At 67.8% G+C, this 57,548-nt stretch carries 45 protein-coding genes and 1 pseudogene (2 of these 46 running past the window's edge); 33 read left to right on the top strand and 13 right to left on the bottom strand.

Annotated elements, in window-relative coordinates; all coding sequences use genetic code 11:
* From gcvH to OEL49_RS11850, 6 genes are all read left to right on the top strand, one after another.
* Window positions 1-317: the 3' portion of a glycine cleavage system protein GcvH gene (gene gcvH, locus OEL49_RS11825; RefSeq protein WP_014237764.1), read on the top strand. 70 nt of this gene lie to the left of the window's left edge; 317 of the gene's 387 nt are visible here — the last part of the coding sequence; the start codon falls outside the window, past its left edge; its stop codon occupies window positions 315-317.
* A gap of 63 nt (window positions 318-380) precedes the next feature.
* On the top strand, window positions 381-3,281 hold the full coding sequence (gcvP, locus tag OEL49_RS11830; protein ID WP_014237765.1) for an aminomethyl-transferring glycine dehydrogenase: 2,901 nt from the start codon (window positions 381-383) through the stop codon (window positions 3,279-3,281).
* Window positions 3,274-3,801, top strand: a complete 528-nt coding sequence (locus OEL49_RS11835; RefSeq protein WP_287874775.1) for a glycine cleavage system protein R — start codon at window positions 3,274-3,276, stop codon at window positions 3,799-3,801. The genes gcvP and OEL49_RS11835 overlap by 8 nt, the downstream gene beginning before the upstream one ends.
* A gap of 129 nt (window positions 3,802-3,930) precedes the next feature.
* Window positions 3,931-4,200, top strand: a complete 270-nt coding sequence (locus OEL49_RS11840; RefSeq protein WP_014237767.1) for a biotin/lipoyl-containing protein — start codon at window positions 3,931-3,933, stop codon at window positions 4,198-4,200.
* Between the two features lie 24 nt (window positions 4,201-4,224).
* Entirely contained in the window at window positions 4,225-4,962 is a 738-nt protein-coding gene (locus tag OEL49_RS11845; protein ID WP_014237768.1) for a DUF2189 domain-containing protein, read from the top strand.
* Between the two features lie 11 nt (window positions 4,963-4,973).
* Window positions 4,974-5,540: a PAS domain-containing protein gene (locus OEL49_RS11850; RefSeq protein WP_014237769.1), complete on the top strand. Its 567-nt coding sequence runs from the start codon at window positions 4,974-4,976 to the stop codon at window positions 5,538-5,540.
* Between the two features lie 25 nt (window positions 5,541-5,565).
* Here OEL49_RS11850 and OEL49_RS11855 read toward each other — a convergent pair whose 3' ends face one another.
* Entirely contained in the window at window positions 5,566-6,831 is a 1,266-nt protein-coding gene (locus OEL49_RS11855) for an Hsp70 family protein (RefSeq protein ID WP_014237770.1), read from the bottom strand.
* A gap of 443 nt (window positions 6,832-7,274) precedes the next feature.
* Here OEL49_RS11855 and OEL49_RS11860 point away from each other — a divergent pair, with 443 nt between their 5' ends.
* Entirely contained in the window at window positions 7,275-7,883 is a 609-nt protein-coding gene (locus tag OEL49_RS11860; protein WP_014237771.1) for a bactofilin family protein, read from the top strand.
* A 135-nt stretch (window positions 7,884-8,018) separates the two neighbouring features.
* A complete protein-coding gene (locus OEL49_RS11865) occupies window positions 8,019-8,564 on the top strand; it encodes a hypothetical protein (protein ID WP_014237772.1) in 546 nt (181 codons plus the stop codon).
* A gap of 97 nt (window positions 8,565-8,661) precedes the next feature.
* Here OEL49_RS11865 and OEL49_RS11870 read toward each other — a convergent pair whose 3' ends face one another.
* Window positions 8,662-10,290 carry a methyl-accepting chemotaxis protein gene (locus tag OEL49_RS11870; protein ID WP_014237773.1) on the bottom strand — a complete coding sequence of 543 codons (1,629 nt, stop codon included), beginning with the start codon at window positions 10,288-10,290 and terminating at the stop codon, window positions 8,662-8,664.
* A 209-nt stretch (window positions 10,291-10,499) separates the two neighbouring features.
* On the opposite strand from OEL49_RS11870, the gene ettA reads away from it, so the two are divergent.
* Both ettA and OEL49_RS11880 read left to right on the top strand, forming a co-directional pair.
* On the top strand, window positions 10,500-12,164 hold the full coding sequence (ettA, locus tag OEL49_RS11875) for an energy-dependent translational throttle protein EttA (protein WP_014237774.1): 1,665 nt from the start codon (window positions 10,500-10,502) through the stop codon (window positions 12,162-12,164).
* A gap of 102 nt (window positions 12,165-12,266) precedes the next feature.
* On the top strand, window positions 12,267-13,124 hold the full coding sequence (locus OEL49_RS11880; protein WP_014237775.1) for a DUF817 domain-containing protein: 858 nt from the start codon (window positions 12,267-12,269) through the stop codon (window positions 13,122-13,124).
* A 92-nt stretch (window positions 13,125-13,216) separates the two neighbouring features.
* Here OEL49_RS11880 and OEL49_RS11885 read toward each other — a convergent pair whose 3' ends face one another.
* From OEL49_RS11885 to cphA (OEL49_RS11900), 4 genes are all read right to left on the bottom strand, one after another.
* A complete protein-coding gene (locus OEL49_RS11885; protein ID WP_014237776.1) occupies window positions 13,217-13,501 on the bottom strand; it encodes a hypothetical protein in 285 nt (94 codons plus the stop codon).
* A 122-nt stretch (window positions 13,502-13,623) separates the two neighbouring features.
* A complete protein-coding gene (locus tag OEL49_RS11890; protein WP_014237777.1) occupies window positions 13,624-14,742 on the bottom strand; it encodes an acyltransferase family protein in 1,119 nt (372 codons plus the stop codon).
* Window positions 14,743-14,878: 136 nt separating this feature from the next.
* The gene (cphA, locus tag OEL49_RS11895; RefSeq protein ID WP_014237778.1) at window positions 14,879-17,464 is read right to left on the bottom strand and encodes a cyanophycin synthetase; all 2,586 of its coding nucleotides are present in this window, start codon (window positions 17,462-17,464) and stop codon (window positions 14,879-14,881) included.
* A gap of 76 nt (window positions 17,465-17,540) precedes the next feature.
* The gene (gene cphA, locus OEL49_RS11900) at window positions 17,541-19,709 is read right to left on the bottom strand and encodes a cyanophycin synthetase (RefSeq protein ID WP_287874785.1); all 2,169 of its coding nucleotides are present in this window, start codon (window positions 19,707-19,709) and stop codon (window positions 17,541-17,543) included.
* 300 nt (window positions 19,710-20,009) lie between these two features.
* On the opposite strand from cphA (OEL49_RS11900), the gene OEL49_RS11905 reads away from it, so the two are divergent.
* The 3 genes from OEL49_RS11905 to OEL49_RS11915 all read left to right on the top strand — a co-directional run bounded on the left by OEL49_RS11905 (window position 20,010) and on the right by OEL49_RS11915 (window position 24,852).
* Window positions 20,010-22,217 (top strand): ABC transporter ATP-binding protein, encoded by a 2,208-nt coding sequence (locus tag OEL49_RS11905; RefSeq protein WP_014237780.1) that lies wholly within the window; start codon window positions 20,010-20,012, stop codon window positions 22,215-22,217.
* A 5-nt stretch (window positions 22,218-22,222) separates the two neighbouring features.
* The gene (locus tag OEL49_RS11910) at window positions 22,223-22,693 is read left to right on the top strand and encodes a DUF1854 domain-containing protein (protein ID WP_014237781.1); all 471 of its coding nucleotides are present in this window, start codon (window positions 22,223-22,225) and stop codon (window positions 22,691-22,693) included.
* A 272-nt stretch (window positions 22,694-22,965) separates the two neighbouring features.
* Window positions 22,966-24,852: a peptidase U32 family protein gene (locus OEL49_RS11915; protein ID WP_287874787.1), complete on the top strand. Its 1,887-nt coding sequence runs from the start codon at window positions 22,966-22,968 to the stop codon at window positions 24,850-24,852.
* A gap of 164 nt (window positions 24,853-25,016) precedes the next feature.
* Here the strand turns inward: OEL49_RS11915 and OEL49_RS11920 are convergent, their stop codons facing one another.
* Window positions 25,017-25,217 (bottom strand): SlyX family protein, encoded by a 201-nt coding sequence (locus tag OEL49_RS11920; protein WP_287874789.1) that lies wholly within the window; start codon window positions 25,215-25,217, stop codon window positions 25,017-25,019.
* 89 nt (window positions 25,218-25,306) lie between these two features.
* Between OEL49_RS11920 and OEL49_RS11925 the strand changes: the two genes are divergently transcribed.
* The 7 genes from OEL49_RS11925 to OEL49_RS11955 all read left to right on the top strand — a co-directional run bounded on the left by OEL49_RS11925 (window position 25,307) and on the right by OEL49_RS11955 (window position 31,422).
* Window positions 25,307-25,921, top strand: coding sequence for a YitT family protein (locus tag OEL49_RS11925; protein ID WP_287874791.1), 615 nt, complete (start codon window positions 25,307-25,309; stop codon window positions 25,919-25,921).
* A 3-nt stretch (window positions 25,922-25,924) separates the two neighbouring features.
* On the top strand, window positions 25,925-26,731 hold the full coding sequence (locus tag OEL49_RS11930) for a fused MFS/spermidine synthase (protein ID WP_287874793.1): 807 nt from the start codon (window positions 25,925-25,927) through the stop codon (window positions 26,729-26,731).
* Window positions 26,732-26,942: 211 nt separating this feature from the next.
* Window positions 26,943-27,959: a class I SAM-dependent rRNA methyltransferase gene (locus tag OEL49_RS11935; RefSeq protein ID WP_287874795.1), complete on the top strand. Its 1,017-nt coding sequence runs from the start codon at window positions 26,943-26,945 to the stop codon at window positions 27,957-27,959.
* A gap of 283 nt (window positions 27,960-28,242) precedes the next feature.
* Window positions 28,243-29,841, top strand: a complete 1,599-nt coding sequence (locus OEL49_RS11940; protein ID WP_287874797.1) for a pseudouridine synthase — start codon at window positions 28,243-28,245, stop codon at window positions 29,839-29,841.
* 350 nt (window positions 29,842-30,191) lie between these two features.
* Window positions 30,192-30,452: a translation initiation factor IF-1 gene (infA, locus tag OEL49_RS11945; protein ID WP_014237788.1), complete on the top strand. Its 261-nt coding sequence runs from the start codon at window positions 30,192-30,194 to the stop codon at window positions 30,450-30,452.
* Window positions 30,453-30,531: 79 nt separating this feature from the next.
* The gene (locus tag OEL49_RS11950) at window positions 30,532-30,714 is read left to right on the top strand and encodes a hypothetical protein (protein ID WP_043798298.1); all 183 of its coding nucleotides are present in this window, start codon (window positions 30,532-30,534) and stop codon (window positions 30,712-30,714) included.
* Window positions 30,715-30,876: 162 nt separating this feature from the next.
* A complete protein-coding gene (locus OEL49_RS11955; protein WP_287874800.1) occupies window positions 30,877-31,422 on the top strand; it encodes a DUF3617 domain-containing protein in 546 nt (181 codons plus the stop codon).
* Window positions 31,423-31,486: 64 nt separating this feature from the next.
* Here the strand turns inward: OEL49_RS11955 and ylqF are convergent, their stop codons facing one another.
* Window positions 31,487-32,401 (bottom strand): ribosome biogenesis GTPase YlqF, encoded by a 915-nt coding sequence (gene ylqF, locus OEL49_RS11960; RefSeq protein WP_130458592.1) that lies wholly within the window; start codon window positions 32,399-32,401, stop codon window positions 31,487-31,489.
* A 142-nt stretch (window positions 32,402-32,543) separates the two neighbouring features.
* On the opposite strand from ylqF, the gene OEL49_RS11965 reads away from it, so the two are divergent.
* Window positions 32,544-32,795 carry a hypothetical protein gene (locus tag OEL49_RS11965; protein WP_014237792.1) on the top strand — a complete coding sequence of 84 codons (252 nt, stop codon included), beginning with the start codon at window positions 32,544-32,546 and terminating at the stop codon, window positions 32,793-32,795.
* Window positions 32,796-32,799: 4 nt separating this feature from the next.
* On the opposite strand, the gene OEL49_RS11970 is transcribed toward OEL49_RS11965, so the two are convergent.
* On the bottom strand, window positions 32,800-33,549 hold the full coding sequence (locus tag OEL49_RS11970) for an MgtC/SapB family protein (RefSeq protein ID WP_014237793.1): 750 nt from the start codon (window positions 33,547-33,549) through the stop codon (window positions 32,800-32,802).
* 79 nt (window positions 33,550-33,628) lie between these two features.
* Here OEL49_RS11970 and OEL49_RS11975 point away from each other — a divergent pair, with 79 nt between their 5' ends.
* The 5 genes from OEL49_RS11975 to pbpC all read left to right on the top strand — a co-directional run bounded on the left by OEL49_RS11975 (window position 33,629) and on the right by pbpC (window position 44,573).
* Complete coding sequence (locus OEL49_RS11975) at window positions 33,629-34,636, top strand: serine/threonine protein kinase (protein ID WP_287874803.1); 1,008 nt, start codon at window positions 33,629-33,631, stop codon at window positions 34,634-34,636.
* Between the two features lie 66 nt (window positions 34,637-34,702).
* Window positions 34,703-35,089, top strand: a complete 387-nt coding sequence (locus tag OEL49_RS11980) for a glutaredoxin family protein (protein ID WP_287874805.1) — start codon at window positions 34,703-34,705, stop codon at window positions 35,087-35,089.
* Between the two features lie 116 nt (window positions 35,090-35,205).
* A complete protein-coding gene (locus tag OEL49_RS11985; protein WP_287874807.1) occupies window positions 35,206-36,315 on the top strand; it encodes a DUF748 domain-containing protein in 1,110 nt (369 codons plus the stop codon).
* 289 nt (window positions 36,316-36,604) lie between these two features.
* Window positions 36,605-42,286 carry an alpha-2-macroglobulin family protein gene (locus OEL49_RS11990; protein ID WP_287874809.1) on the top strand — a complete coding sequence of 1,894 codons (5,682 nt, stop codon included), beginning with the start codon at window positions 36,605-36,607 and terminating at the stop codon, window positions 42,284-42,286.
* Between the two features lie 7 nt (window positions 42,287-42,293).
* Window positions 42,294-44,573, top strand: coding sequence for a penicillin-binding protein 1C (gene pbpC, locus OEL49_RS11995; RefSeq protein WP_287874811.1), 2,280 nt, complete (start codon window positions 42,294-42,296; stop codon window positions 44,571-44,573).
* Between the two features lie 94 nt (window positions 44,574-44,667).
* Here the strand turns inward: pbpC and OEL49_RS12000 are convergent, their stop codons facing one another.
* Entirely contained in the window at window positions 44,668-45,213 is a 546-nt protein-coding gene (locus OEL49_RS12000; RefSeq protein WP_287874813.1) for a YaeQ family protein, read from the bottom strand.
* Window positions 45,214-45,423: 210 nt separating this feature from the next.
* Window positions 45,424-45,885, bottom strand: coding sequence for a DUF4442 domain-containing protein (locus tag OEL49_RS12005; RefSeq protein WP_014237800.1), 462 nt, complete (start codon window positions 45,883-45,885; stop codon window positions 45,424-45,426).
* Window positions 45,886-46,225: 340 nt separating this feature from the next.
* Between OEL49_RS12005 and OEL49_RS12010 the strand changes: the two genes are divergently transcribed.
* Together OEL49_RS12010 and OEL49_RS12015 are read left to right on the top strand one after the other, a co-directional pair.
* On the top strand, window positions 46,226-46,543 hold the full coding sequence (locus OEL49_RS12010) for an antibiotic biosynthesis monooxygenase family protein (protein WP_014237801.1): 318 nt from the start codon (window positions 46,226-46,228) through the stop codon (window positions 46,541-46,543).
* Window positions 46,543-47,355: pseudogene (locus tag OEL49_RS12015) on the top strand (23S rRNA (adenine(2030)-N(6))-methyltransferase RlmJ); the annotation flags it as partial. The gene OEL49_RS12010 and the pseudogene OEL49_RS12015, both read left to right, overlap by 1 nt.
* 139 nt (window positions 47,356-47,494) lie before the next feature.
* On the opposite strand, the gene OEL49_RS12020 reads toward OEL49_RS12015, so the two are convergent.
* Together OEL49_RS12020 and OEL49_RS12025 are read right to left on the bottom strand one after the other, a co-directional pair.
* The gene (locus OEL49_RS12020) at window positions 47,495-48,142 is read right to left on the bottom strand and encodes an ACP phosphodiesterase (RefSeq protein ID WP_205230409.1); all 648 of its coding nucleotides are present in this window, start codon (window positions 48,140-48,142) and stop codon (window positions 47,495-47,497) included.
* A gap of 37 nt (window positions 48,143-48,179) precedes the next feature.
* Window positions 48,180-48,584, bottom strand: a complete 405-nt coding sequence (locus tag OEL49_RS12025; protein WP_205230410.1) for a nucleotide pyrophosphohydrolase — start codon at window positions 48,582-48,584, stop codon at window positions 48,180-48,182.
* A gap of 55 nt (window positions 48,585-48,639) precedes the next feature.
* Here OEL49_RS12025 and OEL49_RS12030 point away from each other — a divergent pair, with 55 nt between their 5' ends.
* The 5 genes from OEL49_RS12030 to OEL49_RS12050 all read left to right on the top strand — a co-directional run.
* Window positions 48,640-50,208, top strand: a complete 1,569-nt coding sequence (locus tag OEL49_RS12030) for an aminoacyl-histidine dipeptidase (RefSeq protein WP_287874818.1) — start codon at window positions 48,640-48,642, stop codon at window positions 50,206-50,208.
* Between the two features lie 146 nt (window positions 50,209-50,354).
* Window positions 50,355-50,876 carry a gamma carbonic anhydrase family protein gene (locus tag OEL49_RS12035; RefSeq protein ID WP_014237805.1) on the top strand — a complete coding sequence of 174 codons (522 nt, stop codon included), beginning with the start codon at window positions 50,355-50,357 and terminating at the stop codon, window positions 50,874-50,876.
* A gap of 183 nt (window positions 50,877-51,059) precedes the next feature.
* Window positions 51,060-54,149 carry a CHASE domain-containing protein gene (locus OEL49_RS12040; protein WP_287874821.1) on the top strand — a complete coding sequence of 1,030 codons (3,090 nt, stop codon included), beginning with the start codon at window positions 51,060-51,062 and terminating at the stop codon, window positions 54,147-54,149.
* A gap of 13 nt (window positions 54,150-54,162) precedes the next feature.
* Window positions 54,163-54,597 (top strand): response regulator, encoded by a 435-nt coding sequence (locus OEL49_RS12045; protein ID WP_014237807.1) that lies wholly within the window; start codon window positions 54,163-54,165, stop codon window positions 54,595-54,597.
* A gap of 14 nt (window positions 54,598-54,611) precedes the next feature.
* A protein-coding gene (locus tag OEL49_RS12050; protein WP_287874824.1) for a PAS domain-containing protein crosses the window boundary here: on the top strand, window positions 54,612-57,548 show its 5' portion. 930 nt of this gene lie beyond the right edge of the window; only the first 2,937 of its 3,867 coding nucleotides appear in the window; it begins with the start codon at window positions 54,612-54,614; its stop codon lies off the right edge, out of view.

The raw sequence follows: 57,548 nt of genomic DNA on the forward strand, positions 1-57,548 counted from the left end.
GCGTCACCGTGGGCATCACCGACCACGCCCAGGAAGCCCTGGGCGACCTGGTCTTCATCGAGCTGCCGGAAGTGGGCAAGACCCTGGCCGCCGGCCAGGAAGCCGCCGTGGTGGAATCCGTGAAGGCCGCCGCCGACGTGTACGCCCCCATCGCCGGCAGCGTCACCGCCGTCAACGAGGCCGTGGTGGATGCCCCCGAGACCCTCAACCAGGACGCCTACGCCGCCTGGCTGTTCAAGCTGCAGCCGGCCAACGCCGGCGACCTGGGCGCCCTGCTCGATGCCGCCGCCTACGGTGCCGTGGCCGACAGCGAATAAGCCAACAGACAAGGGAAGGGCAAAGCCCCTTCCCTTTTTTCTTTCCGCCTCCCGAGATTGCCCATGTCCGATACCCTGCCCCAGTCCCTTTCCGCCCTGGAACAGAAGGACGAGTTCATCGCCCGCCACATCGGCCCCTGCGCCAGCGAAATGAGCCAGATGCTGGCCGCCATCGGTGCCGCCAGCCTGGATCAGCTGGTGGATCAGACCGTGCCCGCCGCCATCCGCTTCCCCGCCGACCTGCCCCTGCCCGCCCCCCGGCGCGAGCATGAGGCCCTGGCCGACCTGAAGGCCCTGGCCGGTCGCAATGTGGTGAAAAAGTCCCTCATCGGACAGGGCTATCACGAGACCCTGACGCCCAAGGTGATCCTGCGCAACGTGCTGGAAAACCCGGGCTGGTACACCGCCTACACCCCCTACCAGGCCGAGATCGCCCAGGGCCGCCTGGAAGCCCTGCTCAACTACCAGCAGGTGATCATCGATCTCACCGGTCTGGAACTGGCCAACGCCTCCCTGCTGGACGAGGCCACCGCCGCCGCCGAGGCCATGACCATGGCCCGCCGCGTCTCCAAGTCCGGCTCCAACCGCTTCTTCGTGGATGCAGCCTGCTTCCCCCAGACCATCGACGTGGTCAAGACCCGGGCCGCCTACTTCGGCTTCGAGCTGATCTTCGGGCCGGTGGAAGAAGCCGCCACGGTGGAGGTCTTCGGCGCCCTGCTGCAGTACCCCAACGACAAGGGGGAGGTGCAGGACCTCACCGCCACCATCGCCGCCCTCAAGGCCAAGGGTGCCGTCACCGCCGTGGCCTGCGACCTCATGGCCCTGGTGCTGCTGAAATCCCCCGGTGCCATGGGGGCCGACATGGCCCTGGGTTCTTCCCAGCGCTTTGGCATTCCCATGGGCTTCGGCGGCCCCCATGCCGCCTTCTTCGCCTGCAAGGACGAACACAAGCGCTCCGTGGCCGGCCGCATCATCGGCGTCTCCGTCGATGCCCGGGGCAACAAGGCCCTGCGCATGGCCCTGCAGACCCGGGAACAGCACATCCGCCGGGAGAAGGCCAATTCCAACATCTGTACTTCCCAGGTGCTGCTGGCCAACATGGCCGGCATGTATGCCGTCTATCACGGCCCCGAGGGTCTCAAGACCATCGCCCGCCGCATCCACCGCCTGGCCGCCATCCTGGCCACGGGCCTGGCCAAGGCCGGCATCAAGCAGCTCAACGCCTGCTACTTCGACACCCTGCAGCTGGACCTGGGGGCCAAGGCCCTCACCGTGTACCAGGCCGCCCAGAATGCCGGCTACAACCTGCGTCTGATCGAGGGCGGCCGCCTCGGCATCGCCCTCAATGAAAAGACCACCCGGGAAGACGTGGCCACCCTGCTGCAACTCATCGCTGGCGTGAAAGTCGACATCGAGGCCCTGGACGCCCAGGTGGCCGCCGCCGACCCAGCCCTGCCGGCCGAGCTGCTGCGCACCGACGCCATCCTCAGCCATCCCGTGTTCAACACCCACCACACCGAACACGAGATGCTGCGCTACCTGAAGAAGCTGCAGAACAAGGACCTGGCCCTGGATCACTCCATGATCTCCCTGGGTTCCTGCACCATGAAGCTGAACGCCACCAGCGAGATGATTCCCGTCACCTGGCCCGAGTTCGGCGACATCCACCCCTTCGCGCCCCTGGACCAGGCCCAGGGCTACCTGGAGATGATCGAGCAGTTGGCCGAGTGGCTGAAGACCGTCACCGGTTTCGACGCCGTCTGCATGCAGCCCAACTCCGGCGCCCAGGGCGAATACGCCGGCCTGGTGGCCATCCGCCGCTACCAGGAGGCCAACGGCCAGGGCCAGCGCGACATCTGCCTGATTCCCAAGTCCGCCCACGGCACCAACCCGGCCACCGCCCAGATGGCCGGCCTGCAGGTGGTGGTGGTGGATTGCGACGACAACGGCAACGTGGACGTGGCCGATCTCAAGGCCAAGGCCGAGCAGCACGCCGCCAAGCTCTCCTGCCTGATGCTCACCTACCCTTCCACCCACGGGGTGTTCGAGGAAGCGGTGAAGGATATCTGCGACATCGTGCACGCCAACGGCGGCCAGGTGTACATGGACGGCGCCAACCTCAACGCCCAGGTGGGCCTCACTGCTCCCGGCTTCATCGGCGCCGACGTGTCCCACATGAACCTGCACAAGACCTTCGCCATCCCCCACGGCGGCGGCGGCCCGGGCATGGGCCCCATCGGCCTCAAGGCCCATCTGGCCCCCTACATGGCCGACCACGCGGTGCAGGCCACCGGCCCTGCCGAGCGCAAGCACAAGGGCCAGGGCGCCGTTTCCGCCGCTCCCTTCGGCTCCGCCTCCATCCTGCCCATTTCCTGGATGTACATCGCCATGCTGGGCGGCAAGGGCGTCAAGACCGCCACCCAGGTGGCCATCCTCAACGCCAACTACGTCGCCGCCCGCCTGCAGGAACACTACCCCGTGCTGTACCGGGGCAAGAACGGCCGCGTCGCCCACGAGTGCATCCTGGACATCCGCCCCATCAAGGCGGCCACCGGCATCGCCGAGATCGACATCGCCAAGCGCCTCATGGATTACGGCTTCCACGCCCCCACGGTGAGCTTCCCGGTGGCCGGCACCATCATGGTGGAGCCCACCGAATCCGAATCCAAGGCCGAGCTGGACCGCTTCATCGACGCCCTGATCGCCATCCGCAACGAAATCCGCAAGGTGGAAGCGGGCCAGTGGCCGGCGGACAACAACCCGCTGAAGCACGCCCCCCACACCCAGAAGGATCTGGCCGACGAGGTCTGGAGCCGCCCCTACAGCCGTCAGGAAGCCTGCTATCCCCTGGCCTGGGTGGCTGAGAACAAGTTCTGGCCCAGCGTGAACCGCATCGACGACGTGTACGGCGACCGCAATCTCTTCTGCGCCTGCGCCCCTGTGGAGGACTACCAACATGGCTGATCAGATCCTGGTACTCACCGTCATCGGTGACGACCGCCCCGGCCTGGTGGAGCAGCTATCCACCGCCATCTCCACCCATCAGGGCAACTGGCTGGAATCCTCCATGTCCCGTCTGGCGGGCAAGTTTGCCGGCATCCTCAAGGTCAGCGTACCGGCCGAGCAGGCCCCAGCCCTGCAGCAGGCACTGGCCGGCCTCTCCCTGCTCAAGGTGACGGTAGAAAGCTCCCCCGAAAGCCAGGAAGCCCCCAAGGGCCGCCGCCTGCGCCTTTCCCTGGTGGGCCACGACCGCATTGGCATCGTGCGCGAGGTCTCCCAAGTGCTGGCCCGCCACGGCGTCAATGTGGAGGAGCTGGCCACCCACACCTCCAGTGCCCCCATGTCCGCCGAAATCCTCTTCCACGCCCAGGTCAGCCTGCTGGCCGGGCCGGGACTGGATGTGCGCGGCCTCACCGGCGAGCTGGAACGGCTCTCCAACGATCTCTTGGTCGATATTTCCCTGGACGAAAAGCTCAGCGCCTGAGCTTCCCGCCCCCCGTCCCGTTCCCGGGGCGGGGCCACTCCCCGCTTTTTTCCCCACATTTCATTTCGGTCAAAGGCCGATGCCCCGGGCCGGGGCACAATTCCACCTCCATCCCCTTACCCTTCCCCCATGTCCGGTCCCATCGAAGTGCGCATGCCCAAATACCCCGAATGCTGGGAGAGTTGCGGCAACTGCGCCCAGGGCGACGTCTTCGTGCTGGAACTCCTGGTCCAAGCCGGTGACACATTGGCACGGGACGACAACATCCTGACCCTGGAAACCGGCAAGGTGGCCCTGGACATTCCCAGCCCTTACGCCGGCACGGTGCGGGAAGTCTTCGTCTGCGCAGGCGACGTCCTGGCCGAAGGCGCCCTGCTGCTGACCCTGGACCCGTCCTAACCGCCTGATCCTATGGGAGCCCCCATGGCCATCCAGCCCCGACGTCTGCGACTTGCCCATCTGGGGGCCGCCCTGGCCAGCGGCGGGCGCACCTTCGCCCGCAACCCGGGCCCCAGCGCGCTCCTGGCCCTGCCCCTGGCCGTCGTCGGCGTACTGATCTGGCTGATCCTGGGCCAGGCCGCCGTCGCCCCCCTGGCCCTAGCCGCCAGCGGCGGCTTCATGCTGGTCGGCCCCCTGCTGCTGGTGGGCTATTTCGAACTGGCGGACCGCAGCGCCCGTGGTGAAGCGGCCCCTGCAGCCCTGGCCTTCACCGCCTACCGGCGCGCCCCCACCGGCCTGTGGGCCATCGGTGCCGTGTGCACCTTTTTCTACCTGATCTGGATCACCGACGCGGCCACACTCTACGGCTTCATGGTGGGCGGCGAACCCCGGGGCCTGGCCACCCTGCTCAGCCCCGGCACCGACGTGCAGGCCTTCCTGCGCTGGAGCTCCCTCATGGGGGCGGTGCTGGCCTTCATGATCTACGCCGTCACCGCCTTCGCCGTGCCCCTGCTGCACTACGGCCGGGCCAACCTGATCCAGGCCGTGGTTCTCAGCGTCCGCGCCGTCTTCGGTAACTTCCTCCTGGCGCTGCTGTGGGGCGTCCTGCTGGCTGCCGGCGTCATCGGCAGCATCCTGCTGCTGTTTCCCTTTCCGCTGGTTTTCCCCCTGCTGGCCTACGCCAGCCACGCCCTCTACCAACAGGTCTTTCCCCTGGAATAAAGGGAGTTCCCATGTCTGCGCCCCTGCTGCCGCACAGCCTCTACCGCATCGAACTGTGCAGCGGCGAACAGCGCCGCTGGCGCTACCGGGGAGAGGATGCCCAGGGCAACCGGTGGTGGCGGGATGAGGAAAGCGGCCAGGAATTCAACGAAGCTTCCCTCATGTATGCCTGGCAGGTGCTGGGCCCTGCCCCGGACGACCTGCCGGCGTCGATCCACCGGCTGCTGGCCGAGCAAATGGATGCGGCCCTGATCCTGGCCGACAAGGAAGGAGTAATCCGCCTGTGGAATGGGGCGGCCACCGCCCTCTTCGGCTTTCCCGCCGCCGCCGCCATCGGCGCCAGTCTGGACCTGATCATTCCGGAGCATCTGCGCGCCGCCCACTGGCGCGGCTTCCACCAGGCCATGGCCCGGGGCGCCGTGCAGCATCCGGGCAAGCCCCGCCTGACCCGGGCCCTGCAGGTGGACGGGCAGAAGCGCTACGTCAGCATGAGTTTTTCCGTGATCCAGGACGATACGGGCCAGACCATCGGCTCCCTGGCCCTGGCCTGGGCTGCCGACAAGCCGGCAGGGGCCTGAGCCGGTTCAGCCGCCAGCCTCGGCCTCAGCCGTAGCGCCGCGCCGCTTCCACCGCCAGGCCAGCGCCGATGCTGCCGAAGAGATCCCCTTCCACCGCCCGGGCCTGGGGCAGGACGGCGGCGATGCGCTGGCGCAGACGGGGAATGCCGCTGGAACCGCCGGTGAAGAACACCGTATCGATCCGCCCGGCGTCGACACCCGCCTGCCGCAGCAAGTCGCTGACGGTGCCTTCGACCCGTTCCACCAGGCTTGTCGTGGCCTGATCGAACTCGCTGCGACTCAGCTCATGGCTGAGGCCGGCTTCCAGGCGCTCCAGGGACAGGGTGCAGGTGTCCGCATCCGAGAGGGCGATCTTGGCCTGCTCCACCTCGTTGGCCAGCCAGTGACCGGCCCGTTCTCCGATCAGCCCCAGCAGGCGCTGCATCTTTTCCGGCGCTGCCGCATCCATGGCCAGGCGCTGCTGTTCGGCCAGCACCTGGCGGGTGTAGGCGAAGTTGATGGTGTGCCAAGTGGCCAGGTTGAAGAAGATGCTGGCCGGCATTTCCCGGCCGCTGCGCAGCAGGCTGCGGTAGCCCAGCAGGGGCATGACCCCGGCCAGGCTCAACAGGCGGTCGAAATCGGTGCCGCCGATATGCACGCCGCCGTTGGCCAGCAGGTCGTCCCGGCGCTCCGCCTGGCGTGCCCGCTCGGGGGAAAGGCGGATCAGGGAAAAGTCCGAGGTGCCGCCGCCGATGTCGGCCACCAGCACCAGTTCCTCCCGCGCCAGAGTGGTCTCGTAGTGGTAGGCGGCGGCGATGGGCTCGTACTGGAAGCTGACCTCCTTGAAGCCCACGGCCCGGGCGATGTCGCCCAGGGTGTTCTCGGCCAGGCGGTCGGCGTCGCTGTCGTCGTCCACAAAGAACACCGGCCGGCCCAGCACCGCCTGCTCGAATTCGCCGCCGGCCTGGCGGTCGGCCCGTCGCTTCAGTTCGCCGATGAACTGGGCCAGCAGGTCACGGAAATGCAGGGCCCGGCCTTGCACTTCGGTCTTGCCGTCCAGCAGGCTGCTGCCCAGGAGGCTTTTCAGGGAGCGCATCAGGCGGCCCTCGTAGCCGGCCAGATACTCGCCCAGGCCGGCCCGGCCGAAGCTGGTGCTGTTGTCTTCCGCATTGAAGAAGACCACGGACGGCAGGGTCACCTTGCCCTCCTCCAGGGCCAGCAGCGTGGGCTGGCCGGGGCGCAGGCAGCCCACGGTGGAGTTGGAGGTGCCGAAGTCGAGGCCGCAGGCGCGGCGGGGAGCGGTGGCAGGCATGGAATGACGGCGGTTGGTGGCGAAGACGAAGGTTGCCGGCCAACGCGGCGAGGTCGGCAGGGGGCGGCGGATGCTACGCCAGGCTCCGGCGGATGTCTACCCGGGCGGTCGGCCAAGCCATTGAGGCAACGGGGAAAAGGGGCGCCCGGCCCCATGGCCGGCACCCCCGACCCGGGCCGGCCCCGACGTCGCCCTCCCCCAACAGGCAGCCATCGCCTAAAAAACAGGCACTTAGGGGCATTGGCTCCCCAGGCCGTCGGGAGCCCACGACAAATCCGGGTCGCCGGAAGCAGGCCGGGAGCATTGCCGTAATCGTCGCACCCGCCCCAAAGTCGCCAACTGGCGCGGGATTTCAGCCAGCCCTGGCTGGCAGCGGCATCCTTTCCCGATCCCAGGCACGGGCCTTGCGAAGTAAAGGCTCCAACCTGCGAAAAGGAGCTTCCATGCTGAACAAGCAATCCCTGTTTTCCTCCAAGCGCGAGGAAACCGTCCTGCCCCGCAATCCCTGGCCCGGCAGCGCGCCCCAGACCAACAGCAGCAACGTCAGCAGCGCGCCCAAAGCCAGCACGGCCAGCACGGCCAGTGCACCGCCGCCGGCGCCGGTGGCTGCCGACAAGGAACAGCCCTCCGGCAGCCGTCTCATCGTCGGCCCCGACGTCAAGCTGAAGGGGGCGGAAATCCAGGATTGCGACACCCTGGTGGTGGAAGGACGGGTGGAGGCCACCCTGGACAGCCGCCTGATCCAGATCGCCGAACAGGGCGCCTTTTCCGGCAAGGTCAGCATCGACGTGGCGGAAATCCGGGGCACCTTCGAAGGCGAGCTGGTGGCCCGCAAGCAGCTGTTCATCCACGCCAGCGGCCGAGTCAGCGGCACCATCCGCTACGGCAGCATCCTCATCGACGAAGGCGGCCAGGTTTCCGGCGACGTGCGCTCCCTGGGGGATGAACACCAGGCAGGCTCGGCCAAGGCCAGCCCGGCCGAACCCGGCATTCCGACCCTGCACGGCAACGTCACCCTGAAGGAGGGCAAGAAGGAAAACGCACTGCTCTAGGCCACCGGCAGGCCCGGCGGCGGGCGGGCTTTGCGGCCCATCCGCCGCCGGGCCTTGAACGGCTGCGGGCGGAGGGTTAAGCTCGACCCGCCCGCTTCCTGCGGGCCACGACAACACCAGCCAGGAGACTGATCCATGTCCCAGCCAAAACACAAACATGCCCCCCTGTGGACCGCCATCGGCCTAGGCCTGATGCTCGGCACCGCCCCGGCCTTCGCCGACAAACCTTCCTGGGCCGGCGGCGGCAACGACAAACATGGCCAGGACGAACGTCCGGGCAAGGGCCGTAACGACCGGGATGACCGGGGCCGGGGCGATGATGGCCGCCGGGATGGCCGGGATGGGCGCCGTGACGGCGCCTCGGTGGAAATCCGCTTCGGCGGCGGTGACCGGGACCTGATCCGGGATTACTACGGCAACAGCATCCGCAGCAAGGGCTGCCCGCCCGGGCTGGCGAAAAAACACAACGGCTGCCTGCCGCCGGGACAGGCCAAGCAGTGGCAGCGGGGCGCCCGCCTGCCCAGCGGCGTGGTCATCTACGACCTGCCGCGGGACCTTTCCATCCGCCTCGGCACGCCGCCAGCCGGCTACCGTTACGTGCGGGTTGCCTCCGATATCCTGCTCATTGCCGTGGGCACCAGCATGGTGGTGGACGCCATCGAGGACCTGGGCGGACTTTGAGCCCCCCTGCCCTGGCGCCCAGGCAGGACGCCATCAACGACAACGGCACCCCGCGGGGTGCCGTTTTTGCTGGCTGCGGGGCATGGCCCCGCCAGGATCAAACCCGGAAGCCGCTGACCGCCCGCTGCATTTCGCCGGCCACCCGGTCCAGGGTATCGGAAGCCCGGGAAGTCTCGTTGGCCGCCGCATTGGTTTCCTCCGCGTGGGTGGCGATTTCCTCCACCTTGCGCGCCACTTCCGTGGAGGCGGTGGACTGCTCCCGCAGGGCGATATCCACGTCGCCGATGATCTCAGCCACCCGGCGCGCCATCTCCTGCAGCTTGGCGATGGTCTCGCCGGCCTGCTGGGCGTGGCTGACGCTGCTCTCCACCGCCCCGACGCCGCCGCTGATGCCGGCCACCACCTGCCGGGTGGATTCCTGGATGGAATCCACCATCTGGGTGATCTCCCCGGTGGAATGGGCCGTCCGCTCGGACAGCTTGCGCACTTCGTCGGCCACCACGGCAAAGCCGCGGCCGTGCTCGCCGGCCCGGGCCGCCTCGATGGCGGCGTTGAGGGCCAGCAGGTTGGTCTGGTCGGCGATGTCCTTGATGACGCTGACGATGCTGGAAATCTTCGCCGATTCCACTTCCAGCTCACCGATCTGCTCGGCCGCCGCCTTCACCACATGGGACACCTGGTCGATTTCCCCCACCAGCCGTTCCACCGTCTCCCGCCCTTCCCGGGCCTGCTCGTCGGATTCACCGGCCAGCCGGGCGGCATCGCCGGTACTGTCGGAAACGTGGTTGATGGAAACGGTCAGTTCCTCAATGTTGGCAGCGATGGCTGAAGAGGCGGAACTCTGCACGGTGACGCTCTGCTCCATCTGCTTCACCGTCTGGTTCAGCTGCTGGGCTGCGCTGGAGATTTCCTCCGCCCCCATCTTGGTCTGGCCGATGGTGCTGCGCAGGGCCGTCTGCATGTCGCCCATGGCGCCCACCAGGCGCCCCACTTCATCCGCCGTCGGTGCCGGCAGGGCGCCGGTGAGGTCGCCGGCGGCGATGCGCCGGGCGCCGGCCAGAGCCTCTTCCAGACGCCGGGAAATCCGCCGGGCCAGCAGGAAGGAGGCCACCAGGGCCACCAGCAGCCCCAGCACCAGGGCCGTCAGGCCGCTGCTGATGGCGCTGGAAACATCGCTCATGGCCTGGGCGGCGGAACGGTCGGCCCCTTCCCGGTTGAACTTAGCCAGGGCATCGGTGGAGTCGCGCAGCTGGTTGGCCTTTTCCACCCAGCCCTTGCGCCGCAGCTGCTGGGCCTCCTCTTCCTTGCCAGCCTTTTCCAGCACAATCGCCTCCTCGACCACGGCCTTGTAGGCATTGACCGCCTTACCCACCTCGTCGAGGATTTTCTGCTCTTCCGAGCCGGTTACCAGAGGCGCGTATTCCTTGAGCACGGTACGCACGTCTTCATCCAGCTTGGCCAGGCTTTTTTCGATTTTGGCCTTGTCCTCGGCGCTGCCGGGCAGCATGTACTCCAGGCTGCGCACCCGGTAACGCAGGCGCTCCTGGCTGATCTTGCCCACCATCTGCAGGGAAGGCAGCCAGTTGCCGATGATGTCCCGGGTTTCCCCGCCGACTTTCTGCAATTGATAGAGACAGAACAGCAGGGCCAGGATCAGGACCCCGCCGGTAATGGCGAAATTGAAGTACAGCTTGGCCCGCAGGCTCAGGTTGTCAAACCAGGTCATCTTCGCTACCCCCAGGGACTGTTATTGGTACGCCTTATGGCGCTTGCTCGTACGTTCCACCACTATAGTCCAAAACTATACCGCCATCATTGCCTAAAAGCCTCCGTCGACAAAGCCCGGTGGCGCCCGCGGCAAGGCTCGGTACAATAGCGCCTTTGCCGCCGGCCCCGCCCGCGGCCCAGCCGAATTCCACCCATCAAGAGTGCTCCATGGCCCAATACGTAATGTCGATGCTCCGCGTGAGCAAGATCGTCCCGCCCAAGCGGCAGATCATCAAGGATATTTCCCTCTCCTTCTTCCCCGGCGCCAAGATCGGCCTGCTGGGCCTGAACGGCTCCGGCAAGTCCACCGTGCTGAAGATCATGGCCGGCGCCGACAAGGAATACGATGGCGAAGTGCAGTGGCAACCGAACCTGAACATCGGCTACCTGCCCCAGGAACCCCAGCTGGACCCGGAAAAGACCGTGCGCCAGGAGGTGGAATCGGCCCTGGGCGAGATCATGGGCGCCAAGCAGCGCCTGGAGGAGGTGTACGCCGCCTACGCCGAACCCGATGCGGACTTCGACAAGCTGGCCGAGGAACAGGCGCGCTGCGAGGCCATCCTGGCCGCCGCCGGCAGCGACACCGAAGCCCAGATGGAGATCGCCGCCGACGCCCTGCGCCTGCCGGCCTGGGATGCGCTGATCAAGAACCTGTCCGGCGGTGAGAAGCGCCGCGTCGCCCTGTGCAAGCTGCTGCTCTCCAAGCCCGACATGCTGCTGCTGGACGAACCCACCAACCACCTGGATGCCGAGTCCGTGGAATGGCTGGAACAGTTCCTCTGCCGCTTCCCCGGCACCGTGGTGGCCGTCACCCACGACCGCTACTTCCTCGACAACGCCGCTGAATGGATTCTGGAACTGGACCGGGGCCAGGGCATTCCCTGGAAGGGCAACTACTCCTCCTGGCTGGAACAGAAGGAGGAGCGGCTGGAGCAGGAAGGCCGCCAGGAAGCCGCCCGCATGAAGGCCATGAAACAGGAACTGGAATGGGTGCGGCAAAACCCCAAGGGTCGCCAGGCCAAGTCCAAGGCCCGTATCGCCCGCTTCGAGGAACTCTCCAGCTACGAATACCAGAAGCGCAACGAAACCCAGGAAATCTTCATCCCCGTGGGTGAGCGCCTGGGCAATGAGGTCATCGAGTTCAATGGCGTCTCCAAGGCCTTCGGCGACCGGCTGCTGATCGACAACCTGTCCTTCAAGATTCCCGCCGGTGCCATCGTCGGCATCATCGGCCCCAACGGTGCCGGTAAATCCACCCTGTTCCGCATGATCACCGGCAAGGAAGCCCCGGACAGCGGCGAAGTGAAGATCGGCAGCACGGTGAAGATGGCCTTCGTGGACCAGAGCCGGGAAAACCTTTCCGCCAACAAGACCGTCTTCGAGGAAATCGCCAACGGCGCCGACATCCTCACCGTGGGCAAGTTCGAAATGCCCAGCCGGGCCTACATCGGCCGCTTCAACTTCAAGGGCGGCGACCAGCAGAAGCAGGTCGGCACCCTCTCCGGCGGCGAGCGTGGCCGCCTGCACCTGGCCAAGACCCTGCTGGAGGGCGGCAACGTCCTGCTGCTGGACGAACCTTCCAACGACCTGGACGTGGAAACCCTGCGGGCCCTGGAAGACGCCCTGCTGGAATTCCCCGGCTCGGCCCTCATCATCTCCCACGACCGCTGGTTCCTGGACCGGATCTGTACCCACATCCTGGCGGCCGAAGGCGATTCCCAATGGACCTTCTTCGACGGCAACTACCAGGAATACGAAGCCGACAAGAAGAAGCGCCTGGGCGAAGAAGGCGCCAAGCCCAAGCGCATCCGCTACAAGCCCATCAGCCGTTGAGGGCTCAGGCAGCCCCCCCGCGACGTTGCCGTCCGGAATGGCCGCCTGTCAGCACGACCCCAAGCCCGCCTTTGGCGGGCTTTTTCCATCTAGATAACTTTCATGCCCCTTTACGCCACCTTGCGCCGCCTCGACCTGCACCTGGAAAACCGGCAGGAACGCCCCGCCCTGAGCGGCTGGCGGCGTTTTGTGGCGGAATTCTGGTGGTTCGGCATCAAGGAAGCCCGGGCCTGCATCTTCGCCGGACTGTTCTTTCTCGCCCTCTTCGTCGTGCCGCGGGGGGGCTGGCTGGGCATCGCCCGCTACGACCTGCTCCTGCTGATCGCCCTGGCCTTGCAGGCATGGCTGCTGTGGCGGCGCATTGAAACCTGGGATGAAGCCCGGACCATCCTGCTCTTCCACCTGGCAGGATTCGCCCTAGAGGTCTTCAAGGTATCCGCTCCCATCGCCTCCTGGAGCTACCCGGACCCCGCCTTGACCAAGGTGTTGGGCGTACCACTGTTCTCCGGCTTCATGTACGCAGCTGTCGGCAGCTATGTCATGCAGGCGTGGCGCATCCTCCATCTGCGAATCGAACGCCACCCGCCTTACTGGATGAGCGGCGGCCTGGCCCTGCTGCTCTATCTCAACCTGTTTACCCACCACTTCATCGGCGACTACCGCTGGTATCTGGCCGCCCTCGCCCTGGGGCTTTACGCCCGCAGCAGCATCGTTTTCCCCCCCCTGGACCGGGAACGTTCCATGCCCTTCCTGCTCGGCTTCATCCTGGTGGGCTTTTTCATCTGGCTGGCAGAGAACATGGGCACCTTTCTCGGCGTCTGGCGCTATCCCAACCAGTTGGGTGCCTGGGCCACCGTGCATCTGGGCAAATGGTCATCCTGGACCATGCTGGCCCTGATGAGTTTTTCCCTGATCAGCGGCCTCAAGCAGGTCAAAGCCCGAATTCAGATTTCGCCCTAGCCATCCCTGTCGGGATGGCCGGCAAAAAAATACCCGCCTCAAGGACGGGTATTTTTGGGAATCTTTGGTGGCCCTTTACCTGGGCGGCCCGCTTAGTGGCGGGGACGCAGGCTGGCTTCGAACGCGGCTTCGTACTGCTCGGGAAACTGGTAGGCGCTGAAGGCGTTGCGCACCACATCCAGATTCTGGCTGGCGCCCTGATCTTCAAAGCGGATACCGATGGAACGGCCATTGTTGGCCAGGGTCATGAAAGCGTAACGCCAGCTTTGGGCTTCGGCCAGGCGCTCGCGCAGTTCATCTTCGCGGGTGATGGTGATTCCGGCCCGTTTCAGGGAATCCAGGAATTCTTCGAAGGATTCGTTGCTCAGACTGCCCATTTGATACTCTCCTTTGAATGACCGGGACAATTTCTTGCCCCATGAGGCCAATAACGCAGGAGAGATTTAATCGGTTGACTTAAAGTTTCACTTTAATTGCCAGGTCGCCGCCAGGCCCGGAATCAGGCCTTGGCAGTGCGCCGCCACAGGGTTTGCAGCATTCCGGAGAGGTTCCACTGGCGGCTTTCCACATAGAAATGGAAGGCCGTGCCCGCCACGATGCTGCCCAGCCAGGCCAGGACCATGCCCGTCAGCTGCAGGGCAGGCTCCGCCGGGACGAAGCGGTCAAAAGCACCATTGACCAGCAGGCAGACCGGGAAATGCACCAGGAAAACGGAATAGGAAACCCGGGAGAGGAAGGTGATGGCCGTCTGGCCCGGCAAACCCAGGGGCCAGCGTTCCATCCAGCCGCTGCGCCGGGCCAGGCCCAGGGCCAGGGCAGCGCACAGGGCCACGGCGATGCGCAGGCGGAAATCCAGGAACAGGGCCACCAGGGCCACCGAGGCGATGATGGCCAGCCAGACGGGGGACTGCCCCCGCTCGGAAGCCCAGTAGGCCATCACACCCATGCCGTAGGCGCCGAAGAAATAGACGGCCCAGACATCCCAGCTGGCGTCCCGGTTGAAATGGAACAGGGAAGCCAGCACCAGGGAAAACACCAGGATCATGCCCAGGCTGTGCACGCCGCGGCTGCGACCGCCGGCCATGGCGGGAATGCGTTCCCGGCCCCAGCGCCCCAGCCAGAGCAGGCCGACCAGCAGGGCGAAGAGCTGGAAGTCGATGGCGATATACCAGACCCCGGCGGAGAGGGCATCAAAATCCAGGATGTTGTGCAGCAGGAAGGCGTGGGCCAGCACCTGCAGGGCCATGGGCTTGTCCGGGATGGAGTCGTGATCCATCCACAGGCGGGCCACATGGGCACAGACGACGGCGATGGCCATGGCGGCAAGGAATGGCGGCACCAGGCGCAGGTAACGCCGCGCCAGCATATTGACCGGCTGTCGCGTCAGCAGTTGGCCCTGGGGCGCCAGGGCGCGAATGGCGAGAAAGCCGCCCACCACCAGGAACACCTGGACGGCGATGCGGGCATATTCGCTGAGCCAGCCGATGAGGCCGGGAACCAGCTCCTGGGCGGCGTCGGACATGGGGCCGTAGAAGGCCAGGTGGTGCAGAACGATCAGTTGGGAAGCAAACGCCTTGAGGACGTCGATGAATACCAGGCGGGATGGTCCGGAGGACATGGCAGCTTGAGCAGGGGGTCGCCATCGCCGCGGGCGATGGTGGCACGGATTCCAGGTTGTAAATTGCGGTTGAGAGAACGGCCCGGGGACAACGTCCGGGGCCCGCCGTCAGGCAAACCCCGGAATTGTAGCAAAATCAAGCCTCTTTGACGCGCTTGGCAATATGCTCCAGGGCTTCATCCACCTGATCCACCAGGATCAGGCACAGGTCGCCCGGGCTCAGCCGGGCCAGGGCCGTGTCGATGGCCAGGAACTCGCCCCGCACCTCCTCCACGTTCCGGGTGCGGCTGGCGCCCTGCAGGCCTTCCCGCAACAGGCCCAGCACTTCACCGTCGGCGCGGCCGCGTTGGCAGGCATCCTGGTACAGGATGACCTCGTCGAAGGCACCGCCGAGGATGCGGGTCTGCTGGCGGATATCCTCGTCGCGGCGGTCGCCGGCACCGCTGATGACCACGGAACGGCGCTTGGCCGTCATGGTGGCGATGGCGTTGGTCAGGGCCTGGATGGCATCCGGATTGTGGCCGTAGTCGGCGATCAGGGTGGCGCCCTTGTAGTCGAACAGGTTGAAACGGCCGGGAGCGGTGGAGGCGTCGCTGACGAAGGTGGCCAGGCCCTGGCGGATCACCTCCCAGGAGATGCCGATGGCCCAGGCAGCACCGGTGGCCGCCATGACGTTTTCCACCTGGAAGCCGATGCTGCCGTTGCGGGTCAGGGGCACGCCGGAGAGGGGGATGCGATGGACCACGGTGGAACCTTCGGCGGCCACGATGTCGCCGCCTTCCACATAGAGGCCGCGACGGCCCTGGGCAAACTGGGTGGCCATCACCGGATGGTGCGGGTCGGCGGCGAAGAAGGTGACGCTGCCCGGGCAGGACTCGGCCATGCGGGCGACGATGGGGTCGGTGGCATTGAGCACGGCGGTGCCGTTGTTGGCCACGTTCTCGACGATGACCCGCTTCACCACTGCCAGGTCTTCCACGGTGTTGATGTAGGCCAGGCCCAGGTGGTCGCCCATGCCGATGTTGGTGACCACGGCCACGTTGCAGCGGTCGAACCCCAGGCCCTCGCGCAACACGCCGCCCCGGGCGGTTTCCAGCACGGCCGCATCCACGTCCGGGTGCAGCAGGACGTTGCGGGCACTCTTCGGACCGGAGCAGTCGCCGGTGTCGATGCGCTTGCCCTGGATATAGACGCCGTCGGTGCCGGTCATGCCGGTGCGCTGGCCATTGCAGGTGAACAGGTGGGAAATCAGGCGCACCGTGGTGGTCTTGCCGTTGGTGCCGGCCACGGCCACCACCGGGATGCGGCCGTCGTCGCCGTCCGGATACATGGTGGAGATGACCGCCTCGCCCACCGCCCGGCCCTTGCCGAAGGAAGGCTGCAGGTGCATGCGCAGGCCGGGGGCCGCATTGACCTCGACGATGCCGCCGCCCTGCTCTTCCAGGGGACGCTGCACGGTCTCGCACACCACGTCCACGCCGCAGATGTCCAGGCCCACCATCTGGGCCGCGGCCACGGCCTTGGCCGCCAGTTCGGGATGGACGTCGTCGGTGACGTCGGTGGCCGAGCCGCCGGTGGAAAGGTTGGCGTTGTTGCGCAGGGGCACCCGGGCACCCCGGGGCGGCACCGAGTCGGCGTTGTAGTTCTGCCGGGCCAGGGTGGCCAGGGCGATTTCATCGAAACGGATCTTGGTCAGGGAGGTGGCATGGCCCTCACCCCGGCGCGGGTCCGCATTCACCTGGTCCACCAACTGGCGGATGGTATGCACGCCGTCGCCGATGACCTGGGGCGGATCGCGGCGGGCGGCCGCCACCAGCTGCTTGCCCACCACCAGGACGCGGAAGTCCTGGCCGGGCAGATAGCGCTCCACCATCACATCATCGCGGAACTCGGAAGCCACATCGAAGGCTTGGCGGACTTCCGCCTCGCTCTTCAGGTTGACCGCCACGCCCTTGCCCTGATTACCGTCCCGGGGTTTGACAACCACCGGCAGACCGATCTCCTGGGCGGCCGCCCAGGCATCGTCGGCATCGGCCACGGTCCGGCCCCAGGGCACCGGCACGCCAGCGGCGCGCAGCAGTTCCTTGGTCAGTTCCTTGTCCTGGGCGATGGATTCGGCAATGGCGCTGGTGCAATCCATTTCGGCCGCCTGGATGCGGCGCTGCTTGCTGCCCCAGCCAAACTGCACCAGGCTGCCCTCGGTCAGACGGCGGAAGGGGATGTTGCGGGCAATGGCCGCATCGACGATGGAACCGGTGGAAGGACCGAGGCGCACGTCCTCGTCCAGTTCCCGCAGGCGGGCCAGCACATTGTCCAGGTCGAAGGGCGTGTTCTCCAGGGCCGCCTGGCACAGGGACACGGCCAGGTCGAAGGCCAGGCGCCCGACGGGCTCCTCGGTGTATTCCACCACCACCTGGTAAACCCCGGGGTCCAGGGTTTCGGAAGTGCGGCTGAAGGTCACCGGGCAGCCGGCGGAAGCCTGCAGGCCCAGGGCCGCAAATTGCAGGGCATGGGCCACGGACGGCAGGGCAGCGGCACCGGCCGGCATGACCAGGCCGATTTCCGGGAAGCGCTCCAGCAGCCGGTCGAGGAAACTTTCCAGCAGGGCGGAAGAGGCGGGGGAAAAGCGCTCGGCCTCGCTACAGGTAACGATGGCTTCGATGGAGGTGTGGCGGCTCCACAGGTTGGGGCCGCGCAGGGCTCGGATGCGGGAGACTTCCATAAAAAATCCTGTTGTGACCGTTTAGTCGGGCCTGCCCGGGAAAGCCCGGGGCAGGCGTCTCGTCAGTCGGCAATCATCAAATGGCGGGTGCGGCGTCCAGCACGAAGGTTTCCAGGCCGGCGCGGATCACCTCGGGGGCAATGTCCAGGGCCCGGGCCGTGGCCACGGCGGCCAGCACGTTCTCGGCCTGGAAGGCTTCGCCGCCGGCAGCCATGGGCACCTGGGCCAGGTCCAGCAGCTTGGTTTCCTCCCAGCCCTTGGCCAGGACCACGGCACCTTCCCGCAGCAGCACGGCACGACCGCCCTTGGAGCGGTGCTCGGCCAGTACCGGCAGGCTCGGATCGGCGGCGAAATAGATCACCTCGCCGTCGCACAGCTCGGCCATCTCCACCAGCTGGGGTTCCCGGGCATTGAGCACGGCGACGCCGGTGGGCAGCACCACGTCCACCTGGGTACGCAGGGTGGTGAAGCGCTTCTCCGTGGAGTCCATGTAGTACTTGCTGAGGTCCTCGATGGGCTCAAAATTGGTCAGCACCCCCACCTGGCAACGGTCGTAGGCCAGGCCTTCGGTGACGATGGAAGTGGCGCTGTTCTCGATCACGGCAGCCTGCACCGAACGGTTCATGAGGACGCGGCGGGCCGTATCCCACTGGGCCCGGTCCCCGGCTTCCACCAGGCGGCGATCCAGGTACAGACCGGTGCTGCAGGCCAGGCCGGTGTAGTGGCCGGACAATTCGAGCAGGCGGGTGACGACGCGGGCCACGGTGGTCTTGCCCTTGCCGCCGCTGATGCCCACCACGGGGATGCGACCGCTGTCGCCGTTGGGGAACAGGTGTTCGACGATGGCCTTGCCCACAGGCTGGGGCTCGCCGGCAGCGGGCTTGATGTGCATCAGCAGGCCGGGACCGGCATTGACCTCGACGATGGCGCCGCCCTGGTCGGCCAGGGGCTTGGACACGTCCTCCACCACCAGGTCCACCCCGGCGATGTCCAGACCGACGATGCGGGCCGCCAGGGCCACGGTCTCGGCCGTATCCGGATGCACTTCGGCGGTACAGTCGATGGAGACGTTACCGTTGCGCTGGATCACCACCACCTTGCCTTCCGGCGGCACGCCATCGGGCTCGAAGCCCTGGCGCCGGACCTCCAGGCGGGCGGCGGAATCCAGGCGGACCCGGTTGAGCGGATGATCTTCGCTGTTGCCGCGGCGGGGATCGGAATTCAGTTGCAGCTCGATCAGTTCCAGCACGGTGGATTTGCCGTCCCCCACCACCTGGGCGGTCTCGCCCCGGGAGGCGGCCACCATGCGGCCGCCCACCACCAGCAGGCGATGTTCGTTGCCGGGAATGAAACGTTCGACGATGACTTCGCTGCCTTCGTCCTGGGCCACGCTGAAGGCGGTCTCGATCTCTTCCCGGGTGGTCAGGTTGGTGAACACGCCGCGGCCGTGGTTGCCGTCGCTGGGCTTGACCACCACCGGCAGGCCGATGTCCTCGGCCGCTTCCCAGGCATCTTCCGACGACTTGACGGTGACGCCCTCGGGGACCGGCACGCCACAGGAGGCCAGCAGGCTCTTGGTCAGGTCCTTGTCCCGGGAGATACTTTCGGCAATGGCGCTGGTGCGGTCCGTCTCGGCCGTCCAGATGCGGCGCTGGCGGGAACCGTAACCCAGCTGCACCAGGTTGCCAGTGGACAGGCGGATGAAGGGCAGGTGCCGGCTCTCGGCGGCCTCCACGATGCAGCCGGTGGAGGGGCCGAGGCAGTAGTCGTCCACCAGCTCCCGCAGGTGGCTCACCGCCGCCGCCACGTCGAAGGGCTTGTCCTCGATCCCGGCCATGACCAGGTCCCGGGCCGCTTCCAGGGCGTAGCGGGTGACCATCTCGTGCCAGGCCGTCACCACCACCTTGTAGACACCGCGGATCGGCACTTCCCGGGCGCGGCCGAAGCCGCCGGGCATGCCGGCCAGGGCCTGCAGCTCCAGGGAGACGTGCTCCATGATGTGGCCGGGCCAGGTCCCCTCTTCCACCCGGCGCAGGAAGCCGCCGCGCTCGTCATAGCTGCAGCGGTGTTCCACCAGGCCGGGCAGCCAGGATGAGAGGCGCTCGTAGAAACCGGGGATGGTGTTGGACGGACAGTCCTCCAGATCGCCGATGTCGATCAGGGCTTCGAGGACGGGGGTGTAGGTCCAGACGTTGGGACCCTTGAGATGGGTAATGCTCAGAAATTTGATTGTCTTGTGGCTCATACCTTGTGCCGGAACCGGGGAACCTGCAGGCTCAGGTCAACTCCTTGGGGAAAACTGCGTTTAGCTTAGCTTCCGCGCTATTTCCGATGTAGCCCAAGAAGGGATCAACCTGGCCCGTTTTTCCGGGGGACTCTCCTTTGTAAGGTAAAATCAACGCGCAACTTTTCTTTTGGTTCACCGGCGGGTGCAAAAATTATTTCACAAAACGTAGAACCCTTACGGGAAATTTCCAAGCTGTCCTCCCAATCCGCATCCCTCACCACCACTCTGGAAGAGCTTCCCGGTGCCTGGCTGACGGAGTTGTCCGCCCTCCTGGGGCCGGACGAAACCATCCTGGCCCACCTGGAACTGGACCTGGACAAGACCCTGCGCTTTGCCCGGGGCCTGGTCCTGGTCACCGACCGCCAGCTCATCGCCCGCAGCGGCGAAGAGCCTGCCTGGCAGGCCTTTCCCTACCGGGCCGGCCTCCACCTGCAGCGTCGGGATCATGCCGGCGTGGCCAGCCTGGAGCTGGTGGACGAGCAGCGACAGCTGGCCCGCTGGCGCCATACCCTGGGCAAGGACACCAACGCCCGCCAGGTGCTGGATCACTTCGAGCAGCAGCGGGATGCCGCCGTCAGCGGCCAGCCCGTGGAAGCCCCGCCCGCCGCCATCTGCGCCCGCTGCGGCGCCCCCCTGGTGCCGGGCCAGGACGACTGCCCGAGCTGCGCCAAGGAGCTGTACACCCCGCCCTCCACCTGGACCCTGTTCCGCCTGTGGCGCTTTGCCCGGCCCTACCGGGGCCAGTTGCTGGCCGGCTTCATCCTGACCCTGATCTCCACCGCCGCCACCCTGGTGGCGCCCTACATGACCATGCCCCTCATGGACGAGGTGCTGATCCCCTACCAGAACGGCCAGCCCCTGGACACCGGCAAGGTCTACTTCTATCTGGGCGGCCTGCTGGGTTCGGCCCTGCTGGCCTGGGGCCTGGGCTGGGCCAAGACCTACATCCTGGCCCTGGTGTCGGAGCGCCTTGGCGCCGACCTGCGCAGCCAGACCTACGAGCACCTGCTCAAGCTGTCCCTGGAATACTTCGGCGGCAAGCGCACCGGCGATCTGATGGCCCGCATCGGCAGCGAGTCGGACCGCATCTGCGTCTTCCTCTCCCTGTACCTGCTGGACTTCTTCACCGACGTGCTGATGATCACCATGACGGCGGTGATCCTGGTCTCCATCAATCCCTGGCTGGCGGCGGTGACCCTCATTCCCCTGCCCTTCATCGTCTGGCTCATCCACGTGGTGCGGGACAAGCTGCGCCACGGCTTCGAGCAGATCGACCGGGTCTGGTCCGGCGTCACCAGCGTGCTGGCCGACACCATCCCGGGCATCCGGGTGGTCAAGGCCTTCGCCCAGGAAAAGCGGGAAACCAGCCGTTTCAAGGACGCCAACCAGCGCAACCTGGAGGCCAACGACCGGGTGAACCGGCTGTGGTCCCTCTTCTCCCCCACCATCACCCTGCTCACGGAAGTGGGCCTGCTCATCGTCTGGGGCCTGGGTATCTGGCTGGTGACAAAGAACCAGGTGACCGTGGGCACCCTGGCCGCCTTCCTGGCCTACATCGGGCGCTTCTACACCCGCCTCGATTCCATGAGCCGCATCGTCTCCCACACCCAGAAGGCCGCTTCCGGCGCCAAGCGTATCTTCGACATCCTGGACCACGTTTCCAGCGTGCCGGAACCGGTCAAGCCCCAGCACCTGACCAAGGTGGAAGGCGGCATCACCGTGGAGCGGGTGGGCTTCCGCTACGGCAACCGCACCGTGCTGCGGGGTGTGGACCTGAAGATCAACCCGGGCGAGATGATCGGCCTGGTGGGCCACTCCGGCTCCGGCAAGAGCACCCTGGTGAACCTCATCTGCCGCTTCTACGACGTGGGCGAAGGTGCCATCTGCATCGACGGCGTGGACGTGCGCAACATTCCCGTGTCCGAATACCGCAAGCACATCGGCCTGGTGCTGCAGGAGCCCTTCCTCTTCTTCGGCACCATTGCCGAGAACATCGCCTACGGCAAGCCGGACGCCAGCCGGGAGGAAATCGTCGCCGCCGCCCGGGCCGCCCATGCCCACGAGTTCATCCTGCGCCTGCCCCACGGCTACGACTCCCTGGTGGGCGAACGGGGCCAGGCCCTCTCCGGCGGCGAGCGCCAACGCATCTCCATCGCCCGGGCCCTGCTCATCGACCCCAAGATCCTGATCCTGGACGAAGCCACTTCCGCCGTGGATACGGAAACCGAACTGGAAATCCAGGGCGCCCTGGACAACCTGATCAAGGGCCGCACCACCATCGCCATCGCCCACCGCCTGTCCACCCTGCGCAAAGCCGACCGGCTGGTGGTCATGGATCGCGGCGTGGTGGTGGAAGAAGGCCAGCACGACGAACTGATCGCCAAGGAAGGCGCCTACTACCGCCTGTACACCGCCCAGACCAAGCAGCTCGACGAGCAGCTGGCCGAGCGTGAGAGCGAGGAATGAACGCCATGACGCCCTGCAATTTCACCCTGATTCGCAATCCCTTCGGCCAGCTGGTGTTCACCGGCGCCGAGGGCGACGTCCACGAAGGCGTGGTGCCGGTGCGCGCCTTCGGCATCACCGCCCCGGACGAGGGCCTGGCCCTGGTCAACGCCCACGGCAAGGAACTGCTATGGATCGAGCGCCTGGCCGACCTGCCGGAAGGCCCGCGGCAACTGGTGGTCGAAGAACTGGCCAACCGGGAGTTCATGCCGGTCATCTCCCGCATCGTGCACGTTTCCAGCTTCGCCACCCCCAGCACCTGGGACGTGGAAACGGACCGGGGCAACGCCCGCCTGGTGCTCAAGGGCGAGGACGACATCCGCCGCCTCAACCAGCAGGCCCTGCTCATTTCCGACAGCCACGGCGTGCAGTACCTGATCCGCAACCGCCAGGCCCTGGACAAGCCCAGCCGCAAGTTTCTCGAACGCTTCCTGTAAGAACCTTTGCCACAGAGGGCACAGAGAACACAGAGAGCGAAAACCTGCTGGCCGGAGAGGCAGTATTGGCGCCATTCTTCACCACTACACCGCGAAGAATGGCGTCCCTCCTGCCTCTTCTGGCAGTGTCATTTCCAGCGGCCAGCTGAAATAATCTGAACTCCTGTCGCCTGCGGCGCACCAAGTAACGCCTGCCCGTACCCCTGGCGTCACGGCTTTCCCGCTTTTACTCTGTGTTCTCTGTGCCCTCTGTGGCAAAAAAAGATTCCCCCATGCCCCATCCCCTCGCCCACCCGCTTGAACTCCTCGCCCCCGCCAAGAATGCCGACTTCGGCATGGAAGCCATCGTCCACGGCGCCGACGCCGTCTATATCGGCGGCCCGGCCTTCGGCGCCCGGGCCAATGCGGGCAACAGCGTGGCCGACATCGCCCGCCTCAGCGAATTCGCCCACCGCTACAACGCCCGGGTACTGGTGGCCCTCAACACCATCCTCAAGGACGAGGAACTGGAGACGGCCCGCCGCATCGCCTGGGAATGCCACGACGCCGGCGCCGACGCTCTCATCATCCAGGACATGGGCCTGCTGCAGCTCGACCTGCCGCCGATCCAGCTCCACGCCAGCACCCAGACCGACATCCGTTCCGTGGACAAGGCCCGCTTCCTGCAGGACGTGGGCTTCTCCCAGATCGTCCTGGCCCGGGAGCTGGACCTGGAACAGGTCCGCCAGATTGCCGCCCAGACCGACATCGCCCTGGAGTTTTTCGTGCACGGTGCCCTCTGCGTCAGCTACAGCGGCCTGTGCAACATCAGCCACGCCCACACCGGCCGCAGCGCCAACCGGGGCGAATGTTCCCAGGCCTGCCGCCTGCCCTACGACCTGGAAAACGAGCAGGGCCAGATCATCGCCAGCGACAAGCACCTGCTCTCCATGAAGGACAACGACCAGAGCGCCAACCTGCTGGCCCTGGCCCAGGCCGGCATCAGCTCCTTCAAGATCGAAGGCCGGCTGAAGGACCTCTCCTACGTCAAGAACATCACCGCCCACTACCGCACCCTGCTGGACGGCATCCTGGCGCAGCATCCCCAATTCACCCGTTCCTCCGCCGGCCGCAGCACCTTCTTCTTCACCCCCCAGCCGGAAAAGACCTTCAACCGGGGCGCCACCGACTACTTTGTGCACGGCCGGGGCCACAGCGAAGTGGGCGCCTTCGACACCCCCGCCTTCTCCGGCCCGGCCATCGGCAAGGTGAGCCGCCTGGGCAAGGGCTGGTTCGAGGTCGAGACGGCGGAAACCCTGCACAACGGCGACGGCCTCTCCTATTTCGACGGTCACGGCGAACTGGTGGGCCTGCGCCTCAATACGGCGGAAAAGGTGGGCACGGCCTGGCGCTGCACCCCCAACGAAGTACCGGAAGACCTGGCCGTGGGCATCGCCATCCACCGCAACCGGGACCAGGAATTCGAACGCATCCTGGAAAAGAAGTCGGCGGAACGCCGGGTAGGCATCAGCATGGTCTTCGCCGAAAGCGGCGACGGCTTCGCCCTGACCCTGACGGACGAAACCGGCGTTGCCGTCAGCGTACCCCTGGCCCACGCCAAGGAAGCCGCCCAGAACGGCGAACGGGCCCTGGCCGGCCTCCGGGAGAACCTGACCAAGCTGGGCAATACCCTGTACGTGGCCGACGGGGTGGAGCTGCAGCTGTCCCAGCCCTGGTTCCTGCCCGCCGGCGCCATCAACGCCCTGCGCCGGGAAGCGGTGGCCGCCCTGGATGCGGCCCGGGCCGCCGCCTACCAGCGCCCGCCCCGGGCCAAGCCGGTGGAGCCGCCGGCCCTCTACCCGGAAGTGGAACTGACCTACCTGGGCAATGTGTACAACCGCAAGGCCCGGGAGTTCTACCTCAAGCACGGGGTGGAACTGATCGCCGCGGCCTACGAGGCGGACGAGGAAAAGGGCGCCGTTTCCCTGATGATCACCAAGCACTGCCTGCGCCACAGCTTCAACCTGTGCCCCAAGGAAGTGAAGGGCTTAAAGCCCGATCCCCTGACCCTGGTGAACAACGGCGAGCGCCTGACCCTGAAGTTCGACTGCGTGAAGTGCGAAATGCACGTGGTGGGCAAGATGCGCAAGAACCGCAGCATCCAGCTCATGCCCCACTGAGTGGGGGAAAAACCTTTAGCCACAGAGGGCACAGAGAACACAGAGGTAAACCAACGACTTGGCATTACTCTTCTCTGTGTTCTCTGTGTTCTCTGTGTTCTCTGTGTTCTCTGTGTTCTCTGTGTTCTCTGTGTTCTCTGTGCCCTCTGTGGCAAAACGGTAGCTCAATAATGGGGCGGAATCTCGTCCTGCGGGGTGCGCTTTTCTTCCGGCAGGCTGGCCAGCATCTGCTGCCGCAGGGCCCGCAGGTCGTGCTGCAGTTGTTCGATCAGCTGCTGCTGGCGGAAGACGGTGCGGTTCAGTTCGTCGATGGCATCGTCGGCAAAGCTGAGCTTGATTTCCAGTTCGTTCAGACGCTCTTCCATGGCGGTTCCCGGTCGTTGAGTGAGGGCGGATTCTACGCCTGCCGCCCCATGGCTTACACTACGCCCCTCACGCCTGCTCCCACCCTGCCTTGACTACCCAGCCCCCCGCCCCGCCCCGCCACAGCCTCTTCGAAGACCTCCAGGCCCTCCTGGTGGCGCCCCTGGTGGTCGCTTTCGCCGTGCTGCTGTTCCGCCATGCCGGTCTCCTCACCGGTGGCACCACCGGCCTCGCCTTCCTCGCCCATTACGGCCTCGACCTGCCGTTCGGCCCCGCCTTCTTCCTCATCAACCTGCCCTTCTACTTCTTCTCGGTGCGGGCCCTGGGCTGGAACTTCACCCTCAAGACCTTCATCGCCGTGGCCCTGCTCTCCCTCTATACGGAGCTGCTGCCGGCCCACGTCACCTTCGCCAGCCTGGAGCCGGTCTTTGCCGCCCTCATGGGGGGCTTTCTGACCGGCATCGGCCTGCTCATGCTGGTGCGCCACCGGGCCAGCCTCGGCGGCCTCGGCGTCATGGCCGTGTATCTGCAGGAGCGGCGCGGCTGGCGCGCCGGCCACGTGCAGATGGCCGCCGACGTGGCCATCCTTTCGGCCGCCCTGCTGGTGCGGGACCCCTACCACGTGCTGCTCTCCATCCTCGGCGCCGTCGCCCTCAACTTCGTCATCGCCGTCAATCACCGCCCCGGCCGCTACGCCGGCACCTGAACCATGGCCCGGGACGACGACTACGAACTGCGGCAGAGCGTGCCGCCCGAGCGCCTCAGCGGCCGCCCCTACCTCAAGGACGAGGCGGACGAACTGGCCCTCCACTTCGACTTCCGCACGGTGCAGAGCACCATGTCCAAGGCCGACCCCACGGCCCTCACCCTGGGCTACACCCGCTCCATGATGGGCTTCCTCCTGCTCCATCCGGAGCCGGCCCGCATCGCCATGATCGGCTTAGGGGGCGGTTCCCTGGCCAAGTACTGCCTGCAGCGCCTGCCCGGGGTGGATTTCACCGCGGTGGAGATCGACCCGGCGGTGATCGCCCTGCGCGACGAGTTCCGCCTGCCGCCGGACGGCGACAACTTCCGCGTCGTCTGCGCCGACGGGGCCGACTACATCCGGGCCATGGAGGACAGCGTGGACGTGCTGCTCATCGACGGCTTCTGCCTCGACGGCCTGCCGCGCCAGCTCTGCACCACCGCCTTCTACGACTACTGCTACGCCCGCCTCAAGCCCGGCGGCGTCATGGTGGTCAACCTGTGGGCCGGCGACGACCTGCTGCAGCTCTACCTGGGCCGCCTGCGCCAGTGCTTCGACGGCCGGGTGCTGCTGATCGACGCCCAGGAGGAAGGCAACCAGATCGCCTTCGCCTGCAAGCAGGAGGACTTTCCTCCGTCCCTGGAGCAGCTGCGCAGCCGCAGCAACGAGCTGGCCCCCGCCCACCCCATCGACCTGCCGGACACCGCCGCCCGCCTGCGCCGGGCCCTGGAAGGCCGGCGCAAGCAGCGGGGCCGCGGCCGCTCCGCCTGAACCTCGGCAAGAGGCTGCAGCAGTGGCCAAGCTGCTGTTTCCACGGCACTGTTTGCAGCGATAGGCCAGCACCGCGGCAGGCCTTCCGCTACAATGCCGGCCTGCCCGTCGTCGGGGCCGGCCGCCGGGCACCAGCCCGCCACCGCTCCGCCGCGCCCCTGCCGAACGCCGCCCGGGCGCCGGCCTCCCCCTCAGCAGCACCGGAGTCCCCATGTCAGACCTGCTCAGCGACCGCCTGGCCGCCGCCCATTCCGCCCGCAGCGAACTGCTGCCCCAGCTGCACGCCGAAGGCACCAATGCCTACCGCCTCTTCCACGGCAGCGTCGAAGGCCGCTCCGGCCTCACCGTGGACCGCTACGGCGACCTGCTGCTGGTGCAGAGCTTCCACACGCCCCTGGAAGCCGGCGAACTGGCCGAGCTGGAAGCCTTCTACGCCGGCGTCCTGCCCGGCCTGGACTGCATCTACAACGACCGCAGCCGCGCCAATTCCCGCATCGCCAACGACCTGCCGCCGGAAAAGGTGGAACCGGCCCACCGCCCGCGGCAGTTCAGCGAACTGGGCGTCAATTACCTGATCCAGGCCCGCCACGCCGGCCAGGACCCCTGGCTGTTCCTGGACCTGCGGGCCGGCCGCCGCCGCATCATGCAGGAAGCCGTCGGCAAGTCCGTGCTCAATCTCTTCGCCTACACCTGCGGCGTCGGCATCGCCGCCGCCAAGGCCGGGGCCGCCTTCGTCGTCAATGTGGATTTCGCCGAAAGCAGCCTGGCCGTGGGCAAGAGCAACGCCGCCCTCAACGAACTCAATCACCGGCCCCGCTTCATCAAGAGCGACGTCTTCCCCGCCATCCGCCAGCTGGCCGGCATCGGCCAGCCCAAGATGGTGCGGGGCAAGCGCATGCCCCCCTTCATCGAACTGGAGCCCCGCCAGTTCGACCTGGTGTTCCTCGACCCGCCCCGCTACGCCAAGAGCCCCTTTGGCGTGGTGGACCTGGTGAACGACTACCCGGCCCTGTTCAAGCCGGCCCTGCTGGCCACCGCCGAAGGTGGCACCCTGGTCTGCTGCAACAACGTGGCCGAAGTGCAGCGCGACGCCTGGCTCGACCAGCTGCAGCGCAGCGCCCGCAAGGCCGGCCGGGAAGTGCGGGCGGCCGAATGGATTCTCCCCGAGGCCGACTTCCCCAGCCCGGACGGCCAGCCGCCCCTGAAGACGGTGCTGCTGCGGGTCTGACCTCCGTCCGCCGGCCAAGCCGGAAAAATGCGGCGCTCCTCCGGGAGTGCCGCTTTTTTTATGGATGAGGCCGACACGGCGACGACCGCACTCGTCCAACGGCGCCAGGGCGCCATGCGGCAAAAGCCGCGCCACGGTGCCCGCCCCACTGGGCGACGCACCACCGGCATCGCCGCTGCCGCGACTCACCCCGCGCCGCACGGCGGCAGGCGGCGACGTTTTCCCGCTTGGGATGCCCCACTTGGCGTACACTGCGAGGCCTGAAGATTTCCACGGCCCCACCATGACCCGCTCCACCCTCAAACTGCCGAGTAAAAAAGCCGGCGACGCCAACAGCGAACCCTCCCGCGATCCGGCGCGCAAGCCCATCCGCGGCGGCAACCGCGCCACCCGCAACCAGCCCCGGGCGGAAGCCCCGGCCCGTGACGAGGCGCCCCGCCGCTCCGCACCGCGCAGTGAAGAGTCACCCCGCCGCCGCAGCGAAGGCGAACAGCCGCGCCGGGAAGGCAGCGACCATGCCCGTCCGCCGCGGCGCAGCGACGCCCCCGGCAAGCCGGCCTACGGCCGCGATGGTCGTGATAGCCGCAGTGACCGGAATGGTGAAGCACCGCGCCGCCCCCGCCGGGAAGACGGCGAGCGCCCCTACGGCGACCGGGACCGCCCGGCCCGGGGCAAGCCCGCCGGCCGCGATGAGCGGCCGCCGCGCCAGGCCGATGGCCGCCCGCCCCGGCGCAGCGATGGACCCGGCAAGCCCGCCTACGCCCGCGACGGCCTGGATGGGGATGCCCCCCGTGGGCCCCGTGCCCCCCGCCGCGAGGACGGCGAGCGCAGCTATGGCGAACGCAAGCCCGGCGCCCCTTTCGGCAAGCCCCGCAGTGAGGACGGTCGCCCGCCCCGGCGTGGCGACGCCCCCGCCCGTCCGGCCTACGCCCGAGACGGTGAACGGGCGGAGCGCCCCCGCCGCGAAGGCGGCGAACGGACCTACGGCGACCGGGAACGGCCCTTCCGCGGCAAGCCGGCGGGCGACTTCGCCAAGCCGGCCCGCCGTTTCGACGACGCCCCCCGCCGTCCCGCGCCGCGGCGCGACGATGCGGCCACGGGCGAGCGCTCCGCCGATGCCCGGCCGCCCCGGGGCGACCGCGGCAATCCCAGCGAACTGCCGCGCCTGTCCAAGGTGATGTCGGAGCAGGGCCTGTGTTCCCGCCGCGAAGCGGACGAATGGATCGAGGCCGGCTGGGTCAAGGTGGACGGCAAGGTGGTAAGCGAACTGGGTTCCCGCATCGTGCCCACGGCCCGCATCGAGGTCGATCCGGAAGCCCGCAAGCACCAGGCGGAAAGCGTCACCATCATCCTGCACAAGCCCATCGGCTACGTCTCCGGCCAGGCCGAGGATGGCTACGAGCCCGCCGTGGTCCTGGTCCAGCCGGAAAACCGCTGGGAAGAGGACAAGGGCGGCACCCGCTTCAAGAGCGCCCACCTGCGCCGCCTGGCCCCTGCCGGCCGGCTCGACATCGACTCCACCGGCATGCTGGTGCTGACCCAGGACGGCCGCGTGGCCAAGCGCCTGATCGGCGAAGACTCCACCGTGGAAAAGGAATACCTGGTGCGGGTCGAGGGTGACCTGATCGAAAACGGCCTGGCCCTGCTCAACCACGGCCTCAGCCTGGATGGCGTCAAGCTCAAGCCGGCCCACGTCTCCTGGCAGAACGAGGAGCAGCTGCGCTTCGTCCTGCGCGAGGGCCGCAAGCGCCAGATCCGCCGCATGTGCGAGCTGGTGGGCCTGAAGGTGGTGGGTCTGAAGCGCATCCGCATCGGCAGCGTGGTCCTCGGCAAGCTGCCGCCGGGCCAGTGGCGCTACCTGCGCAGCGACGAGAAGTTCTAGCCCCCTCCCCCCTTTCCCCGGGGATGTAAAGATATTCCGACGTCCCCGGGGGAAATGCAGTACACTGCTGCACCTTGGCCGAATAGCATCACCTCGGCCAACGTGATGCCCCCTCTGCCCTCAAGCCCTCCGCCCTTGCGGTACCCTCGGCGCCCTGCGCCCCGAGTCATCCCCAGATGCATTCGTGCTTGTTGCCGGCCACGCCCCAGGCGCTGCCCCGGAACTACGTCCAGAAGAGATCGCATCAGCCCCCGGCCGGCTTGCGCCATGTGTTTGTGCGCCCGGCTCTGATCCACCTCGCGCTGTTCCGCCTGTCCGACAGGAATGGGGCAGACCAAACGGAGAACTGAATGTCCAAGGAAGAAGCCCTCGAATTTGAAGGCACCGTCATGGAAGTACTGCCCGAATCCCGCTATCGCGTCACCCTGGCCAACGGCGTGGAAATCCTCGCCTACGGTTCAGGCAAAATGAAAATGCACCGCATCAAGGTGCTCATGGGTGACAAGGTCACCGTGGAAATGTCCCCCTACGACCTGACCAAGGGTCGCATCACCTTCCGCCACCTCGGCGAAGGTGCCCGGGGCCCCGCCCCCGCACGCCGCCGCCGCTAGGCGCGCCACGGCACCCTGCGCCATCCCCGCCGACGCGGAACTTCGCAGGGTGCTGATCAACTCAAGGAAACAAAGCTTAGTGAAAGTAAAAGAACTCATGCCGGGCGACCGGATTGTCGACTTCTGCAAGGGAGACGACGAGCATTACGAAGTCATCGCAGTACGCCCCCTGGGCCACCGTTTTGAAGTCACCTTCCGCTCCCACCGGGGCGAGGCCTCTGCCCACTACAACGGCAACGCCTACATCTCCGCCTTCCGCTGAGGCCGGCGCCGCCGTCCTCCCAGCGCCACCCGCTGCGGCGCTCCTTTCCTGTAATACCTGCCTGAAAACCTGCCCCGTAGCAACGGGCAGTTTTGCTACACTCGACGCCACCGGATAACCGTTCCGGCGTTGCAGAGTCCCCTTTCAGGCAAAGGAGCCGCCATGCCCTCTCCCTTCCGTCATCCCCTGGTCCTGGCCGTCTGCTCCGTCCTCGCCGGCAGCCTGTCCCTTTCCGCCTGGTCCGCCGAGCTGCCCAAGCGCAAGTCGGGTCTGTGGGAAATCCACACCCAGATCGTCGGCGCCCCCAGCCCCGGCCCCATGAAGATGTGCGTGGACGCCAACACGGACAACCTGATGCAGGAGCAGCCCGGCCAGAAGCCGGACTGTAGCGCCATGGACGTCAAGCAGAGCGGCAACAAGGTCACCATCCATACCGTCTGCCGCATGGACAAGACCACGGTGACCACCGATGGCGTCCTCATCGGGGATTTCTCCAGCGGCTACAAGAGCGACATGACCATGCGTTACAGCCCGCCGCTGCAGGGCATGAAGGAAACCAGGATGACCCAGGAGACCCGTTGGCTGGGCCCCTGCGCCAAGGGCCAGAAACCGGGCGACATCATCATGCCCAACATGGGCACCTTCAACCCGGCGGAGATGATGAAGGATCCCCGCTTCAAGGAAATGATGCAGCAGCATCAGCACTAGCCCGGCCAAGGGGGCACAAAAAAAAGGCCTGTCGCTGACAGGCCTTTTTTTCTGGTGGCGGCTGTTATTCGTCCGCGCCCGGCGCCTCTTCCGGCGGCGCCAGTTGGCCCGCGGCGGCAGCCTGCAGCAGGGCGGCCCGGCTCTCCGGCGTCTCCAGGCTGATGCGGCCCAGGGTGCCATTGCGGTAGTCGTTGAGCAGGATCAGGGAAGCCTTCTCCAGGTCCAGCTCGCCGGCCCGGCCCTTGATGATGCAGCCCCGCTTGCGGGCCACGGTTTCCACCACGCCCACCGCATCGGTCTCGGCCGCCTTGAGGCCGTAGCGGGCCTCCAGGCATTGGGGATAGCGCTGCAACAGCAGTTCCGCCAGATACACCCCCACCTCCTCGTCGATGTAGGCATTGGGGCCGACGGCGTGGCTGGCGGCCAGCATCAGGCCGTCGCTGGCCAGCTCGATCTTGGGCCACATCAGGCCCGGGGTATCGACGATGGACAGGCGCGGGCCCAGGTCCATGCGCTGCTGCTGCTTGGTCACCGCCGGCTGGTCGCCGACCGCCGCCACTTTGCGCTTGACCAGGGCGTTGAGCAGGGTGGACTTGCCCACGTTGGGGATGCCCATGATCATCAGCCGCAGGGGCTTGACGTTGCTGTTGCGGTGGGGCGCCAGGGTCTGGGCCAGGGCCGGGATGCGGGCCACCTCGCCGGGCTTCTTGCAGGAGATGGCCACGGCCTTCACGTCGGGCTGCTGCTTGTAGTAGTCGAGCCAGGCCTGGGTCACGGCCGGGTCGGCCAGGTCGGACTTGTTCAACAGTTTGAGGCAGGGCCGCTGGCGGTGCTTGCGCAGTTCCTCGATCATGGGGTTGCGGCTGGCTTCGGGCAGACGGGCATCGAGCACTTCGATCACCACGTCGGCGAACTCCATGGTTTCGGCGGCCTTCTTGCGGGCCGAGGTCATATGGCCGGGGAACCACTGTATTGTCATGTCTTGCCTGAAATCTCAAATAGGATGCGACGGGAAGGGGCGTCGGACGCCGGGAAAATCCCGCGAAAGGCCGCCATTATCGCAGGAGTTGGGCGCCCCATCCGTTACAATCGCCCACTTTCAGCCAAATATCCGTTCCGCCATGGCCACTCCCCCCCTCAAAGCGCAAAAAGTCTTCGCCCTGATGCAGGTCATCGGCGGCTTCGTCGCCGCCCTGGTGCTGGGCTACTCCACCATGAACAACCTGACCCCGGGCCAGATGAGCGGCACCCAGCTGCTGCTGGCCGGCCTCACCCTGGCGGCCCTGGCCTACGCCGGCTACTTCACCCAGAAGCTGGGCAAGCTGGTGGAGCAGGGCAAGGCGGAAAAGGCCGGGAGCGACACCGGCAAGTAGGAACTCAGTTGCGGGCGTGGGAGAGCTTGAAGCTGTCCACGCCCTCGAAGCTGGCCAGTTCCTCCGCCAGCTGGGTGATGGGCGTGCCGTTGGCCTTGCCCAGGGATACGGCGACGAAGCGCCATTCGGCCTGGCCGGCATCGTAGCCGATGGCAAAACTGCCCGGCGCCAGTTCGTAACCCCGCTTCAGGGCGGCCCGGGCCAGCACATCCTGGCGCGGCGTGAAGCCGGCCCGGAAACGCATGGTGATGGCCACCGCCTGCCGCGACGGCAGCCAGCCCTCCAGCCGGGACACCAGCATCATGCAGGTGGCCGACAACAGGGCCAGCAGGATGGCCGCCGCGTAGAACCCCACTCCCACCAGGATGCCGATGGCCGACGAGGCCCAGATGGAGGCCGCCGTGGTCAGGCCGCTGATGGTGAAGCCCTCGCGCATGATGACCCCGGCACCGAGAAAGCCGATGCCGGTGACGATGCCCTGGATCACCCGGGTGGGATCGGTGGCCGCGGGCTGCAATCCCTGGCCGCCATACCAGTAGCCGGGATAGCCGATGATCACCACCAGGGCCGCCGAGGCCATGCAGACCAGGCCGTAGGTGCGCATGCCGGCCGCCCGGCCGTGGTAGGAGCGCTCGTAGCCGACGATGAAACCCAGCAGCAAAGCCCCCAGCAGGTTGACGAAGACCAGCAGATTGGTGGCCACCTCGTCGGCGGACCAGTAGATTTTCAGCGCATCGGGACTCAGGGGAGACATGGCGGACTCCTTATGGGGCGCGGCTCTCGGGGCGGCCGGTTACAATGGGCCCATTCTACGCGCAAAGCCGGACCCCACCATGCCCGAAACCCAAGCCCCGCCGCCCTACGCCAGCCTGACCCCGGATGCGGTGCTCGACGCCCTGGAAAGCCTGGGCCTGCTGCCGGACGGCCGCCAACTGACCCTCAACAGCTACGAAAACCGGGTGTACCAGCTGTGGCTGGACGAGCCCCTGGCCGGCCACAACATTGTCGTCGCCAAGTTCTACCGCCCGGGCCGCTGGAGTGATGGCGCCATCCTGGAAGAACACGCCTTCACCCGGGAGCTGGCGGAGCGGGAAATTCCCGTGGTCGCCCCCCTGGAGATCGGCGGCCGCACCCTGCACCACTGCGGCGAACACCGGCTGGCCCTGTTCCCCCGCCGCGGCGGCCGGGCACCGGAGTTGTCGGACCCGGACACCCTGGAATGGCTGGGCCGCTTCATCGCCCGCATCCACGCCGTCGGCGCCCTCGCCCCCTACCGGGAACGGCCGGCCCTGACCCTGCACAGCTTCGGCGAGGAGCCCCGGGACTTCCTCCTGGCCGGCGGCTTCGTTCCGCCGGAACTGAAGAACGCCTGGGAAGGCACGGTGAACGTAGCCCTGGACGGCGCCCGCCGCTGCTTCGAACGGGCCGGCGACGTCGCCAGCCTGCGCCTGCACGGCGACTGCCACATGGGCAACGTGCTGTGGACCGATGCCGGCCCCCACTTCGTGGACTTCGACGACAGCCGCACGGGCCCGGCCATCCAGGACCTGTGGATGCTCCTTTCCGGCGACCGCCGGGAACAGCAGCGACAACTGGACGACGTGCTGGCCGGCTACCGGGACTTCATGGACTTCGATCCCCGGGAACTGCATCTGGTGGAGGCCCTGCGCACCCTGCGCCTAGTCCATTACAGCGCCTGGCTGGCCCGCCGCTGGAACGACCCGGCCTTTCCCGCCGCCTTCCCCTGGTTCGGCAGCCAGCGCTACTGGGAAGAACGCATCCTGGAACTGAAGGAACAGATCGCCCTGATGGACGAGGGGCCCCTGGAACTGTTCGGCTAAGGGGCTTGCGCACACCCACTGCCGCCATGACGTTAGACTGACAGCCTCGTCACCCAAAGCCTTTCCATGCCCAAGCTGTTCCTCATCCTGATCCTGGCCGGCGCCGTCCACCTGGGCTGGCGTCACTATGCCGGCACCGATGTCGCAGGGGCCGCCACGGTTGCGGCCAGCACCTCACCCAGTCTCGACGAACTGCAGGCCCTGGCCCGCGGCGTCGGCCCCGGCGAAGTGGTGATTTACACCACCAGCGAATGCCCCTACAGCGCCCAGGCCCGCTCCTGGCTGAGCCAGTACGGATTTGCCTACACCGACTGCAACATGAGCATCGACCGCCGCTGCGAGCAGGAAATGCAGAGCTATGGCGGCAACGGCGTGCCCTACCTGATCGTGCGCGGCCACCACATGAAGGACGGCTTCGACAGCGACGAATTCATCGCCGCCCTCAGGCGCTGAAGCCGCGGCCCCGCACCAGGCCGCCCCATCCCGGTTTTATGCCGACAGGGTAGCGGTGCTATCCTCGCCATCGACCATCTACCATCTCCCTCGCCCTCCCCGTACCGACTGCTGCCATGACCCGACTCAAGCGCTGGCTCTCCGCCCTCCTCATCCTCGCCGCCACCCTGATCGTGCTCGCCGTCGCCGGCCTCCAGGTCGGCACCCGGCTGCTCAAGGACCAGGTGCAGCAGGCCCTGGGGCCCGACAGCGAAGTGGGGGAAATCCGCCTCGGCTGGAGCGAGGTGGAAATCCTCAAGCTGCGCCTCAAGGCCCCCGCAGGCTGGCCGGCGGCCGACACCCTGCGGGCCGAGCGCATCGTCGTCAGTCCCGACCTGCGCAGCCTGCTGGGCCAGCCCATCCGGGTGTCCTCCATCCGCATCGAAGGCGCCTATGTCTCGGCCCTGCGCAGCGCCGACGGCAAGATGCGGGTGGTGCCGAACCTGCTGGAACATCCGGCGCCGGCGGAGCAGGCCGAGAAGACGCCGCCGCCCCGGGTGCACCTGGGCCGCATCGAACTGACCGGCGCCGTGCTGGAATTTTTCGACGCCACGGTGCGCAAGCCCGCCCTGAAAATCCGCCTGGAACAGCTCGACGCCACGGTGCAGGACATCCAGCTGCCCGACCTTGCCGGCCGCACCCGGCTGGCCCTGGACGGCGTGCTGAAGGGCGTGCGCCAGGACGGCCGCATCAGCATCAAGGGCTGGATGGACCTGGACACCCGGGATTCGGACATCACCAGCACCTTCCGCCAGGTGGACCTGGTGGCCCTCCAGCCCTATCTGGTGAAGGCCGCCGAAACCGGCGTCAAGAAGGGCAGCCTGGACCTGGACCTGCACGCCGTGGTCAAGGAGCAGCGCCTCAGGGCCCCAGGCAATCTGGTGCTGAACCAGCTGGAGCTGGATAGCAACGGCAGCACCTTCATGGGCATGCCGCGCCAGGCGGTGCTCGGCCTGTTGAAGGACAAGAACGGCCGCATCGACATCAAGTTCGTCCTCGAGGGCAACCTGAAGGACCCCCAGTTCCATCTCAACGAAAGCTTCGCCACCAAGGTCGGCGCCTCCATCGCCGACACCTTCGGCATCAGCTTCGAAGGCCTGGCCAAGGGCGTCGGCACCGTGGGCCAGAAAACCGTGGAAGCGGCCGAAGGCGTCGGCAAGGCCATCAAGGGGCTGTTCGGCAAGTAGCAGCGGGGAACAGGCGCTCTGCGAACGGACGGCGACCGCACCGCCGGTGGCGCCGGCATGATCCGGCATGGAATGGAGCGCCCTCACGCCGCCCTTTCCTCCGCTTTGCCACAACCGACCTGGGGGCGGCGACGTCCGGCGGGTCGCCACGGCTCTCGCCCCGGCTACGCCCACGACAGAGACCGATACTTTCCCTCTGCCGCGCTTGGCATGCCAATTCGCGACTCACGATCGAAGCGATCGTCATAAAATGCGGCATTCCCCAGCCACCTGCCCCAAAGGCTCGCCCATGAAAAAACTGGCCCTGCTTTTCTGTAGCCTGTCCCTGTCCGGTCTGGTCTCCGCCGCCACCGTGCAGCAGTTCCAGCCCCAGGGCAAGGTCGCAGACCAGACCCGCATCACGGCCCGCTTCAGCGCCGACATGGTGAAGCTGGGAGAGGCCACGGCGGCCGCGCCCTTCGAGGTGGATTGCGCCCGCATCTCCGGCGAAGGCCGCTGGGTGGATGCCCGCACCTGGGCCTGGCAACTGGCACGCCCCCTGCAACCCGGCGAACGCTGCGTCTTCACGGTCAAATCCCAACAGCTTGCCCTGAGCGGGGAGAGCATCGGCGGCAAAACCCGTTTCGAGCTGTTCGGCGCCCCTCCCCGGCCCTGGCGCATTGTCCCGTCCCCCGGCAGCGCCATCGACGAGGAACAGGCTTTCGTCATCAACGGCGGCGGCGAGCTGGATGCCCGCTCCCTGGAAAACAATCTTTGGTGCGAAGCCGACGGCGTCGGCCAGCGTCTGCCGGCCCGGCCGGTGGCGGCCAAGGTGCGTCAGGAGGTGCTGCAACGGGTAGGCAATGGGGGCGCCGCGCCCCTGGTGGTGACCTGCAGCGAACGTCTGCCCGCCGGCAGCCGGGCCCGCCTGGTCTGGGGGGCCGGCATCCGTGCTGCCAACGGCACGCCGACGGAAAAGGAGGAGAGCTTCGTCTACATGGTGCGGGAGCCCTTCAAGGCCACCTTCTCCTGCGAGCGGGAAAAGGCCGGTGCGCCCTGCTCCCCCCTCTCGGGCCTCAGCCTCCAGTTCAATGCCCCTTTCGATGCCAAGCAGATCAGCCAGTTCGCCCTCGTCACCCCGGAGGGCAAGCGCAAGCCCCAGGACCCCAACCAGAACAGCAGCAGCAAGAGCGACACCCTGCAATCCCTCAGCTTCCCCGGCCCCCTGCCCCAGAATGCCGAGCTGACCCTGGAAATTCCCGCCGGGCTGAAAGATGACGCGGGCCGCCCCCTGGCCAACGCCGCCAGCTTCCCCCTCAAACTGCGTACCGGCGGGCTGCCGCCCCTGGCCAAGTTTCCCGGCGCCTTCGGCATCGTCGAGCTGCAGGAAGGCGGGCTGCTCCCGGTCACCCTGCGCAACGTGGAGGCCAGCCTGAAGACCGCCGGGCTGACCCTGCCGGGCCGGCACCGCTTCAGCCAGCAGCGCCTGACGGAAGATGCGGACGTGATTGCCGCCATGCTGGCCCTGGAGAAGTTCGAGCAGCAGAGCCGCAAGGTCCGCCTGAAGGTGGATGGGGAATGGCGGGAACTGATCGACCCCTACTACGCCCGGGAGCTCTCCTTCCTCCAGGGGCGGGCCGGCGTCGCCCGCCAGGAGTTGCCCAAGCCCGGCGGCAGCAGCGAGTTCGAGGTGATCGGCGTACCCCTGCAGAAGCCCGGCTACCACATCGTCGAAATCGAAAGTCAGCTGCTGGGCCAGGCCCTGCTGGCAACGCCCAAGCCCATGTACGTGCGGGCCGCGGCCCTGGTCACCAACCTGGCGGTGCATCTGAAAACGGGACGGGACAATGGCCTGGTCTGGGTCACCGCCCTGGACAGCGGCAAGCCGGTGGCCGGCGCCGAGGTGCGCATTTCCGGCTGCAACGGCCAGTCTCTCTGGCAAGGCAGCACCGATGCCCAGGGCCGGGCCCGGGTGGATCAGGCCCTGCAAGCGCCCTATTGCCGGGAGTCCCACTTCCTCTTTGCCAGCGCCCGCCTCAACGGCGACTACAGCTTCGTCCGCTCCGACTGGAACGAAGGCATCGAACCCTGGCGCTTCGGCGTGGCAACCTGGGGCGAGAGCGGCGACTTCAAGATCCACTCCGTGCTCGACCGCACCCTCTTCCGCCCCGGCCAGACCCTCTCCATGAAGCACCTGGCCCGCAGCCGCAGCAGCCGGGGCTTCGCCATTCCGGCAGCGGAGGAGTTACCTACCCGCCTGGTCATCCGCCACGGCGAGAGCGGCACCGAATACCCACAGAACCTGAGCTGGGATGCCCAGGGTGCCGCCACCAGCAGCTGGAAGGTGCCGGACTCGGCCAAGCTGGGCAACTATGAAATCGTGCTCTCCGGCGGCAAGCGGGGCGAGCAGTACACCGGGGAATTCCGGGTCGCCGACTTCCGCCTGCCGGTGTTCACCGGCAGCGTGCAGGGCGTGCCGGCCCGCCAGGTGGCGCCGGGCAAGGTGCCCCTGGCCCTGGGCCTGTCCTTCCTCAACGGCGGCGCGGCCAAGCGGGCGGAAGTCCAGGTCTCGGCCACCCTGCGCCCGCGCTGGCCGGTGTACAAGAACTTCGAGGCCTACAACTTCCACATCGATTTCGATGCCGCTGCCCTGGCCGCCTTCAAGGTGGAGGCCAACCGGGAACAGGAAACCCTCATCCTCGATCGCCAGGCCGTGACCCTGGACCAGGCCGGTGCCGGCAAGCTGGAGGTGGTGCTGCCTGCCAAGCCCAAGGGACCCAGCGAGGTCTATGCGGAAATGACCTTCGCCGACCCCAACGGGGAAATCCAGACCCTGCGGGGCCAGGTGGAACTGTGGCCGGCCAATGTGGCGGTGGGCATCAAGGTGGCGGACTGGGCCTCCGGCAATGGCAAGAACCGCATCGAAGTGGCGGTGCTGGATATCCAGGGCAAGCCCGTGGCGGGCCAGGCGGTGAGCGTCAAGGCCAAGCGGCGGGTGGATTACAGCCACCGCCGGCGCATCGTCGGCGGTTTCTACGCCTACGAAAACCAGCAGGAATACCAGGACATGGGCGAAGTCTGCGCCGGCACCACGGACAGCCGGGGCCTGCTGCTGTGCGAGCCCAAGGCCGGCGAGCCGGGGGCCATCCACCTGCTGGCCGAAACCCGGGACAGCCAGGGCAACGTGGCCCGGGCCAGCACCAGCTACTGGGTCAGCGGCGGCGGCGACCTGTGGTTCACCGCCGGCAACCAGGACCGCATCGACGTCATTCCCGAAAAGCGCAGCTACCAGCCCGGGGAGACGGCCCGCTTCCAGGTGCGCACGCCCTTCCGGGAAGCCACCGCCCTGGTTTCCGTGGAGGCGGGCGGCATCATCGACACCTTCGTGCAGCCCCTTTCCCGCTTCAAGCCCACCGTGGAAATCCCGGTCAAACCCGAATGGGGGCCGAATGTCTATGTCTCCGTGCTCGCCGTGCGGGGCCGGGTGGAGCCCCTGAAATGGACCAGCTTCTTCCAGTGGGGCTGGCGCGAGCCCCTGGCCTGGTTCAAGGAATGGTGGCACCCGGAGCAGCCCACCGCCATGGTGGACCTGGCCAAGCCGGCCTACCGCCTGGGCCTGGGGGAAATCGCCGTGGGCAACGACGGCTTCCGCCTCAAGGTTGAGGTGAGCAGCGACAAGAGCGACTACCGGCCCCGGGAAGAGGCCACGGTGAAAATCCGCGTCACCACGCCGGACGGCAAGCCGGCCCCCGCCGGCAGCGAGGTGGCCTTTGCCGCGGTGGACCAGGCCCTGCTGGAACTGCGCCCCAACGACAGCTGGGACCTGCTGCAGGCCTTCCTGCAGAAGCGGGCCTATCAGGTGGAAACCGCCACCGCCCAATCCCAGGTGATCGGCAAGCGCCATTTCGGCAAGAAGGCCCTGCCCCCCGGCGGCGGCGGCGGCCGCGCCCCGGCCCGGGAACTGTTCGACACCCTGCTCAGCTGGCAGCCCCGGGTCAAGCTGGACGCCAACGGCAGCGCCACCCTCCGGGTGGCGATGAACGATTCCCTCAGCGAATTCCGCCTGGTGGGCGTGGCCACGGCCGGAGCCGGCCTGTTCGGCAGCGGCAGCAGCAGCGTGCGCACCCGGCAGGACCTGCAGATCATCTCCGGCCTGCCACCCCTGGTGCGGGAGGGCGACCATTTCAAGGCCCTGGTCACCCTGCGCAACGGCACCGCCCGCCAGATGACGGTGCGCCTCCAGGCCCGCCATGGCAGCCAGAGCCTGCCCGAACGCCAGGTCGTCCTGGCCGCCGAAGGGGCCGCCGAACTCAGCTGGGAGGCGGACGCCCCCGATGGTGCCAGCCACCAGGACTGGGAATTCACCGCCAAAGAAGAAGGCGGCAAGGCCCAGGACGCCCTGAAGATTACCCAGCAGGTCGCCCCCGCCGTGCCGGTGACGGTGCAGCAGGCCACCTTCACCCGGGTCGACGGCAAGTACGAGGTCGGCGTCAGTCCGCCGGCCGGCGCCCTGCCCGGCAAGGGCGGGCTGGAGATCAGCCTGTCGCCCAGGCTGGCGGTGCCGCCGCCGGGCCTGCGTCGCTTCTTCGAGGAGTACCCCTTCTCCTGCCTGGAACAGAAGACCTCCATCGCCGTCGGCCTCAACGACGCCCGGCGCTGGCAGGCCGTGGCCGACAGCCTGCCCGGCATGCTGGACAGCAACGGCCTGGCCGGCTATTTTCCCGGCACCCCGGGCAGCGCCACCCTGACGGCCTATCTGCTCGACCTCACCACCCTGGCCGGCTTCGCCGTGCCGGAGGAGAGCAAGCGGCGCATGATCCAGGGCCTCACCGCCTACGCCGAAGGCCGCCTGCGCACCGGGGAATGGGCCCCCGCCGGTTACGGCGACCCGCTGCTGCTGCGCCGCCTCAACGCCCTGCAGGCCCTGGGCCGGCAGGGTGTGCAACTGCCGCGCACGGTGGCGGCCCTGGAGGTCGATCCCCTGCGCCTGCCCACGGCGGCCCTCATCGACTGGTATCTGGTGCTGCAACGCACCGCCGACCTGCCCCAGCGCAGCAAGCGCCTGGCCGAGGCCCAGCAGGAACTGCGCAACCGCCTCTCCTACACCGGCGGCCGCCTGACCTTCACCACGGAACGGGAAGACTACTGGTGGTGGATGATGCTCAACGCCGACGCCAACGCCTTCCGCCTCATCGAGGCCATGCTCGACAACCCGGCCTGGCAGGAGGACCTGCCGCGCCTGGTGCAGGGCGCCATGGAGCGCCAGGTGCGGGGCCGCTGGCTGACCACCACGGCCAATGCCTGGGCCCGGGTCACCCTGGACCGCTTCGCCCGCAAGTTCGAGCGGGAGCCGGTGGCCGGCAAGACCCTGGCCAGCCTGGCAAAAGCCAGCGCCGAGGTGGACTGGCGCCAGGCCGGTGCCGCCCTGCCCGCCCCCCTGGCCCTGCCCTGGCCCAATCCGGCAGGCAAGGATGACAAGCTGCAACTGAGCCACCAGGGCAGCGGCAAGCCCTGGGCCACCGTGCAGGTGCTGGCGGCCGTGGCCGACGGCCCGGCCCGGGCCATGGGCTACCGCATCAGCCGCAAGGTGGCGCCGCTGCAGGAGAAGATTCCGGGCAAGGTCAGCCGCGGCGATCTGTGGCGCGTGACCCTGACGGTGGATGCGGACCAGGACATGACCTGGGTGGCCCTGAGCGACCCCATTCCTGCCGGTGCCCGCATCCTGGGCGATGGCGACGGACGGGACAGCGCCATCGGCACCCTGGATGAGAACCGGGACGCGCACGGCCTGCGGCCCAGCTACGTGGAGCGCAGCTTCAGCGCCTTCCGAGCCTATTACCAGTGGCTGCCCAAGGGCCGCTTCGTCCTGGAATACACCCTGCGCCTCAACAACAGCGGCGACTTCGCCCTGCCGCCGACCCGGGTGGAGGCCCTCTACGCCCCCGACGTGTTCGGCGAAGTGCCCAACAGCCGGGTCAAGGTTGGCGACTAGACCGGCCGTGCCCCGCTTTTCAGGCTTTGGAGGGCGCCGCCTGCCGCTGCGGCGACGGGCGCTGCTCCCCACCCTGGCCCTGCTCCTGGGGCTGGCCGCGCCTGCTGCCCAGGCCCTGCCGGACTACGCCCAGGTGCGCCGGGAATACCGGGCCTCCGACGCCACCCTGCTGGCCCGGGACGGACAGGTGCTGCAGAGCCTGCGCCTGGACCGCAACGTCCGGCGCCGGGCCTGGACGCCCCTGGCGGAAATCTCCCCGGCCCTGGTGCGGGCCGTCATCGTCTCCGAAGACCGGCGCTTCATGGAGCATGACGGCGTGGACTGGCGCGCCGCCGGCAAGGCCGCCTGGAGCAACTTCTGGGGCAGCCGCACCCGGGGCGCCAGCACCCTGACCATGCAGCTGGCCGGCCTGCTGGAGGAGGACGGGCAGCGCCGGGGCCGCCGCTCCTTCCTCGACAAGCTCGGCCAGTCCATGGCGGCGGGACGCCTGGAGCGCACCTGGAACAAGCGCCAGATCATCGAGGCCTATCTCAACCTGGTGCCCTTCCGGGGCGAACTGCAGGGCGTCGGCGCCATGAGCCCGGAGCTGTTCGGCAAGTGGCCCCACGGCCTGGACGAGCGGGAATCCGCCCTGGCGGCCGCCCTGCTGCGCTCCCCCAATGCCGCCCCCGCCGTGGTGGCCCGCCGGGCCTGCCGCCTGCTGGCGGAAATGGGCCGGGAACAGGAATGCAGCGACGCCCAGGCCTTCGCTGCCTATGTGGACTACGCCCTCAGCGGCGCCCAGCGCACGCGCCAGGCCCCCGCCCCCCAACTGGCGCCCCACCTGGCCCGCAAGCTGCTGGAGCACCCCGGCCAGGCCCTGCGTTCCAGCCTGGACGGGGACCTGCAGCAGTTCGCCAGCCACGCCCTGCGACGCCACCTCCATGCCCTGCGGCACCAGAACGTGGAAGACGGCGCGGTGCTGGTACTCGACAACGCCAGCGGCGAAATCCTGGCCTGGGTCGGCTCCAGCGGCGACCTCTCGGAGGCGGCGGAAGTGGATGGGGTCACCGCCCTGCGCCAGGCCGGCTCCACCCTCAAGCCCTTTCTCTACGCCCTGGCCTTTGAACAGCGGGCCCTAACGCCCGCCTCCCTCATCGAGGATGCGCCTTTGGCCCTGGATACGGGCAACGGCCTCTACGCTCCCCAGAACTACGAGCCCCATTACCAGGGCTGGGTCTCGGTGCGGCGCGCCCTGGCAGGCTCCCTCAACGTGCCGGCGGTGCGCACCCTGGTGCGCCTGGGGCCCGAGCCCTTCCGCCGCAAGCTGCTGCAGGCCGGCCTGGCCAGCCTCAACCAGGATGGCGACTGGTACGGCTACAGCCTGGCCCTGGGCTCGGCGGACATTTCCCTGCTGATGCTGGCCAACGGCTACCGCAGCCTGGCCAACGGCGGCCGCTGGAGCCCCCTGCGGGCCGTACCTGCCGTAACTTCCACCGCTGCCGGCAGCAATGGCAAGGCCCAGCCCATTCCCTGCCGCCGCGAAGGCTGCGCCGGGGTTTTCAGCGACGTGCCCCGCCCGGCCTTCACCGCGGCAGCGGCCTTCCTGGTGGGAGACATCCTGGCCGACCGCAATGCCCGGGCTTCCACCTTCGGCCTGGAATCCTGGCTCGCCACGCCCTACTGGAGCGCGGTCAAGACCGGCACCAGCAAGGACATGCGGGACAACTGGTGCGCCGGCTATTCCCGCCGCTACACCGTGGCGGTGTGGGTGGGCAACGCCGGCGGCAGCCCCATGCACGACGTTTCCGGCATCAGCGGCGCGGCGCCGGTGTGGCGGGAGGTCATGGACTGGCTGCACCGGGGCGATCCGGCCCGGGCCCGGCCACCCCAATCCAGCCGGCCGCCGCCGGCCCCCGCCGGCGTGGTGCGCCAGAGCATCCGCTTCGAGCCGGCCCGGGAACCGGCCCGCCAGGAGTGGTTCCTGGCCGGCACGGAACAGACGCTCATCCGCCAGGCCGGTGGCCAGGCCCTGGGCCGCATCGCCTACCCGGCCGACGGCACCATCCTGGCCCTAGACCCGGACATTCCGCCCAACCTGCAACGCATCGAACTGCGCCTGAGCGGCCCCGCCGCCCCGGGCTGGCACTGGCAACTCGACGGCAAGCGGCTGGCCGCCGCCCAGCCGGCGCCCCGCTGGCTGCCCCAGCCCGGCCGCCACCGCCTGCAGCTGGTGGATGCCCGGCAGCGGGTGATCGACGAGGCCGCCTTCCAAGTCCGGGCCCTGAAAGGGAAAAGCCGGCGCTGACGCTGCCGGGCAGAGGAAGCCCTGGCCCCCATGAAAAGGGGCGAAAAAAAAAGGCCGGTGGTCCCGGCCTTTTTTCATTTCCTGCAAGTTCCGTTCATTCCTTGTACAGCCACTTCACCGGCTCGATATTCACCGTGCCCTTGTCGCAGCCGACCAGGACATGGCCGTCCTGGATGGTGCAGGAGAGGCGCATGGTGCGGTCGGCCAGTTCGGCCAGGGCGCGGCTCTGGGCTTCGGGGATGAACAGCACGGTGAGCTTTTCCTGGCGCTCCACCTTGCTGGCCAGCTGGGACCACCAGATTTCCGCCGCCCGGCCGCCGTAGGCCACGACCAACACCTGGGCAGAACGGGAGAGGCCCTTCTTGATGCGCTTTTCGTCCGGCAGGCCCACTTCGATCCACTGTTCGATGGCTTCGGTGTAGTCCTTGCGCCACAGGTCCGGCTCGTCGTCGTCGGAGAGGCCCTTGCAGAAGGCCAGACGCTCGTCGGCGTTGAGGGCGAAGGCCAGCAGGCGCACCATCATGCGCTCGTCGGTTTCCGACGGGTGCCGTGCCAGGGTCAGGGAATAATCGGCGTAGTGGTGCCGGTCCATGTCGGCGACGCTGAGGTCGGCCTTGAATACGGTGGATTTGAGAGCCATAGGGCGGGCATTTTACCCGCACTTGGGACAACGGCGGGGGCCGTGGGGCCGCTCATGGCGCCTCAGGGCCGCGGCGGCCCAAGTAATGCCGGGTCCTGCAGCCTTGCAGGGCACTGTCCCGGAAGGCAACAGGGACGGGCATGAGCGGCATGCCTGCCCGGAGAATGTCGTCCTTCCTGCCTCCCGGGCCGGCAGCCGTTCAGCCGCCTTTCAGCCCTCGCCCCGGGCCCGCCGCTTGCGCCGCACGTAGACGGTCTTGTGCACCCGGGCCACCACCTGCCCGGCCTCGTCCACCACGTCGATGTGGAACTCGGGCAGGTATTTGTCGCCGCCGGCGGTGCGGGCCACGATCTCCTCCAGGGTGGCGTCGTCCACCTTGAACAGGGCCTTGACCACGCCCTTGCCCGGAGCCACGAAGTCGATCACGGCCCGCTGGTCCCACACCAGGTAGTCCTTGCCCAGGCGCTGCATGAGCAGCAGCATGTACCAGGGATCGGTCATGGCGAAAAGGCTGCCGCCGAAATGGGTGCCGACGTAATTGCGGTTGTACCAGCGCAGGCGCAGTTCCACTTCCGCCTCCCGGTAGTCGGGGGCAATGCGGGGGCTGCGGATGCCGGTGAACAGGAAGGGTGGCCACAGGTTTATGAGGCGGCGGAAGGTGCTGGCTTTCATGAATCTCTCGTCGGGAAAGGGGATGGGCAATGGCAGACCGGGGGCCACTGCGCGCCTGGCGGCATCCGCGGCGGTCAGCTCGGACCCGTGACCACGGAGCGATGAGCAGAAGCCGGAGCCTCCGGCACCGCTCGCGGTCGGCCATCGCTGGTTATTGCGTTAATTCAAACGATCGTTTGATTGCTATTTTCCCCAAGAGTTGCCTGCCCCGGCAAGCCCTTTTTTTCCCCCGACCCATTCTTGCGCCGGGCCGGGAGCCGCGCCCCGCCTGGCGACTGCCGGGGCGGGCGAAAGTCCGCTAATATCCGCCCCCTCGACCGCCATTTCCCGGAGCCCGCCCATGTTCCTCGCCATGAACCGCTTTCGCATCAAGCCGGGCAGCGAAGCCGCCTTCATCGAACACTGGCAGAAGCGGGAAAGCTATCTGGCCGAAGTCCCGGGCTTTCTCGGCTTCCACCTGCTGCAACTGGAACCCCTGGGCGACGACCCGGGCGAATTCACCCTCTTCGCCTCCCACACCATGTGGGCTTCGCAACAGGCTTTCGAGGACTGGACCCAGTCGGAGGCCTTCCGCAAGGCCCACGCCAACGCGGCCCTGACGCCCCGGGAACTCTATGTCGGCCCGCCCCAACTCGAACTTTTCAAGGCTGTAATCTAATGCTCAGCTACCGCCACGCCTTCCACGCCGGCAACCACGCCGACGTCCTCAAGCATCTGGTTCTGCTCCAGCTGCTCGACTACCTGACCCAGAAGGACAAGGCCCTCTACGTCATCGACACCCACGCCGGCGCCGGCGCCTACGACCTGAAGTCGGACTACGCCAAGAAGCTGGCCGAATTCCAGGGCGGCATCGGCCGCCTGTGGGAAGTGCCCCCTGCCGACCTGCCGCCGGCCCTGGCCGACTACGTGGCCCGCATCCGCCAGTTCAACGGCAACGAGGCCAACGGCCCCCTGCGCCTCTACCCCGGCTCCCCCTGGCTGGCCCAGCAGGGCCTGCGGGACATCGACCGGCTGCGCCTGTACGAGCTGCACAGCACCGACGCCCGCCTGCTGGCCGCCAATTTCAAGGATGCCGGCCGCCAGGTCCAGGTCACCTCCGGCGACGGCCTGGCCGGCATGAAGGCCCTGCTGCCGCCCCCGTCGCGCCGGGCCCTGGTGCTGATCGACCCCTCCTACGAGGTCAAGACCGACTACGCCACCATCTACAAATCCCTGCAGGACGCCCTGCAGCGCTTCGCCACCGGCACCTACGCCGTCTGGTATCCCTGTCTCAACCGCCCCGAATCCCGCCAGTTCCCCGACCGCCTGAAGCGCCTGCCGGCCAAGGACTGGCTCCACGTCTCCCTGCACGTGCGCTCGCCGGACGCGGACGGCTTCGGCATGGCCGGCAGCGGCATGTTCATCCTCAACCCGCCATGGACCCTGGCCGCCACCCTGAAGGAAGTGCTGCCCCGGCTGGTGGAACTGCTGGCGGAAGAAGGGGATGCCGGCAAGGGAGCCCACTTCGTCCTGGAGAGCGGCGCCGGCGGCACCCTGGGCGATACGCCGCTACGCCCCGAGCGGGCCCGGCCGACGGTGTTCAACCCCCGGGGCAGCGCCGGTTTTCCGTCTAATACGGCGGGGCGGAAGGCGCCCCGCGCGCCTGCCGCCAGCGCCGGGCAAAAGCCTGGGCGTCCGGCAGGAAAGCCCGGCAATCCGCCGCAAAGCCCGCGTAATCCTGCAGCAACTCCGCGCCCGCCCCGCAAAGGGCCGTCCGGGCGCTCGGGCGCGTAAAGCGCTGGGCCATGCGGTCCAGGGCCAGGGCGATGATCTCCGGCTCCCGGTAGGAGGCCAGCCAGTCGTCGCCCCGCATGCGCGGCAGGATGGCCGCCAGCCGCTGCGGCAGGGCCGGCCCCAGCGCTTCCGCCTGGGCGTAAAGGCCGGCGGAAAACTGCGCCAGCCCCCGGGGCAGATCGCCCGCCGCCAGGGCTGACCACTCGGCCCAGTCCCGGGCCAGGAAGTGGTCGTAGAACAGATCCACCATGATTCCCGCCACCCGGCGCCGTGCCGGGCTGATGCGCTCCCGGCTGCGACAGAAGGCGGGATGGGTTTCGGCAAAGCTGTCCAGGCGCCGGTGCAGTTCCACCCCGGCCAGTACCTCCGCCGGCAGGCCGCCCGGAGCATTGTCCAGAGGCCCCTTGATGAAGTCGCCGAGGAAGCCGCCCAGGCGGTGCTCCGCCACCTCGCCGCCCAGATAGGCGTGGGCCAGGAAGTTCATGGCCGCTCCTGTCGCCGCCCCCGGACGCCCGCCCGGCTCACTCCAGCTCCGTGTATTTGCGCGAGGAGCCCCGGGCCTTCTCCACCGGATACTTGGCCGCGTTCTTGCCGATCTTGGCCAGGGCCGCCGCCGGCAGGTCGATGCCCGCCTCCGCCGTCAGCAGCAGCAGATACAGCAGCACGTCGGCGCATTCGTCGGCCAGGGCCTCCCGCCCCGCCGGGTCCGCCACCAGGGCGGCCATGTCGGCGTCGCTCTTCCACTGGGTCAGCTCCAGCAGTTCGGCCGCCTCCAGGTTGAGGGAGACGATGAGGTGACGCAGGCTGTGGAACTGCTTCCAGTCCCGCTCGTCACGGAAGACCAGGATGGCCTCGGTCAGCCGCTGCAGATCGGACGGGGAGCGGGCTTCAGGGTCGGCAGGGACGGGCATTTCTGCTAAGGTCATGGGCTTTTCAATGTTGGACGGGGCGGACCGTGATTATGCCCCGACGCACCGGACCATGACCGACTCTGCCCCCTCTTCTGCCCCCACTGCCGCCTCCTCTGTCTCTGCCGCACCCGCCCTCTCCCCCCGCGTCGCCGCCTACCAGCCCACGCCCGACTTCCCTTTCGCCGACCTGCAGCCCGTCGCCGTGTGGCGCCATTTCGCCGCCCTCTGCGCCATTCCGCGCCAGTCCAAGCACGAAGCCGCCCTGCGCGACCACCTGGCGGCCTGGGCTGAGGGCCGGGGCCTGGCCAGCGAGCAGGACGGCGTCGGCAACCTGGTGATCCGCAAGCCCGGCAGCCCGGGCCGGGAACAGGAGGCCGGCGTCATCCTGCAGGGCCACCTGGACATGGTCTGCCAGCAGAACAGCGGCACCGGCCACGATTTCCAGCAGGACCCCATCCGCCCCGTACTGAAGGACGGCTGGCTGCTGGCGGAGAACACCACCCTGGGCGCCGACAACGGCATCGGCGTGGCCCTGGCCCTGGCCGCCCTGGAAGCCGACGGCCTCTCCCATCCGCCCCTGGAAGTGCTGCTCACGGTGGACGAGGAAGCGGGCATGGGCGGCGCCCTGGGCCTGGCCCCGGGCCTGCTGCGGGGCCGCTACCTGATCAACATCGACACCGAGGAATGGGGCCACCTGTACCTGGGCTGCGCCGGCGGCATGGACGTCAATGTGACCTATCCCTACAGCAGCGAGCCGGCCCCGGCGGGCTGGACGGTGGCCAAAATCTCCCTCACCGGCCTCAGCGGCGGCCACTCGGGCATCGACATCCACAAGGAGCGGGGCAACGCCATCAAGCTGCTGGTGCGCCTGCTAGGGGAACTGGGCCAGCAACTCGGCGCCGAGGCCTGGCGCCTGCTGCAGCTGGAAGGGGGCACCGCCCGCAACGCCCTGCCGCGGGAGGCCTTCGCCACCGTGATCCTGGACCCGGCCTGCCTGGCCGAGATCGAGGCGACCCTGGCTACGGGCGCCCAGGCCCTTGCCCGGGAGCTGAAGGGGGTTGAAAACGGCCTATCCGTGCGCCTCTCCGAGCTGCCCTCCCTGGCCGGTCCGGCCATGGCCCCCGCCGCCCAGCGCCAGCTGCTGGCCGCCCTCAACGCGGCGCCCCACGGCGTTGCCCGCATGAGCCAGAGCGTGCCCGGCATCGTCGAAACCTCCAACAACCTGGGGGTGCTCAGCGTCGCCAACGGCCAGGCCCGGGCCAACTTCATGGTGCGCTCCCTGGTGGATTCCGCCGCCCAGGCCCATGCCCGGCGCATCGCCGACCTCTTCGGCCTGATCGGCGCCGACTCCCAGCTCACCGACGGCTACTCCGGCTGGAAGCCCAACCCGGATTCGCCCCTGCTGGCCCTGGCCCAGCAGGTCTATGCCGCACAGTTCGGCGGCAGCGCCCAGGTGGAGGTGATCCACGCCGGCCTGGAGTGCGGCATCATCGGTGCCAAGTACCCGGGCCTGGACATGCTCTCCTTCGGCCCCACCATCCACGGCGCCCACGCTCCCGGCGAGCGGGTCGAGGTGGAAACGGTGGGCAGGAGCTGGCAGTTCCTGGTGGCCCTGCTGGCCGCCCTGCCCCGGGTCTGACAAACCCTTTGCCACAGAGGGCACAGAGAACACAGAGGCAGGCAAAAGCCAAACCGTCTCAGCCGGAAGGCGGGCAGCTACGACTGCCCCTCTCTGTGTTCTCTGTGCCCTCTGTGGCTAAAAAATAGAACCTCCAGGAGCCCCCCATGCCCATCTACAAGATCGACCAGAAGACGCCCCAGATCGCCGCGAGCGCCTGGGTCGCCCCCAACGCCACGGTGATCGGCGACGCCCGCCTGGGCGACAACGTCTCCATCTGGTGGAACGCCGTGCTGCGGGGCGACAACGACCCCATCCACATCGGCGCCAACAGCAACATCCAGGACGGCTCTGTGCTGCACACGGACGAAGGCGTGCCCATGCACATCGGCGCCAACGTCACCGTGGGCCACATGGTCATGCTGCACGGCTGCACCGTGGGCGACAATTCCCTGATCGGCATCGGCAGCGTCATCCTCAACCGGGCGGTGATCGGCAAGCACAGCATCGTCGGCGCCAATACCCTGATCCCGGAAGGCAAGGTCTTCCCCGACGGGGTGCTGATCGTCGGCTCCCCCGGCAAGGTGGTGCGGGAGCTGAGCGAGGAGGAAAAGGCCCGGCTGCAAAAGAGCGCCGACCATTACGTGGACAACGCCCGCCGCTACGCCAGCCGGCTGGTGGAGCTGTAGGCCTGGCGGGCTGCGCCAGGCAGCGGCAGAAGGCCGGGAGCGACCCCGGCCTTTTTTACGTCCGTAGAACCACTTAAGTCTTTATTCCTACTACTTTTTTCGTATGTCGCCACCATAGTCTTTTCCCCATAATGGCCTGGAAAATAACCAGAACCAAGGCTGCCACAGCCTGGAGACAAGACCATGACGGCACATCCCCAGCCGCCGCCCCGGCTCTCCCGGGGGCAAGCCCTGCTGTTGCACCCGGCCAGCCCCTGGGCGGTCCTGACCATTGCCCTGGCCCTGAGCCTGTGGTTCTGGCGCACGTCCGTCGCCACCAACGACCGCATCACTGAGGAACGCTTCCAGCGCTACGTGGCCGAGGCCAGCCAGCGCATCACCCTGCGCATGCAGGAGCACGAGCAGATTCTGCGGGGCGCCGTCGGCCTGATCCTGTCCTCGGATGACGTCACCCGGCAGGAATGGCGGGACTTCTTCCAGGCCCTCAACCTGAAGGAACACTACCCGGGCATCCTGGCCCTGGGCTATACCGTCATGCTCAAGGCGGAAGAGCGGGCGGCCTACGAAAAACAGGTGCGCCAGGAAGGCTTTCCCGACTTTGCCATCAGCCCCCGGGGCGACCGTCCCGTCTACAGCAGCATCCACCTGATCGAGCCCTTCTCCGAGCGCAACCAGCGGGCCTTCGGCTACGACATGTATTCGGACCCGACCCGCCGCGCCGCCATGGAACTGGCCCGGGACCGCAACAGTGCCGCCCTCACCAGCCGGGTCACCCTGGTGCAGGAGGACGGCCACGACATCCAGGCCGGCACCGTGCTCTACATGCCGGTCTATCGCCCCGGCCGGCCCCTGGAAACCACCGCCCAGCGCCGCCAGGCCCTGCTCGGCTTCGTCTACAGCCCTTTCCGCATGGGCGACCTGATGACCGACATCCTGGGCCACTGGGGCCGGGAACTGGACTTCGAGATTTACGACGGCGCCCCCTTCAGCGAAGCCAACCGCCTCTACGCCACCCGTAGCGGCATCACCGACAGCAGCGGCATCCGCCGCACCCAGGTGACCCTGGCCCTGCCCATGCGCGAATGGACCCTGCGCTTCCAGAGCACCCCGGCCTTCGAGGCGGAACTGGAGCAGCATTCCCCCCTCATCATCCTGGCCACCGGCGGCACCATCAGCCTGCTGCTGCTGCAACTGCTGCGCAGCCTGGCCCGGGAAGTGCGGCAACAGCAGGGCAACCAGGCCGCCCTGGCCCAGGAGCACCGGCGCCTGGCCAGCATCGCCCGCCTGCGCGATGCCTACATCCGGGGCCACGACGGCCACACCATCTTCGCCCTGGTGCTGACGGAAATCCTCGATCTCTCCAACAGCCAGTTCGGCTACATCACCGAACTGAGCTACCGCCCCGACGGCGAGCCGGTGCAGCGCTTCCTCGCCCTCTCCGACATTGCCTGGGACGAGGCCAGCCGCCAGCAGTACGCCGGGGCGGCGGCGGGCCGCATGCAGTTCGTCGGCCTCAACGGTCTCTACGCCGCCGCCATCGACAGCGGCGCGGCGGTCATCGCCAACGATCCGGCACATCATCTCCGGCACAACGACCGCATCCCGGCCGGACATCCGCCCATGCAGGCCTTCCTCGGCCTGCCCATTTTCCGCGACAGCCGCATCGTCGGCAGCGTCGGCCTGGCCAACCGGCCCGGCGGCTACGACCAGGCCCTGGCCGACTACCTGCAGCCGGTGGTGGACAGCTGCTCCCAGCTGATCGACGCCCTCAAGGACCAGCAGGCCCTGCAGGAAAGCGAGAACCAGCTGCGCCAGCTATGCAATTCCCTGCAGCAGCTGATCTGGACGGCGACGCCGGACACCCGTTGTGACTTTCTCAGCCGCCAGTGGGAGGAATACACCGGCAGGCCGGCAAGCGGGCAGCTGGGCCGGGCCTGGATGGCCCAGATCCACCCGGAGGACCAGGGCCGCCTCAACGCCGCCTGGGAAAGCTGCATCGCCCGGGGCGAGAACCTGCGCATCGACCTGCGCATCCGCCGCCACGACGGCCAGTACCGCTGGTTCGACACCCGGGCCTCGGCCCTCAAGGACAGGGAGGGCAAGCTGATCCGCTGGATCGGCAGCAACACGGACGTGCAGGTGGAGCGGGAAATGATGGCGGCCCTCAGCGAAGCCCGCCGCATCATTTCCCAGGGCCAGCGCCTGGGCCACTTCGCCAGCTGGGCGGCGGACCTCAAGCAGGGCCGCTGGTTCATCCCCGACTTCACCCCCATCGTGGACTGGCCGCCGGGCGAGTACAACTGCGCCCAGCTGCTGCAGCTGGCCCACGCCGAAGACGTGGCGAACCTGCAGCAGGCCTGGCGCGAGGCCGAGGCCGGCACGACCCCCTTCGACATCAAGTGCCGCATCCGGCACCGGGGCGAGCTGCGCTGGGTCCATCTCACGGCGGAATTCGAACGCACCCCGGAGGGCAAGGCCGAGCGCGCCGCCGGCGTGGCCCGGGACATCACCCGGGAAGTGGCGGCGGAAGAACAGATCCGCCAGTTCAACGACAGCCTGGAACGACGGGTGAAGGAGCGCACCGCCGAGCTGGCGGCGGCCAACCACGAGCTGGAAGGCTTCGCCTACGCCGTCTCCCACGACCTGCGGGCGCCCCTGCGGGCCATCACCGGCTTCAGCCAGGCCCTGCTGGAGGACTACGGCGACAAGCTGGAAGGCGAGGCCAGGGAATTCCTCGACGAGATCATCCGCGGCGGCCGCCACCTGGGAGAACTGATCGACGGCCTGCTCACCCTCTCCCGCTGCACCCGGGGCGAACTGCGCCGGGAGCCGGTGGACATCTCCGCCCTGGCCGAGGCCATGGCCCGGGAAATCCGCAGCCACCAGCGGGGCGCCCATTTCACCCTGGAGGTTGAACCCGGCATCCAGGTCCACGGCGATCCCGCCATGCTGGAAGTGGTGATGCGCAACCTCATGGAAAACGCCTGGAAGTATTCGGCCCACCAGAAGGCGCCCCACATCCGCGTCTACGCCGACAGCATCACCGCAGACACCGTCGCCTGGTGCGTCGCCGACAACGGCGCCGGCTTCGACATGAACTACGCCAACAAGCTGTTCAAGCCCTTCCAGCGCCTGCACCGGCAGAGCGAATTTGCCGGCACCGGCATCGGCCTGGCCACGGTGCAACGCATCATCCACCGCCACGGCGGCGACATCACGGCCTCCTCGGCGGTGAACCAGGGCGCCGTCTTCCGCATCACCCTGCCCACTTGAAAGGACCCGAACCATGGACAAGAACATTCTGCTGGTGGAAGACAACGACCAGGACGAAAAGCTGATCCTGCGGGCCCTGCGCAAGGTGAACCTGGCCAACCAGGTGGACGTGGCCCGGGACGGCCAGCAGGCCCTGGACTACCTCTTCGCCGAAGGCGAGTTTTCCGGACGGGCCGGCCAGCCCCTGCCCACCGTGGTGCTGCTGGACATCAACCTGCCCCGCATCAGCGGCCTGGACGTGCTCAAGCGCCTGCGCGCCGATTCCCGCACCCACCTGCTGCCGGTGGTGATGCTGACCTCCTCCGACGAGGAGCAGGACCGCCTCGCCTCCTACGAGGACGGCGCCAACAGCTTCGTGCGCAAACCCCTGGATTTCGGCGAATTCGCCGAAACCGTGGCCCGCATGGGGGTGTACTGGCTGGCCACCAACATACCGCCGAAGAACTGAGAGGAGGCCGCGCCATGCTCTCGCCGCTGCACATCCTGGTCATCGAGGACATGGCCAGCGATTACCTGCTCCTGGCCCGCAGCCTCAGCCACGGGGAGATCCCGGTGGAAACCCGGCACGTCGGCAACGTGGACGAGCTCAACGAGGCCCTGGAGGCCCGCCACTGGGATGTGGTGCTGTGCGACTACTCCATTCCCGGCCTCTCCTTCGAAGACGCCTTCCACCTGATCCGCCGGCGCCAGCCGGAGGTGCCGGTGATCGTCGTCTCCGGCTCCCTCATGGACGAGGACGCGGTGGACCTGCTCAGACTGGGCGCCTCCGACTTCGTCCTCAAGGACCGGCTGGCCCGGCTCATGCCCGCCATCTGCCGCAGCATCGAGGAAAGCGAGGAAAAGCAGCGGCGCCAGCGCATCGAGCGGGAGCTGGAGATCGTCTGGGAACGGCTCGACCTGGCCCTCACCGCCACCAACGACGGCCTCTGGGACTGGGACCTGAGCAGCAACGCCCTCTACCTCTCGCCCCGCTGGTTCACCATGCTCGGCTACGGCGAAAACGAATATCCCTGCAGCCTGGAAACCTGGCGCCAGTTCATCCACCCGGACGACCTGACCCGGGCCATGGCCATCCTCAGCGACGCCACCGGCGCCACCGGTCGGGAGCGTATCGAGCAGGTCCTGCGCATGCGCAGCAAGGACGGCACCTGGCACGACGTGCTCTGCCGCGCCATGGCCATCCGCAACGATGGCCAGGTACGCCGCATCATCGGCACCAACACCGACGTCACCGCCATCAGCCAGGCCCAGCACCAGTCCCTGCAGACGGAAGCCCGCTACAAGGCCCTGGTGGAAGCCTCGGCCCAGATCGTGTGGAGCTGCAACGCCCGGGGCGAAATCTTCGAGGACTCCCCCTCCTGGCAGGCCTACACCGGCAGCAGCATGGCCGACGGCGATCTGCGCCTGGCCTCCATCCACCCGGAAGACAAGGAGGAACTGGCCCGGCGCTGGCGCCAGGCCCTGAGCCAGAACTCCATCCTGGAGATGGACCACCGCCTGCGCCACCATTCCGGCCAGTGGCGCTGGACCCACTGCCGCGCCGTGCCCCTGCGCCTGGCCAACGGCCGCATCGGCGCCTGGGTGGGGATGAACATCGACATCCACGACAAGAAGCTGGCCGAGCTCAACCAGCAACGTTACGAGCAGCTGGTACTCAACGCCGGCGACGGCCTGGCCATCTACGACCGGGACCTGCGGGTGTGCCTGTGCAACCGGGAATTCGCCGAATTCCTCGGCCACACGCCGGAGAGCATCCGCGGCCTGGCCCTGCAGGAGCTGCTGCCGGCGGACCGCTTCGAAAAAGCCCTGCCCCACCTGCAGGCGGCGCTGCAAGGCCAGTCGGTGCGCTTCCAGCTGTCGGTGGACAGGCCCGGCCGGGGCACCTATCACATCAGCCTGCGCTACCAGCCCCTGCTGCAGAACGGCCAGATCGACGGCATCGTCGCCAGCCTCACCGACGTCAGCGAGCTGAAACAGGCCGAGCAGGCCCTGCGCCAGACCCAGGTGGAACTGGAGCAACACCGGGACAAGCTGGAACAGCTGGTGGAATCCCGCTCCGCCGAACTGCGGGCCAGCGAGGCCCGCCTGCGCCTGGCCATCGCCGCCGCCGGCCTGGGGGCCTGGGAATACGACCCGGAGCTGGAATGCCATCTGCCGGCCCTCAGCGGCAACACCCTGTTCGACCTGCACCAGGGCAGCTTCGCCGAATTCCTCCAGGCCATCCACCCGGAGGACCGGGAAGCCATGGCCCAGGCCATGGGCCAGGCCCTCCACACCGAAGGGCGCCATCTCTTCGAATACCGGGTGCTGCAGCAGGGCACCTGCCGCTGGGTGGCGGACACCTTCGACGTGCAGCGCCGCCAGGGCCGCCTGCAGGTGGTGGGCACCCTGCAGGACATCACCGAGCGACGCCAGGCCGACGCCACCCGGGAAGCGGCGCGGGAGGCGGCGGAGCAGCTGGCCCGCATCAAGAGCGAGTTCCTCGCCAACATGAGCCACGAGATCCGCACCCCGCTCAATGCCATCCTCGGCTTCGCCCAGCTGGGCCAGCGGGAGACGCCGGAATCCCGCGCCAGGATTGGCTTCCAGCGCATCCATGACGCCGGTCAGCACCTTCTGGGCATCATCAACGACATCCTGGACTTCTCCAAGATCGAAGCCGGCAAGATGAAGCTGGAAATGCAGCCCACCAATCCCTGCGAGGTGGTGGACCACGTGGTCAAGCTGATGGCCGCCTCGGTTTTCCAGAAGGGCCTGGAACTGCGGGTGGAGGAAAGCGACAACCTGCCCGCCGCCTTCGACGGCGACTCCCTGCGCCTGGCCCAGGTGCTGCTCAACCTGCTGGGCAACGCCCTCAAGTTCACCGACCAGGGCAGCATCACCCTGCGCGAGGAACGGGACTGCCAGGATCTCATCTACAGCATCCGCGACACCGGCATCGGCATGAACCGGGAGCAGCTGGGGCGCCTCTTCCACGCCTTCGAGCAGGGCCACGGCGGCGCCTCCCGGCGCTTCGGCGGCACCGGCCTGGGGCTCACCATCACCAAGCGCCTGGTGGAGATGATGGGCGGCAGCATCGAGGTGGAATCCACCCCGGGCCAGGGCACCTGCTTCTCCATCCGCATCCCCATGCACAACGTGGTCGAGGCCCAGCCCTCCCCGCCCCTGCAGGTCGGCCTGCTCGGCTTCGAGCAGGAGGACCGGCGCCAGCTGGCCGCCACCCTGGCGGCCTACGGCATTTCCACCGCCATCATCGGCGGCGACGCGGCCACCACCCCCAGCGGCCTGGCCCTGGTCGTCGCCGACGTCAAGGTGGAGCCCGCCCTCCTCGGCCGCCTGCTGCAACGGGGCGAACGGGTGGCCGTGCTGCACCAGCCCGGCTGCCTGCCCCCGCCCAGC

This window comes from Azospira sp., assembly GCF_030247495.1.
Lineage (GTDB): Bacteria > Pseudomonadota > Gammaproteobacteria > Burkholderiales > Rhodocyclaceae > Azospira > Azospira oryzae.

Excerpts from the sequence above, each read along its gene's own strand:
- gcvP (WP_014237765.1), top strand. The coding sequence starts at position 381 with ATGTCCGATACCCTGCCCCAGTCCCTTTCCGCCCTGGAACAGAAGGAC.
- OEL49_RS11835 (WP_287874775.1), top strand. The coding sequence starts at position 3,274 with ATGGCTGATCAGATCCTGGTACTCACCGTCATCGGTGACGACCGCCCC.
- OEL49_RS11840 (WP_014237767.1), top strand. The coding sequence starts at position 3,931 with ATGTCCGGTCCCATCGAAGTGCGCATGCCCAAATACCCCGAATGCTGG.
- OEL49_RS11845 (WP_014237768.1), top strand. The coding sequence starts at position 4,225 with ATGGCCATCCAGCCCCGACGTCTGCGACTTGCCCATCTGGGGGCCGCC.
- OEL49_RS11850 (WP_014237769.1), top strand. The coding sequence starts at position 4,974 with ATGTCTGCGCCCCTGCTGCCGCACAGCCTCTACCGCATCGAACTGTGC.
- OEL49_RS11855 (WP_014237770.1), bottom strand. The coding sequence starts at position 6,831 with ATGCCTGCCACCGCTCCCCGCCGCGCCTGCGGCCTCGACTTCGGCACC.
- OEL49_RS11860 (WP_014237771.1), top strand. The coding sequence starts at position 7,275 with ATGCTGAACAAGCAATCCCTGTTTTCCTCCAAGCGCGAGGAAACCGTC.
- OEL49_RS11865 (WP_014237772.1), top strand. The coding sequence starts at position 8,019 with ATGTCCCAGCCAAAACACAAACATGCCCCCCTGTGGACCGCCATCGGC.
- OEL49_RS11870 (WP_014237773.1), bottom strand. The coding sequence starts at position 10,290 with ATGACCTGGTTTGACAACCTGAGCCTGCGGGCCAAGCTGTACTTCAAT.
- ettA (WP_014237774.1), top strand. The coding sequence starts at position 10,500 with ATGGCCCAATACGTAATGTCGATGCTCCGCGTGAGCAAGATCGTCCCG.
- OEL49_RS11880 (WP_014237775.1), top strand. The coding sequence starts at position 12,267 with ATGCCCCTTTACGCCACCTTGCGCCGCCTCGACCTGCACCTGGAAAAC.
- OEL49_RS11885 (WP_014237776.1), bottom strand. The coding sequence starts at position 13,501 with ATGGGCAGTCTGAGCAACGAATCCTTCGAAGAATTCCTGGATTCCCTG.
- OEL49_RS11890 (WP_014237777.1), bottom strand. The coding sequence starts at position 14,742 with ATGTCCTCCGGACCATCCCGCCTGGTATTCATCGACGTCCTCAAGGCG.
- cphA (WP_014237778.1), bottom strand. The coding sequence starts at position 17,464 with ATGGAAGTCTCCCGCATCCGAGCCCTGCGCGGCCCCAACCTGTGGAGC.
- cphA (WP_287874785.1), bottom strand. The coding sequence starts at position 19,709 with ATGAGCCACAAGACAATCAAATTTCTGAGCATTACCCATCTCAAGGGT.
- OEL49_RS11910 (WP_014237781.1), top strand. The coding sequence starts at position 22,223 with ATGACGCCCTGCAATTTCACCCTGATTCGCAATCCCTTCGGCCAGCTG.
- OEL49_RS11915 (WP_287874787.1), top strand. The coding sequence starts at position 22,966 with ATGCCCCATCCCCTCGCCCACCCGCTTGAACTCCTCGCCCCCGCCAAG.
- OEL49_RS11920 (WP_287874789.1), bottom strand. The coding sequence starts at position 25,217 with ATGGAAGAGCGTCTGAACGAACTGGAAATCAAGCTCAGCTTTGCCGAC.
- OEL49_RS11930 (WP_287874793.1), top strand. The coding sequence starts at position 25,925 with ATGGCCCGGGACGACGACTACGAACTGCGGCAGAGCGTGCCGCCCGAG.
- OEL49_RS11935 (WP_287874795.1), top strand. The coding sequence starts at position 26,943 with ATGTCAGACCTGCTCAGCGACCGCCTGGCCGCCGCCCATTCCGCCCGC.
- OEL49_RS11940 (WP_287874797.1), top strand. The coding sequence starts at position 28,243 with ATGACCCGCTCCACCCTCAAACTGCCGAGTAAAAAAGCCGGCGACGCC.
- infA (WP_014237788.1), top strand. The coding sequence starts at position 30,192 with ATGTCCAAGGAAGAAGCCCTCGAATTTGAAGGCACCGTCATGGAAGTA.
- OEL49_RS11955 (WP_287874800.1), top strand. The coding sequence starts at position 30,877 with ATGCCCTCTCCCTTCCGTCATCCCCTGGTCCTGGCCGTCTGCTCCGTC.
- ylqF (WP_130458592.1), bottom strand. The coding sequence starts at position 32,401 with ATGACAATACAGTGGTTCCCCGGCCATATGACCTCGGCCCGCAAGAAG.
- OEL49_RS11965 (WP_014237792.1), top strand. The coding sequence starts at position 32,544 with ATGGCCACTCCCCCCCTCAAAGCGCAAAAAGTCTTCGCCCTGATGCAG.
- OEL49_RS11970 (WP_014237793.1), bottom strand. The coding sequence starts at position 33,549 with ATGTCTCCCCTGAGTCCCGATGCGCTGAAAATCTACTGGTCCGCCGAC.
- OEL49_RS11975 (WP_287874803.1), top strand. The coding sequence starts at position 33,629 with ATGCCCGAAACCCAAGCCCCGCCGCCCTACGCCAGCCTGACCCCGGAT.
- OEL49_RS11980 (WP_287874805.1), top strand. The coding sequence starts at position 34,703 with ATGCCCAAGCTGTTCCTCATCCTGATCCTGGCCGGCGCCGTCCACCTG.
- OEL49_RS11985 (WP_287874807.1), top strand. The coding sequence starts at position 35,206 with ATGACCCGACTCAAGCGCTGGCTCTCCGCCCTCCTCATCCTCGCCGCC.
- OEL49_RS11990 (WP_287874809.1), top strand. The coding sequence starts at position 36,605 with ATGAAAAAACTGGCCCTGCTTTTCTGTAGCCTGTCCCTGTCCGGTCTG.
- OEL49_RS12000 (WP_287874813.1), bottom strand. The coding sequence starts at position 45,213 with ATGGCTCTCAAATCCACCGTATTCAAGGCCGACCTCAGCGTCGCCGAC.
- OEL49_RS12005 (WP_014237800.1), bottom strand. The coding sequence starts at position 45,885 with ATGAAAGCCAGCACCTTCCGCCGCCTCATAAACCTGTGGCCACCCTTC.
- OEL49_RS12010 (WP_014237801.1), top strand. The coding sequence starts at position 46,226 with ATGTTCCTCGCCATGAACCGCTTTCGCATCAAGCCGGGCAGCGAAGCC.
- OEL49_RS12020 (WP_205230409.1), bottom strand. The coding sequence starts at position 48,142 with ATGAACTTCCTGGCCCACGCCTATCTGGGCGGCGAGGTGGCGGAGCAC.
- OEL49_RS12025 (WP_205230410.1), bottom strand. The coding sequence starts at position 48,584 with ATGACCTTAGCAGAAATGCCCGTCCCTGCCGACCCTGAAGCCCGCTCC.
- OEL49_RS12030 (WP_287874818.1), top strand. The coding sequence starts at position 48,640 with ATGACCGACTCTGCCCCCTCTTCTGCCCCCACTGCCGCCTCCTCTGTC.
- OEL49_RS12035 (WP_014237805.1), top strand. The coding sequence starts at position 50,355 with ATGCCCATCTACAAGATCGACCAGAAGACGCCCCAGATCGCCGCGAGC.
- OEL49_RS12040 (WP_287874821.1), top strand. The coding sequence starts at position 51,060 with ATGACGGCACATCCCCAGCCGCCGCCCCGGCTCTCCCGGGGGCAAGCC.
- OEL49_RS12045 (WP_014237807.1), top strand. The coding sequence starts at position 54,163 with ATGGACAAGAACATTCTGCTGGTGGAAGACAACGACCAGGACGAAAAG.